Origin of the sequence: Streptomyces verrucosisporus (assembly GCF_017114865.1) — a bacterium.
GTDB classification, from domain to species: domain Bacteria; phylum Actinomycetota; class Actinomycetes; order Streptomycetales; family Streptomycetaceae; genus Streptomyces; species Streptomyces fenghuangensis.
In genome coordinates, this window is record NZ_JADEYH010000002.1 from 108,698 (window position 1) to 164,034 (window position 55,337).

The window sequence follows — 55,337 nt, forward strand, 5'->3', positions numbered from 1 at the left end:
CGCTTCGGTGATGAACGCGGAGAACTCACGCTTGCCGACCCGTCGGCGGATCGCCTCAGCCGTTCCCTCGGGAAGGGAGAGGCTGACCCTGGTGGCCGGCCCCTCGCCGACGCTGTAAGAAATCTCGCCCATGGGACTGACATTATCAAACAAGTAGGAATCCGACTCGGGTGCAGCACCCACCGAACGACGTGAGCCGCCCGCCCGTCACCTCGTGGTCTCAGCCCTGGTCTCGTTCGCCCCCGTCCGGGCTGTCCAGGCGGAGCCGATCCGAACGCTTCACCGCAGGTCAGGAGACACGCGACCGCCACCGGACCCCGGGGTGAACATTTGGAAAGCGTGCGCCCAGGCCTGTCAGTCCCGGAGCGTACGGTCCGCGTATGGCGATCAGACCACCTGAGAACTGGCGTGCCGGCATGGCCGAGGAGGCTCGCGAACCGGCGGCCGGGACGTTGGACCCGGAGTGTGCTTGCATGGCCCAGCTCTACCCGGAGTCCTTGCTGCGCGCCACGGAGGATGCTCTCCACGCCTTCGAGGAGGACGTGCACGCACTGGTGGCACCGTCCGACGAGCAGGTCTTCGACACGATCAAGCGAGTCGTCCAGCGCCTCAACGCGGTCAACGAGGACGAGCAGCATGGTGGTGCCGGGTACAACACGGACGGAGCGTGAGCAGCTGTGTGAGTACATCGACCAGACTCTGAGCGAACGGCATCGACGTGGCGGCCCTGGCGACGAGGAACGGCATGGGGCGCGCCGAGATCACCGACGCGTGGCGCGACTGGTGACGACAGCAGAGCAACGGCGAAGCACCGCGATCAGCGTGACTACGGCCGGCCATCAGCGGCTCCAGACGGCTGGTCGACCGGCCAAGGAGACCTCAGCGACCGTGTCGCCGGCAGTTCGGGACCGAGAAGGCGCGTCAGGGACGCTTGCCCGAGGCGACTCGCGACATGTGTCGTCTGGCTTCCTGGGCCGTCGCCGGGCCGTGGAAGGGTGGCCAGGGGCGACCAACGACGACAACCGTTGACGGCTCGACCGCAGGTCAGAGCGTTGGTAGGTCGAGCAGTCGCAGGTCGCGGAACCGGCCGTGAAGAACCAGGGCGAGAAGTAGCAACCGGTGCATGCGGAAGGCCCAGGCCTTCCGCATGTGCCCCGGGGCCCGGATGTCTCAGGATCGCCTGCGGGTGCCGGAGCCGGGCGCCTGCTGTTCCGCAGGTTCCCCGGCCGGCGGTTCGGTGCGCTGCCGGAGCCGTGTCCGGCTCAGACCTTCTCCGCCCGCACCCTCGGGTGCCGGTCGAGGAGCATCTCGATGTCGGACACGTCGGAGGCCAGGATCGTCACCCGGCCCGGGTGCCGCAGGGCGGTCGCGCACAGCATGGCGTCGATGGCGTACTTGTGGCCGTGCAGGCCCGCGTCCTGGAGCAGGGAGGCGGCGGACTGGGCGAGTGCCCGGGTCACCGGTTCCACTTGCAGGCGAGACAGTGTCCACTTCAGTGCGGGGCCGTTGATTCTGGGGTGGATCACCTCGACCAGTACCGCCGCCGAGGTGAGAACCGGGAGGTCCGCGCCGCGGGCCGCAGTCAGCCACTCGTGCACTTCCCGGTCCCGCAGTACGGCCTTCGCCAGCCCTTCGCTGTCCAGCACCAGGGCACCGCTCACGCGGCGGCACCGGCCCCGGACGAGTCGCCATCGCCGGTGAGCCGGGCTCGCTTCGCCGCCACGGCGTCGGGGTCGGCGGGGCCGTGCGTCTTCTCGAAGTCGGCGATCAAATCGTCCAGGTTGTCCCGCTCGATCTGGCGCCGGGCCGCCTTCTCCAGGTAGGCGGATACGCCGCGCTTGCCGACCCGCGCGCGGATGGCGTGCAGTGTCCCGGCGGCCAGGGTGACGGAGATGCCGCTGCTGGGGCCGTCGCCGGGGAGGAAGTCGCTGTCGTCAGCCATGAGGGGATTATGGCATTGAAAATGCCATAGCGGCATCCATGCGGGCAGCGCGGGCGCGAATCGCCCGGTCTCCCCGGCTGCGGCCGCACGACGCACCGATGCCACGTGGTGGTCGGGTCGGCTCCACCGCGTGGCATCGAGCAGTCCGTGACATGGGTGAACCCACGGGGCGGGCTCCCTGCGCCGGCATTGTCCGGATCAGGTTGTGGAGGTCGCCTTCCGGTGTCGCCACCTTCGGGCCTCTCAGCCCGACCGTCGACGTCGGCCCCGGCGGAAGCCGAAGCTTTCCGCCCAAGTCGGCTACTCCGGTCGAACTCCCTCGCTCGTCCCGTAGGCCCAATTCCACGGTAACTCTCCTGCGGCGAAGCGGAAGGGGAGGAAGGTGGTTTTTTATACCTTTTGTCCGCATGTCGTAGTCGGGGCCGTGGCGGGGGGCGGAGGCGGGGTGGGGCGGGGCCCCTCGGTGGTCCGTCGTCCCGCCGCCCTCCGGGCGGCGGATCCGGGAAATCGGACTCGTTTGCGTATCGGTCCGCTCAACAGGGTGGTCGTGGTGCGGACTGAGCGTTACTTTTCAGCCACCCTGCGGTGGCTTCCAGGGGGGTGCCGCGCTCCGGCTTCCGAATCGGTTCCCGGCGTGGTTCTCAGTGAACGCCGACGCGGGAGCAGTACCGGTTAAGTAAGGGGTGGCACAGATGCGAAGAAGACGGTTCCTGGGCTTGGCTTCGGGGGTGGCCGGATCTGTCGCATTGACGGCGACCGGGTGCGGCAGCGGGGGCGGGGCGTCCCGCACCGGTGACGTCACCCTGACGATGGTCGCGTCGGATCACGGGGACCTGGAGGGAAAAAACCCGACCCAGGACTACTGGGACGGGGTGGTCGCCTCGTTCGAGGAGCAGAACCCCGGCGTCAAGGTAAAGGTGTCCGTCCATCCTCCGGGGAAGGCCGAACAGAAGGTCGCGCAGATGGTCGGGGACGGCCGGGCCCCGGACCTGGCGCAGATCGACTCCTTCGCCGACCATGCGGCCGCCGAGCGGCTGTACCGGGCCGACGACGTGCTGTCCATACCCGTCCAGGCCGATTTCGTCCCCGCGCTCAGCACGGCGGGCGAGCTGCGCCGTGTGCGGTACGCGATGCCGTTCACCGCCGACGTCCAGCTCCTCTTCTACAACCGGGCCCTCTTCGCCGAGGCCGGTCTGGATCCGGAGAAGCCGCCGCGGACCTGGGAGGAGCTGAAGCAGGCCGCCGTCGCGCTCAAGGCGGCCGGTGTGGACGTGCCCTACGGGCTGCCGCTCGGCAGCGAGGAGGCGCCCACCGAGGCGATGACCTGGATGCTGGGCAACGGCGGCGGTTACACCGGCGACGGCGGCATGTACGCCATCAACGCCCCGGCCAACGTCGAGGCCATGGGGTGGCTGCGCGACGAACTCGTCGACCAGGGCCTGACCACGTCCAACCCCGCCGTCACCAACCGCCAGGGGCTGTTCAACCTGTTCACGGGCGGGCACGTCGGCATGCTCAACGGGGATCTGTCGCTGACGCGGCAGGCCGACCGGAAGAAGACCGACTACGGGACGGCCCCGCTGCCCGGCCGCGACGGGCTGTCGGACACCACCACCGCGTCGGCGGGCTGGATGCTGGCCTTCCGCCGGGAGGGCAACCGGGAGGCGGTCGCCGCGTTCCTCGACCACGTCTACGACGTGGAGAACCAGTTCGCCTTCGCCGACCGCTACCACACGCTGCCGGTCACGGTGTCCGCCTCGGACCGGATGCGCGGCGACAAGCGCCACAAGCGGATGCGGCCCTTCCTGGACCGGCTCGGAGCCTCGGAGTTCTTCCCCTCCAGCAAGGTGTCCTGGGCGAAGGTCAGCCGGGAGATCGGCCTCTACGTCGGCCAGTCGGTACTGGCCGACGGCGACCCGGCCGCCGTGCTCGGAACCCTCCAGCGCACGGCGGAGAAGGAGGAGGAGGCGGCCAGGGACCTGTGACGGGCCGCTCCGCGCGGTGGGGCGGACGCCGGGCCGTCAGGGCGCGGCGGCTCCGCCGTCGGACGCCGCGTGGACGTCCCTGACGCCGGGGACGGGCGTGGTGCCGGAGAAGTCGTCCTTCATCGCGTCGACGCCCCACTGCGGACGGGCCAGGTCGAGGAAGGACCGGCGGTCGGCCCGGTTGGCCTCGGTGTCCAGGCCCATGGCCCGGTCGCGGTCCTGCTCGAGGTCCTCGGCGCACTCGCCCTCGCGGTTGAAGGACCACATGAGCTTGGGGTCGCCGTAGGGGAGGTCCATGCCGGAGCCGTGGCCGTCTCCGTGCCCGTGGCCGCTGGTGTGCCAGGTGTGCCAGGTCTTGCCGTAGGAGTTGACCAGCTGCTTCATGAACGCCGTCTCCGCGGAGCGGGGGAGCCCGGGGGCGGCGAGCTGCCCGGAGAACACCTCGAAGTTGTGCGGGTGCCAGTAGGCCCTCTCCTCCTCGGGCAGGGTCTCGAACAGCCGCTCGGAGACGATGTACTCGATGCCGATCAGGTTCGCGTCCCCGGTGTTGCCGTCGAACAGGACGCACTGCAGCAGGTCGTCGTTGACCACGCGGCAGTAGTGGTGGGCCTCCATCTGGAAGTCCGGTTCGCCCTTGGCGCAGTGGAAGCCGACGACGTAGACGTCGAAGCCCTTCAGCGGTGTCGCGGACTGGAGCAGGTTCGAGCCCTGCTCCAGGGCGGCGAGCCAGGCCCCCTTGCCCTGCCCGGCCGGGGTGGTGCCGGTCATGCGGTCCTTGATCCTCGGGTTGAGGGCCATCTCCGGTGCCTCCGTCGTGTCGGCGTCGCGGTAGGAAGGGACCGGCCCCGGCCGGCCCCGTAGCTCCGTGGCGACTACCCCGCTGTCCGTCCACCTCACCCGCCGGGGCCGTACGGGGGCTCCTCACGGCGCGGGGTACGCAGCACGGCGGCGTAGGTACGCGGCGGGGCCCGGCCGGTGGTCCGGCCGGGCCCCGCTCCGGTGCGGGTGCGCGCACCGGCAGTCGTTCCGACGGGTCAGCAGCTCCCGCCGCACTGGCAGGAGCCGCCGGACTGGCAGCCGCACGAGCACCCCGATCCGCAGCCGCAGGCCCCCGGTACGGGCAGCGAGGGCCTCTCGCCGGAGTGCTCGGCCGTGGTGGGTGGAGTCGGGAAGTCCGCCATGAGTGCCTCCTCCGCGTCGCGCCGGCTGTCACCGGCTCGTCTCGCCACCCATTGACGGCTCGCACCGCCGAGCGCGTCAACGGCGTGCGGGAGCACGTACCGCGTGTTCACGGACCAGGGGGCGCCCGGGCCCGGACGGCAGGCGCTCCGCGCTCCTCGCGCCCCGAGCCGTACCTCGCGCCCGTACCCCGCCGCCCGCGGTCACGCGTCCCCGGCCGGAGCCTCCTCCGCGCCGGATGCGGCGGCCGAGGCGGCCGCGGCGGTGGCCGGGTCGACCTCGTCCGCGTAGTCGCCGGTGACCAGGTAGACCACGCGACGCGCGACCGAGACCGCGTGGTCGGCGAAGCGCTCGTAGTAGCGGCCCAGCAGGGTGACGTCCACGGCCGTCTCGATGCCGTGCTTCCAGCGGTCGTCCATCAGGTGCTGGAAGAGGGTGCGGTGGAGGAGGTCGATGGCGTCGTCGTCCTGCTCCAGCTGGAGTGCCAGGTCGACGTCCTTGGTGATCAGGATCTCGCCCGTCTTCGCCATCAGGCGCTGCGCGAGCTGGCCCATCTCCAGGATGGTCGCGTGCAGGTCGCGCGGGACCGCCGACTCGGGGTAGCGCAGCCGGGCGACCTTGGCGACGTGCTGGGCCAGGTCGCCGGAGCGCTCCAGGTCGGCGCTCATCCGCAGCGAGGTGACGACGATCCGCAGGTCGGTGGCGACCGGCTGCTGCCGGGCCAGCAGGTTTATGGCCTTGGTCTCCAGGTCGCGCTGGAGGTTGTCCACCTTCTCGTCCGCTGCGATCACGCTCTCGGCGAGATTGAGGTCCGCGTCCAGCATCGCCGTGGTGGCGCGGCCGATCGCGGAGCCGACGAGCCGGGCCATCTCGACCAGGCTGTCGCCGATCGAGTCCAGCTCCTCGTGGTACGCGTCCCGCATGACTTTCCTTCCCCTCGCATGACGTGACCGTAGGGCCGCGGGCCTTCCGCGAAGAGCGCGCGGGCCCCGGTTCTCCCCTACGCTCCCACGTTCTGTCCGAAACACGTCCGGTTCCGCCCGACCAAGTGAACCGGTGCCGACACCGGCGTGAACTCTCGGAGACGTCTGTTCGAGCAGGTGCCCGAACGGCTGGGGCGGTGTTCCGGGGCGCGCATAACCTGGACACATGGACGTGAACGCGGCGGTCGCCGCAGCGGCAGCGATCGCCGGGGTGTGCACCGGCGTGTTCGCGATGCTCGCGTTCCGCTGGAGCGAGCGCGAGCAGTCCCGTCCCACGCGCAGCTCGCTGCACACCGAGGCCGTGCTGCCGCCCGGAGTGGACACCGTGCTGTCGGTGCTGCGCTCCTCCGCCGTGGTGCTCGACGAGGCCGACGCGGTCGTCAAGGCCAGTTCCGCCGCGTACGCCCTCGGGCTGGTGCGCGGCGGGAAGCTCACGGTGGAGCCGATGCTCAAGATGGCCCGCGACACCCGCCGCGACGGCGAGATCCGCCAGGTCGAGCTGGACCTGCCGCGCCGGGGCACGGGGCGCGGCGAGGTGCTGGCGGTCTCCGCGCGGGTGGCGCCCCTGGGTTCCCGGCTGGTGCTGCTGCTGGTCGAGGACCTGACCGAGGCCCGCCGTATCGAGGCGGTGCGGCGCGACTTCGTGGCGAACGTCAGCCACGAGCTGAAGACCCCGGTCGGCGCGCTGTCGCTGCTGTCGGAGGCGGTGATGGACGCCTCCGACGACCCGGAGGCGGTGGAGCGCTTCGCCGGGCGCATGCAGACCGAGGCGACGCGTCTGACCAACCTCGTCCAGGAGCTGATCGACCTCTCCCGGGTGCAGAACGACAACCCGCTGGAGGACTCCGAACCGGTCCGGGTGGACGAGCTGGTGGCCGAGGCCATAGACCGCTGCCGTCAGGCGGCGGGCGTCAAGCAGATCACCATGGCCACCGGCGGCACCGCCGACCTGCACGTGTGGGGCAACCGCGGCCAGCTCGCGGCGGCTCTGGGCAATCTGGTGGAGAACGCCGTGAACTACTCCCCGGCCCGCACCCGGGTGGGCATCGCCGGACGCCGGGTCGCCGCCCCGGGCGGGGACATGATCGAGATAGCGGTGACCGACCAGGGCATCGGCATCTCGGACAAGGACAAGGACCGGATCTTCGAGCGGTTCTACCGCGTGGACCCGGCCCGCTCCCGGGCCACCGGCGGCACCGGCCTGGGCCTGGCCATCGTCAAGCACGTGGCCGCCTCGCACGGCGGGGAGGTCACGGTGTGGAGTGCGGAGGGCCAGGGCTCCACCTTCACCCTGCGCCTGCCGGAGGCGGCCAGCGCGCGTGAGCGCGCCGAAGCCCGGAGGCTGGAGAGGGAACGGGCCGCGGGCGCGCTGCGCGAGCCGGCGGACTTCGGCGACGACGGCGACGACAACGGCGGCGACGACGGCGACCACAGCGCCGGGAGCCACGAGGGAACCGGGGACGGCGGCGACGTACGCGGAGCCGGTCCGGACCCGGACGGCGTGAGCGACCCGGCCGGCCCCGGTGCCCCCGGCGCACCGGACGACCCCGCGTACGGCGGCCCGTACGGCGAGGGCGACGGCCCCGTAGCTCCGTACAGGGCCTCCCACAGGACCCCCACCACGCCCCGCGGCCTTCCCCGCGGGACCCGCAGAACCCCCCACGATCCCATCGATCACCACCCTGATCCCGCCCCGGAGGTCCTCCCGTGACCCGAGTGCTCGTCGTCGAGGACGAGGAATCGTTCAGCGACGCACTGTCGTACATGCTGCGCAAGGAAGGCTTCGAGGTGGCCATCGCGGCCACCGGCCCGGACGGGCTGGAGGAGTTCGAGCGCAACGGCGCCGACCTGGTGCTGCTCGACCTGATGCTGCCGGGGCTGCCCGGCACCGAGGTGTGCCGGCAGCTGCGCGGCCGCTCGAACGTGCCGGTCATCATGGTGACCGCCAAGGACAGCGAGATCGACAAGGTGGTCGGCCTGGAGATAGGGGCCGACGACTACGTGACCAAGCCCTTCTCCTCCCGCGAGCTGGTGGCCCGCATCCGGGCCGTGCTGCGGCGGCGCGGGGAGCCGGAGGAGGCCGCCCCGCAGGCGCTGGAGGCCGGTCCGGTGCGGATGGACGTGGACCGGCACGTGGTGACGGTCTCCGGCGCCAAGGTCGATCTGCCGCTGAAGGAGTTCGACCTGCTGGAGATGCTGCTGCGCAACGCCGGACGCGTGCTGACCCGTATGCAGCTCATCGACCGGGTCTGGGGCGCCGACTACGTGGGCGACACCAAGACGCTGGACGTGCACGTCAAGCGGCTGCGTGCCAAGATCGAACCGGACCCGAGCGCGCCGCGCTACCTGGTGACGGTGCGGGGGCTGGGCTACAAGTTCGAGCCGTGACGGGCCCACGACGGGTCCGTCACGGGCCCGTGACCGGCCCATGACGGGGCCGTGCCGGACGCCGCCGCGCCCGGGATCCGGTGCGGCGGCGTCCGGCACGGTACGACACGGGTGGGGGCCGCTCCTGATCGGGGAGCGGCCCCCACCCGCGTCCGTGCTCCCGGCCGGCGTTCGCGCGCGGCCGGGAACGGGGGACGGACGGGAGCACTGCCCCCGGTGTCCTAGCTGCCGCCGTTCTCCTGGGAGCTGCCGATCTCGCCCTGGGTGTCGTCGTCACCGCTGTCGTTGAAGCCCTCGTCCTCGGCGCCCGCGTCGTCCTCCTCGGGCGCGCCCGGGGTCTCGGTGGGTGTGGCGCCCGGGTCGGGCAGGCCGGACTCCGTGGGCGCCGGGGCGCCGCTGGGGCCGAAGTCCTTCCAGGCGCCCTCGGCCGGGACGACGGTGGCGCGCAGTTCCACCCGGCCGGTCGAGCTGAGCTCGAAGACCAGCGGCTGGGCGTTCCCCGCCTCGATGCCGGCCTGCTCGGGGTCGTCGATGATCGCGGACGCGTGGCCCTCACCGCCGAGCGCCAGGGAGCCGCCCGCGGGAACGGTCAGCTCCTGCTCGCCCTCGGCCGGGCTCAGCTCCACACGCCGCCCGTCCACCGTGATGGACTCCAGCGTCTCGTCCTCGGTGCCGCCGTTGAAGATGCGCGCCGAGACGGAGGCGGGGCCGGAGCCCTCCTCGGAGGTGATGACGTTGACGTTCTGGACCTCGATCTGGTCGACCTGGGCCGAGGCGTTGTCGGGGTTGATGTTCAGGCTCTGCGCGTTCGGCCCGGCCCCGCAGGCGGTCAGGGACGCGATCGAGAGCGCGAGAGAGCTGGCGGCGAGGGCGCCGCGTCGAAGGCTGCTGCTCACGGCGGCGGCAACTCCTTGCGGGATGGATGGGTCTGTCGGCGGGCTCAGAGTACCGACCCCGCGAAACGCCCCCGCAACCGACCCGCCCCACGGGCCTCCGAGTGCCGCACCCCGGCGCGCGCGTGAGGGATCCCGGGCGGGGCGCGGGGGCGGCGCGCCGGCGTTTGCGCGCGAGGCCGGGGAGAGGGGCGGAGACCGGCGGGCGCCTTCCGCGGAATATCGACTGCACGTCCGTACGAACGATTACGAGCATTCCGGGGAAGTGCCGGTGAAGGAGGCGGGGAAGTTCGCCGGAAAACAACCCCCCGGGGCCGTTGGCCCGTGCGCTGATCAATTCGCTTCCGGCCGTTCGGCCGGATCAACGATACCGACAAAACGGACGTACAGGTGTTTCGGTCAAGTCCGGAAGGGTGCTTCCGTGTGCGATTCCCGCCCCGTTCAGACCCCCTCCGACCTGCGGATTCCTGTCCTCCGAGGGGCCGCGCAGCACGATCCGGGCGTTGTTGTCAAGCCCCGAGATATGCCCTGACCTGCGAAAACGCCATTCAGAAGAGGGCGTCCCCGTGTTACCCTGGATAGCCACGGAAGGGGTACCTGTCACATGACGTTCAAGGTTGGCGACACCGTGGTCTATCCCCATCACGGGGCCGCGCTGATCGAGGCTATCGAAACTCGCCAGATCAAAGGCGTGGACAAGACCTACTTGGTTCTGAAGGTTGCCCAGGGCGACCTGGAGGTGCGCGTCCCGGCGGAAAACGCGGAGCTCGTCGGCGTACGTGACGTGGTCGGCCAGGACGGCCTCGACCGGGTCTTCGAGGTGCTCCGCGCGCCCTACGCCGAGGAGCCGACCAACTGGTCCCGCCGGTACAAGGCGAATCTGGAGAAGCTCGCCTCCGGTGATGTCATCAAGGTCGCCGAGGTCGTGCGCGACCTGTGGCGCCGGGAGCGCGAGCGCGGACTCTCCGCCGGTGAGAAGCGGATGCTCGCCAAGGCCCGCCAGATCCTGGTGAGCGAGCTGGCTCTCGCGGAGAACACCAACGAGGACAAGGCCGAGACGCTGCTGGACGAGGTCCTGGCGTCCTGACCTGGACGGCGCCGGCCCCGAGTAAGCCGGCGGCCTCCGCGGCGGACGCCCGCCGCCCGCCGCCATCCGTCGGCGGGACACGACGACGACGCATGGCGCGGTACCGGCCGGTGACCGGTCGGCGGGCGTGAGGGATGCGGAGATCGCCGCGGTGCCCGGGTGACGGTGCGAGCCGTCGCCGGGCGCTGCGGCGTGTCGGAGCGCTGCGGCATGTGGCAGCGTTGTGGCACGTCGGGGGAGCGCACACGGGGATCCGTCGGACCCCCGGCGCGCGGGGCTGCCGGGATGCGGTTGTAGCGGGTCGTACGGACCGCCCGCGATACTCGGCGCCGGGCCCGGGCGGCTGCTCGACCGGTCGTCACGGAAGGGTCCGGTCGGGGCTTCGCACCCGGCACGCTGAGTGCCATACCCACCTCCGCCGAGGAAACAAACCTGAACGGGCGACCAATGCCAGACGAAACCAGGTACGCAGAAGCGACCGACGGCGCGCCGTCCCCGCGCACCGCCGCGGTCATCCCCGCCGCGGGCCGCGGCGTACGGCTCGGCCGCGGCGCCCCCAAGGCGCTGCGGCCGCTCGGCGGCCCCCCGATGCTCGTCCACGCCGTCCGCGCGGTCGCCCGCGCCCGCACGGTCTCGCTCGTGGTCGTCGTGGCGCCGCCCGACGGAGCCGCGGCCGTCCGCACGCTCCTGGACGAGCACCCCCTGCCCCAGTCCGCCGGCGACACCGAAGTGATCGTCGTCACCGGCGGCGGCACCCGGCAGGAGTCGGTCGCCCGCGGGCTGGCGGCACTGCCCGGCGACGTCGACACCGTCCTCGTCCACGACGCCGCCCGCCCGCTGGTCCCGGTGGAGACGGTGGAGGCCGTGGTCGCCGCCGTACGGGCCGGGGCGCCCGCGGTCGTCCCCGCACTGCCCGTGGCCGACACCGTCAAGCGGATCGAGCCCGGCACCCCCGCCGGGGAGCCCGAGCCGGTCGCGGCCACCCCCGAGCGGTCCCTGCTGCGCGCGGTGCAGACACCCCAGGGCTTCGACCGCACCACCCTCGCCAAGGCGCACGCGGACGCCCCGCGAGAGGGCGAGGGCGCCACCGACGACGCCGGGCTGGTCGAGCGGCTGGGCGTGCCCGTGGTGCTGGTGCCCGGCCATGAGGAGGCCTTCAAGGTCACCCGCCCCCTGGACCTCGTGCTCGCCGAGGCCGTGCTCGCCCGCAGGAGGGTCACCGATGGCTTCTGAGCCCGTCCCTTCCCCCGCCCTGCCGCTGGTCGGCGTCGGCACGGATGTGCACGCCTTCGAGGAGGGCCGCGAACTGTGGTGCGCCGGCCTGCTGTGGGAGGGCGAGACGCACGGCCTGGCCGGGCACTCCGACGGGGACGTCGCCGCGCATGCCGCCTGTGACGCCCTCTTCTCGGCGGCCGGACTGGGCGATCTGGGCGCCCACTTCGGCACCGGCCGCCCCGAGTGGTCCGGCGCCGCGGGCACCGTGCTGCTCGCGGAGGCCGCCCGGATCGTCCGCGCCCAGGGCTTCGAGATCGGCAATGTGGCGATCCAGGTGATCGGCGTACGGCCCAAGATCGGCAAGCGCCGCGCGGAGGCGCAGAAGGCGCTCTCGGAGGCGGCCGGCGCGCCCGTGTCCGTCTCCGGCACCACCACCGACGGCCTGGGCCTGACCGGCCGCGCCGAGGGACTGGCGGCCATCGCCACGGCACTGGTGGTGCGCCGCGCCTGACCCGTGCCCGGTCCGCAACCGGTTCCCGCCCGGTCCGCACCGCCCCTCTTGCGTTTCCGACTACCCTTGACCCGTGACTCTTCGCCTGTACGACACCAGCGCCCGGCAGATCCGTGACTTCACCCCGCTCGCACCGGGCCGCGTCTCGATCTACCTGTGCGGCGCGACCGTGCAGGCGGCCCCGCACATCGGTCACATCCGGTCGGGGCTGAACTTCGACATCATGCGCCGCTGGTTCACCCACCGCGGCTACGACGTGACGTTCGTCCGCAACGTCACGGACATCGACGACAAGATCATCACCAAGTCCGCGGAGCAGGGCCGCCCCTGGTGGGCGATCGGCTACGCCAACGAGCGCGCCTTCGACGACGCCTACACCGCGCTGGGCTGCCTGCCGCCCACCTACGAGCCGCGCGCCACCGGCCACATTCCCGAGATGGTCGAGATGATGCGCGAGCTCATCGAACGCGGCCACGCCTACGCCGCCGACGGCAACGTCTACTTCGACGTGCGCTCCTTCCCCGGCTACCTCTCCCTGTCCAACCAGGACCTGGACGACCTGCGCCAGCCGTCGGGCGAGGGCGAGACCGGCAAGCGCGACCCCCGCGACTTCGCGATGTGGAAGGCCGCCAGGCCCGGCGAGCCGAGCTGGGAGACGCCCTGGGGCCCCGGTCGCCCCGGCTGGCACCTGGAGTGCTCGGCGATGGCCCACAAGTACCTGGGCCGGGCCTTCGACATCCACGGCGGCGGCGTCGACCTCGTCTTCCCGCACCACGAGAACGAGATCGCCCAGTCCAAGGCGTACGGCGACGACTTCGCCGCCTACTGGCTGCACAACGCCTGGGTGACGATGAGCGGCGAGAAGATGAGCAAGTCGCTGGGCAACTCGGTGCTGGTCTCCGAGATGGTCCGGCAGTGGCGGCCCATCGTGCTCCGCTACTACCTGGGCACCCCGCACTACCGCTCGATGATCGAGTACAGCGAGGACGCCCTGCGCGAGGCCGAGGCCGCATTCGGCCGGATCGAGGGCTTCGTCCAGCGGGCCGTGGAACTGGCCGGATCCGTGGAGCCGGCCGCCGAGGTGCCCGAGGAGTTCGCGGCGGCCATGGACGACGACTTCGGCGTCCCGCAGGCGCTCGCCGTCGTCCACACCACCGTCCGGCAGGGCAACGCGGCACTGTCGGAGAGCGACAAGGACGCGGTGGCCGGCGCGCTGGCCGATGTCCGGGCGATGCTGGGCGTGCTCGGCCTCGACCCGCTCGACGCGCACTGGGCCGGGGGCGACTCCGCCGGGCGCGGCGAGGAGCTGGCCGAAGTCGTGGACGCCCTGGTCGGTCTGGTCCTGGAGCAGCGTCAGGCGGCGCGGGCCCGCAAGGACTACGCGACCGCCGACGCCATCCGCGACCAGCTCCAGCGCTCCGGCCTGGTCATCGAGGACACCCCGTCCGGACCGCGCTGGGAACTGGGCTCGCGCGACGCCCGCTGAGTCCGCGCCCCCAAGCGCGCCCCACCCACCGCACCGAACCCACCCGACCACCCCTTCCACCGAGTTCTACCGAGCTCCACCGAGCAGCAAGAAGAGATGAGTGATCCCGATGGCCGGGAACAGCCAGCGCCCCAACCGCCGCACGTCCAACAAGAAGGGCGCGCAGGTCGGCAGTGGCGGCAAGCGGCGCCGCGGCCTTGAGGGCAAGGGCCCCACGCCTCCCGCCGAGATGCGCAAGGGCCACGTCAAGAACCGCATCGCAGGCGCCAAGGCCCGCCAGTCCGCCCGCCGCCCCGCGGCCCGGCGCGGCGGCAAGGGCACCTCCGAAATGGTCGTCGGCCGCAACCCGGTGGTCGAGGCGCTGCGCGAGGGCGTGCCCGCGAGCATGCTGTACGTGCAGCAGTTCATCGACAACGACGAGCGCGTGCGCGAGGCCCTCAAGCTCGCCGCCGACCGCGGCGGAATCCATCTGATGGAGGCCCCGCGCCCCGAACTGGACCGGATGACCAACGGCCTCAACCACCAGGGCCTGGTCCTCCAGATCCCGCCGTACGAGTACGCCCACCCCGAGGACCTGTCCGCGGCCGCGTACGACGACGGCGAGGACCCGCTGATCGTCGCGCTCGACGGCGTCACCGACCCGCGCAACCTGGGTGCGGCGGTCCGCTCCGTCGCCGCCTTCGGCGGCCACGGCGTGGTCGTCCCCGAGCGCCGCGCGGCCGGCATGACCGCGGGCGCCTGGAAGACCTCGGCCGGCACCGCCGCCCGCACCCCGGTCGCGCGGGCCACCAACCTCACCCGCGCTCTGGAGGCGTACCAGAAGGAGGGCCTGTTCGTGGTCGGCCTGGCCGCCGACGGCGAGGCCGAGATCCAGGACGTGGCCGCGCTGGACGGCCCGCTGGTGATCGTGGTCGGCAGCGAGGGCAAGGGCCTGTCCCGGCTGGTCGGCGAGACCTGCGACATGCGGGTGCGCATCCCGATGCCGGGCGGCGCCGAGTCCCTCAACGCCGGTGTCGCCGCGGGCGTCGCCCTCTACGAGGCCGCCCGCCGCCGGCGGGGATGACCCCGCCGCCACCCGGGCTTTGACGGACCCCCGACAGATCGGGGCCGTCAAGGCAGTGTCCTATGCGTCCGTCACTCGGTTAGATGAGTGTGGACACCAGAACACCCCGCGGTTTCTTCGACGACGAGCCGGCGCTGAGCACGGTCAAGGTGCCCAGCGACCCGGCCGAGGTCGTCGTCAACCACGCCAGCTTCCGGGTGCGGCTCGCCTCGCCGCCGCCCCGCGGCCGCGTGCTGACCGGGGCCGCCGTGCCGTCGGCGGCGCGCGGCGCCGTCCCGGTCCGGCGCCCGGCCGCCGGGCGGCGCGCCGCGCCCGTGGTGTGGAGCGGCCGTACGGAGCCCGGCGACGTACGGGCCACCCGGCTGCTCCAGGCGGTACGCCGCGCGAGCGCCGCGATGGAAGGGAACGGCGGGGAGGAGACGGGCAACGCCGCCACACAGGTGCTGCCGCGCGTGGTGCCGCGTCCCGCGCCGGGCCCGGACGGCGGCCCGCGCACCACGCTGATCCCCGCCCTCGACGACACCCTCGGCGACCGCGGTCCCACGATCATCGCCCCCCGCGCGCCCCAGCCGCCCGAGCGCCCGCCGACGGCGGGCGGGCGCCCGGCAGGGGGCGCGTACGGTACGCCGGGCGCCCCCATCCGGCCCTTCGAGCCGTACGAGCCGGCAGAGCCGTACGAGCCCGCCGCCCATGACCGCGACGGCGGGTACGAGGACGGCTACGCCACCTACGGCGACGAGCCGGAGGGCAGTGACGGCTACGACGGCCACGGCGGCCACGACGGTTACGGGGAGGAGAGCCCGCGCGAGGTGGCCCACCGGGCCAGGCACGGCTTCTACCCCGACCGCCGCATCAATCTCGGCGTCGTGCTGCTGCCCCTGCGGATCCTCCTCGGCTTCGTCTCCGTCTACGCCGGGATGGGCAAGCTCTGCGACCCGGTCTACTTCGACGGGGACGAGCGCGGCTCCCTGGTGGCCTGGCTCGGCTCCCTCCAGCCGTGGGCCGTCGCCGCCCCGCTGCGCGACCTCGCGGTCGCCCACCCCGTCGGCGCCGGGCTCACCGTGGCCTTCCTCCAGATCATCATCGGTGTGCTGACCTTCATGGGGCTGTGGCAGCGGGCCGCCGCGGGCCTGGGCGCGCTGCTGTCGGCGGCCCTGATCCTGACGGTGAGCTGGCACACGGTCCCGGTGTACGACGCCCCGGACTTCATCTACCTGGCCGCCTGGAGCCCGCTGGTCATCGCGGGGGCGCCGTACTACTCGCTGGACGCGCGCCTGGCGGGCGAGGCCTGGCGGCGGCTGGGCCCGCGCGTGGAGGTGTGGGAGCTGCGCCGGCGCGTACTGCGGCGCGGCACGGCCGTCGCCGCGGTGGTGCTCGGTCTGACGCTGCTGGTCGGCTCAGTGCTGGGCAGTGCGGTGCGCTCGGCGCAACTGGCCACCGTGCCGCGGCCGGGCGAGCCGCTGACGAACAACCAGCCGGGCTCGCCGCTGCCGCAGCGGTCCACCGGCGGTCCGAGCCCGTCCACCTCGGGCACGGGGGCCGGGGTGCCGGAGGCGGGGGACGGCTCGTCGCCGAGCCCGTCCACCTCCGGCGCCGGGGACGCCACCCCGAGCGCGGGCAGCACCGGCACCGGTGAGCGGCCCGGCACGCCGAGTCAGGGACAGACGGTGGAGGCGCCGCGGAAGCCCGCCGCCCCGCCCGCGCCCGAGCCGGGCACCCCGACCGGCCCCGGAGGCCCGGGCGGCGGCGGGGACACCGGCGACGCGGGCGGTACGGGCGGCGGCGAGGACGACGGCGCCGCGGACGACGGCGGAGCCGACTCCGGCGACGGCAGCGGCAGCGGCGGCGGCGGTGCGCTGGGCGGTCTGCTGGGCTGAGCGGGGCCGCCGGGCTCGATCCGCACACCATCCGCGTGCGGGCCACGGCCGCGACCCCGGCGCCGTACACCGGGCCGTGCCCGGACCGGACTACCGGTGGGAACGGCGGTGGCCCGCGAGCTCCCTGGCGGCCTCGCTGAGGTCCTTGGCGGTGTCGATGGCCCGCCAGTACGCGCCCTGCGGGATCTGGAAGCCCGCCAGGGCGCGTTCGCGCGCCAGCCGGGGGAAGGTGGTCCGCTCGTGGTCACCGCGGTCGGGCAGCATCGCCGTGAAGGGCGCGGAGAAGACGTAGACGCCGGCGTTGATCAGATACGGCGAGGGCGGGGCCTCGATGAAGTCCAGGACGTGGCCGAACTCGTCGGTCTCCACGGCGCCCCAGGGGATGCGGGGGCGGGCCAGCGCGAGAGTCGCGGTCGCATCGCGCTCGGCGTGGAACTCCGCCATCTCCCGCAGCGGGAAACGCGTCCAGATGTCCCCGTTGGTGGCGTACCACGGCTCGCCGGGGCGGGGGAGGGAGGCGGCCGCGTACTTCAGGCCGCCGCCGCGGCCGAGGGGCTCGGTCTCGATGACCGTCGTCACCCGCAGCGGCAGGTCGGCGCCGTCCAGCCACTCCTGGAGCACCTCGGCGAGATGGCCGCAGGAGACCACGGCGTCGGTGACGCCCTCGGCGGCCAGCCAGGCGAGCTGGTGGCCGATGATGGGGGTGCCCGTGCCGGGGATCTCGACCATCGGCTTGGGGCGGTCGTCCGTATACGGACGCAGCCGCGATCCCTGGCCGCCGGCCAGGACCACGGCCTGGGTCGGATACGTGTGCGCTAGCTGGTCGTCGAGTGTCATGCGGTGACGATATGCGCACCCTTCCCGCGCCCTTCCGGCACCCGTCGTCCCGTGCGGTCACGCGCGGAAGCCGGGGACTGCGAGGAACACCGCGGACGCGGGGTGTACGGCGGAACGGCCCCCGTACGCCCGGGGGCCGAGCCGGTCAGCGGGCGTCGGCGACGCCCGCTGCGAAGGAGGTGTCGCACACCGGCCGGGAGTAGGCGTGGGCGCGCGCGGGGCCGTACTTCTCGACCGCGGCCCGGCCCAGCGCGCGGGCGATGGAGACGCAGTGCCGCGCCAGCGACGGCCGGCGGGCGATCTCCTTCTGCAGGCCCGTCAGGGCGACGCCCGGATTCTCCCGCTGGAGCTCGGCGACGAGCCGGTCGCGCACCACCTCGTGCGGGGTGCGGGGCCTGTCGCCGGGGGCCGCCGCCTGCTCGGCGGAGGCGGTCAGCATCTGCGTCCCCGACCGCGGCACCCAGGGAACGGCGGTGACGGCGAGGGTCCCGGACAGGACCAGGACGACCGGGAGGACGAGGGCGAGAGATCGGCCGATGCGGCGCGCTGCCTGATTCACTGTGGAGTCTTCCTCGCGAAGGACGGTATCGGGGCCCGTTCCGGGGCGTCTGCGATGGTAGCGAGGAGTGGTGATTTGGCGACATTCGGTCACTCTCGCGGGTGACGGAGAAGCCCGTAGTCCCAGGTGCGGAGATGTCCCCGTGTTGACGCGGACCTCGGGCGGGAGGCCCCGTGATTCCGCCGGGAACGGCCGAGGGGCCCGTACGGTCCGCTGCGCGCGGACGTACGGGCCCCGTGTCGGCCGTGTGGAGGACGCGGTCGGCCGATGGCCGACCGGTCGCTCGGCCGGTCAGTCGGTCAGCCGCTCACCGGTGGAGGTGGCGAACACGTGGGCCTCGCCGGCGCGCGGCACCACGTGGATCGTCGCGCCCTTCTCCGGCACCTCACGGCCGCCGACGCGGACCACCAGGTCCTTCGCCTCGCCGCCGACCTGGGCGGTGCCGTAGACGTAGCCGTCGGCGCCCAGCTCCTCGACGACGTTGACGGTGACGGCCAGACCGGCGTCGCTGCCCTCGCCCGCGATGTCCAGGTGCTCGGGGCGGATGCCGACCGTGACGGTCCTGTCGCCCTTGTTGGCGGCCTCGGTGACGGCCTCGCGCTCGACCGGCACGATGGTGTTGCCGAACTTCACGCCGCCGTCGGCGATCGGCACCTCGACCAGGTTCATCGCCGGGGAGCCGATGAAGCCCGCGACGAAGAGGTTGGCCGGCTTGTCGTACATGTGGCGCGGCGAGTCGATCTGCTGCAGCAGACCGTCCTTGAGCACCGCGACCCGGTCGCCCATGGTCATGGCCTCGGTCTGGTCGTGGGTGACGTAGACCGTGGTGATGCCCAGCCGGCGCTGGAGGCCGGCGATCTGGGTGCGGGTCTGGACGCGGAGCTTGGCGTCGAGGTTCGACAGCGGCTCGTCCATGAGGAACACCTGCGGCTCGCGGACGATCGCGCGGCCCATCGCCACACGCTGCCGCTGGCCGCCGGAGAGCGCCTTGGGCTTGCGGTCCAGGTAGGGCTCCAGGTCCAGGATCTTCGCGGCGTCCTCGACCTTGGCGCGGATCTGGTCCTTCGGCACGCCCGCGATCTTCAGCGCGAAGCCCATGTTCTGGGCGACGGTCATGTGCGGGTAGAGCGCGTAGTTCTGGAACACCATGGCGATGTCCCGGTCCTTCGGCGGAAGGTGGGTGACATCGCGGTCACCGATGCGGATGGCGCCGCCGTTGACGTCCTCCAGGCCCGCGAGCATGCGCAGGGAGGTGGACTTGCCGCAGCCGGAGGGGCCGACGAGAACGAGGAACTCGCCGTCCTCGATCTCGATGTTCAGCTTGTCGACGGCGGGCTTGTCGCCGCCCGGGTAGATCCGGGTGGCGTTGTCGTACGTGACCGAGGCCATGGTCGCTTGTCTCCTTCACCGGCAGGAACGTGCCGGACGATCCGAGTAAAGGTCGCGTTCCGCTTGTGTGAACCTGTGTGAACGTGGGCCGACGGTAACCCGCCGGGGGTTGTCTTGTCAGTACTTCCGCGGTCACGAAAGGGCACAGGCCCGGCGCCGGGAAGTGGGTACACTGCACACTGCGTACGTGCCGAGGCCCCCGCCGGGACCGCGGCGCCACCGCACACGCCGCCTTAGCTCAGCTGGTAGAGCGCCGCTCTTGTAAAGCGAAGGTCGTCGGTTCGAACCCGACAGGCGGCTCTGGGAACAAACCGCAGGATCATTCGGTGAAGGCCGGGTGACCTGCGGTTTTACTGTGCCGGGGGTTCCTCGGCGGAGTCGGGCTCCGCCTTCGGCTCCTCTTCCGGCTCGGCCTGCGTGAGCGCTGCGTGAGCGGACGGGAGACCACCGGCCGTTCCGCCGCCGGACGGGGCGGCACCGTCCGGACCGGTGACGGCTGCCTCACCGCCGCCCGGCTCGTCGTTCTCCTCGGCCCGGCCGGTGCTCTCCGGCGTGCGGGCGCGCGGCACGAGGCGGGCCGCCGCTTCGGCGATGGCCTTGTCCGTCTCCGGCAGGAGGCTGGTGTAGGTGTCGGCCGTGATCGTGATCGAGGAGTGGCCGAGCATCTCCTGGATGTCCTTCAGGTCCGCTCCGGCGGCGTGGGCCAGCGTCGCGGCACCGTGGCGCAGGTCGTGCAGGCGGACGGGCGGGAGGCCGATCTCCTCGTACAGCTCGATGAACCGGCGGGTGACGTTGGAGGGGTGGAGCCACTCGCCGTTCTCGCGGGTGAAGACCCGGCCGGTCTCCACCCAGGCGTCGCCCCACTCCCCGCGCTCCTTCGCCTGGCGCGCACGGTGGAGCTCCAGGGCACGGACGGTCGCGGAGTCCAGCGCGATGGTGCGTGCGCCGGCGTCGGTCTTGGGGTCGTCCTCGTAGACCTTCCAGCCGTCGACCACGAGCTGTTTGGCCACGGTGATGAGCCCGGTCTCCAGGTAGGTGTCGGCCCACAGCTGACCGCACGCCTCGCCCCGCCGCAGACCGCGGAACGCGACGAGGTGGAACAGCGCGTAGAGCCGGTCCTTCTCGGCGTGGTCGAGGAAGGCGCCGGTCTGCTCCGGTGTCCAGACCATGACGGGGGAGGGCCTCTCACCGGTGCGCTTCCAGTGCTCGATGCGCTCCTCGGTCCACACCAGGGCCTTGGGCCGCCTGCCCGCCTCCAGCCGTACGTGGGAGGCGGGGTTGAAGGTGATCAACTGCTGTGAGATCGCCGTGTTCAGGGCGGCCCGAAGCGTGGAGCGGATGCGCTGCAGCGTGGAGGGGCTGACGACCCGGCGGAAGGGCGGCATCTCGGCGATGGCCGCCTTCAACGCCTTCCGCCGCGCCCGGTTCTCCCGTCCCTTCCAGGGGATCTCGGCGAGATCGCTGATCGCCTTGCGGCGCGCGGCGTTCGCCTCGACGATCTCCACGTTGGTCTCGGCGATGGCCTCGAACATCTCCGACAGGTGGCTGACCCGCAGCCGGTCCAGCCGCAGATGACCGATCCGGGGCTTGAGGTGGACCCGGATGTTGCCCTCGTCGCGGTTGATCGCACTGCGGCGGCCCTTCTTGCCCGCCAGCCAGGTGTCGAGCCATTCGCCGACGGTGAGCCGACTGGTCAGGTCCAGGCCGTGGTTGAGCTTCCGGCGGATCTCCTCGACGTCCGGCAGGGGCGCCTTGTCGTCGGCGACCTGCTCCAGCAGCTCAGCGATCCGCTCGACGTCTTCGGGGTCGTCGGCATCGGGCAGGGCGAGGAGGGCGCGGACGTGGTCGAGGTCGGTCTGGGCGGCCTTGAGAGTGTCGTAGCCGGCGCGGCTGAAGGAGCGGCGGGCGCCGTCCTCGCGGGGTGGGAGTTCCTGGCGTATGGAGTAGGTGCCGTGCTTGCGGCCGGCGAGCTTGGGGCACTTCTTGCCGAGCGGTCTGCCGGTGTGGGGATCGCGGCAGTAGCAGCGGCGGTGGGTGGAGCCCTTCAAGCGGTGTTCCCTTTGGTGGTGTCGGCCTCGGGCGGGTCGACGTCGGAGAGTTCGGGGGGTAGGTCGGGTGGGGTGCCGCCGCCGTCGCGGATGAAGGCGCGGGCCACGCGCAGCCGGTACTTGGCCTGTACGGCGCGTTCGGCGTAGTCGGCCCGCGCCTCCAGGGCTTCCTCCCGCCGCGCGGGACTGGGGGCGGTCTCCGCCTCCCACCGCTCGCGCTTCTCGCCGTCCAGGGCGGCCAGGGCGGCGCGTTGGTGGTCTGCGTGGGCGCGGAAGGTGCGGAGCATGGCGTCCTCGACGCCGAAGTCCTCGGACTGGCCGGTGAACCAGCGCATCGCGTCCCAGGTGGGGACGGCGTCCCGGTAGGGGAGTTGCTGGACCCGTGGAACGTAGCCGACCGGGTAGAGCAGGCAGACCGGGTAGGTGTTGAGGGCTTTGGCCAGGACCATGACCTCGACCAGGGGCAGGGTGCGGCGGCGGCCGGACTCCATGTTGGCGATCACATTGCGGGGAATGGGGTAGCCGACCTGCTCGCACCGGTCGGCCAGGTCCTGCGCGCTCCATCCCAGCTCCTTCCTCCGTCGGCGGACTTCGCCAGCCACGGTGGCCGTGACCTGGTCCGCCCACTCCGGGACGTCGTCCTCGTCATCCCCAGGATCGAAACCGTGCTGTGTCATGGAGACACATTAACTTGATGACACTGGATGGTGTGGCCTGGAGCCGGACGTGATGAGCGCGTTCGCCGAGGGCTCAGCCGTGAACGGAGCACCACATGCGTGAGACCGCAGCCGCCGAGCAGTCCAAGGGGATGACACGGGAGGAACTGCTGACCCTGCCTGCCGCTGTTGACCTGGACACCGGCAACCGGGCGCTTGGGCTGGGGCGGAGCAAGGGCTACGAGCTGGCCAAGCGGGGCCAGTACCCGTGCAAGGTGCTGCGACTAGGCAGGACGTACCGGGTGGTGACCGCGGACCTGCTCAGCCTGCTGGGCCTGGCGGCGTGACCGCCCGTCCTCGTAGCAGACGATTCTGCGTTGAGCTGACACAGAAGCGGTGGACTGTGGCGAGGGCTGGACGTAGTGTCCGTGTCCCCTCGCCGCGGCCGAGTGCCCGCGAGGAACAGGTGAGCCTCCGGCGGCGCAACGCCGGAGGCTCCGGCAACACCCCTGTACGGCCTGAAGCGATCGAACCCGGCGGCCAGGGCGCGCAAGCCCGCCACCGCCAGACGAGGAGCTGCCCTGTGCAACCTACGCCACCCGGCCCCGCTGCCGCACCCGGCAAGGCCGCCTGGCCACCGGTCGCGGTACCTGGCCGACCCGGCGCCCGCCTTCAGGGCGCACCGGCCGAAGACACCGGTTCCTGCGCCGACCAGGACGCCGACCCCTGTGGCCCCGCCCAGGCAGAACAGCTCGATGGACCGGAGGAAGCACCGGAGCTGGAGCCGACGCACGGATCGGAGTTGCTGGGCGAACTACGGGCGCGGATTGCCCAATTCGTGATCCTGCCTTCGCAGGAGGCGCTGGACGCGGTGACGCTGTGGGTGGCGGCCACGCACCTGCAGCCCGCGTGGCAGCACGCCCCGCGCCTGGCGGTGGTGGGACCGGCCAAGCGGTGCGGCAAGTCGCGGCTGCTGGACGTGCTGACCGAGACGGTCCACGAGCCGATGCTCACCATCAACACCACGCTGGCCGCGGTCTTCCGCTCGATCACCGACGAGCCGCCCACCCTGCTGGTGGACGAGGCCGACACCATCTTCGGCACCCCGAAGCAGGCCGAGAAGAACGAGGAGATGCGCGGCCTGCTCAACGCCGGACACCAGCGCAACCGCTACGTCACCCGGGTCGTCGGCAACGACCACACACCCCACAAGTTCGCCACCTTCGCCATGGCGGCCCTCGCGGGGATCGGTGACCTGCCCGACACGATCATGGACCGCTCCGTGGTGGTCCGCATGCGCCGCCGCGCCGAGGGCGAGAGCGTCAAGCCCTTCCGCTCCCGCCGCGACATCCCGGCCCTGCACGACCTGCGTGACCGTATCGCCGCCTGGGCCCGGCCACTGCTGGACGAGGCCGCCGACCTGGAACCGGTGATGCCGGTGGAGGACCGCGCCGCCGACACCTGGGAGCCCCTGGTGATCGTCGCCGACCTCGCCGCCGGACCCTGGCCCCGCCGGGCCCGCACGGCGTGCGCACGGATGGTCGCCACCGAGGTCGAAGCGGAGGAGGACCAGCCGAGCGGAGCCCGCATCCTGGCCGACATCCGCAGGGTGTTCGCCGCCCAGCGCGAACCCGACAGCCTGCCCACGGACGAGCTGCTCCACCAGCTCCGCCAGGACGCCGAGAGTCCCTGGGCGGAGTGGGGACGAGGCGGGCTGACCGCCCGCGACCTGGCAGCCATGCTGCGCGAGTTCGGCATCAAGCCCGGCAACGTCCGCCTCGCCGACGGAACCCAGCGCAAGGGCTACACGCGCAACAAGTTCCTCGACCCATGGCGGCGCTACTGCCCCACCGTCCACTCAGTGGACACCGCACCAACCAGCACCACGATGGCCTGAGCCCCGCGTCCCCCGGTGACCGTCCCTGCCGTCCCTGCCGTGGCATCGCAGGTCAAACGGCATGCGGCCAAGACGGCAGCCGGGGGCAAGACGGCAACGCGATCACCAGACCCGCTGGGACGGCGCCCACATCCGTCTTGTGCCGTCCCCGGCGTCCTTGACGTATCACCGCAGGTCACAGCCTCTGGGCCAGGACGGAAGCCCGCACGCAACGTCCCGACGGGCGAGAGCCACGTCGAGACGGACACAGGCACAGCGGTGCATCCCCGCCCCCGGAGCCAGGATCCGAAGACGCTGGCAGGACCAGCCAGGACGGAAGGCCGACTCGGCTGCCGTACCGACCCTGACCTGCGCTTGCAACGGCCAGGACGGCCAAGACGGATCACGCGATCACGACCCGAGCCACACCGCAGGAGCACCCCAGACCCCATGCCCTCCCTTGCGATACCCACCGCACCAGCCGCCGCCCATAGCGGCAACAACATCAGCATCTCCGGACTCCGAATCATCCCGACGGTGGCGGAGCACACCACGGCGAAGGGCGGTACGTGGTGACCCAGCAGGCCGCCGAGCGGTATGTACTCGTCGCGGCCGGAATCGTCATCGTCGCCCTCACCGCCGGCGGATTCTGGCTCTCCTACGCACACCTGGCCGAGGTCGCCGGGCAGCACGGGCTGGGTGACTCCCCGGCCCGTCGGTGGGCCTGGCCTGCGACCCTGGACGCCTTCATCGTCGCGGGCGAACTGCTCATGCTCCGCGCGGGACTGCGCCGGGCACCGGACTGGTGGGCCATCGCCCTGACCGCCACCGGATCGATCGGCTCCATCGCCCTCAACGTGGCCGGAGTCAGCGGCACGGGCGCCGTCGACACCGTCCCCCTCCTGGACTACGTGGTCGCCGCCGTCCCTCCGACCGCCGCGCTGCTGGCCTTCGGCGTCCTGATGCGGCAGATCCACCAGCTCGTCGCCGAGCCCGCCAGCGCCCCCGCCGCAACCGCTGAGGCTGTCAGGGGCGCCGGGATGGAAGCGGACCCGACCGCCGATCCGGGCATCCCTGATCCGAGCTCCGGCCCGGCACATCAGTCCCTCGGCATGGCCAGGTCCGCCGAGGGACTGGTGGATCAGGACACCCCGACGCCCACGGACGTCGCCACGGAGACCGGCACCCCCGACACGTGGACAGCCGAGACGACCGAGGCAGATTCAAGGGGCGGAGGCAAGAAGACGGGCCGCCCTGCCGGAGCGACCATGGAACAGCTCCTCGCGGTCGCCCGCCCCGCCGTCGCCCAACACCGCGTCTCACGATCTGTGGTCGAGCAGGCGGTCCGCTCAGCAGGGCTCCCCCTGGGCAGTACCCGCTTCACCCAGCTCATGCGCCAACTGCGCGCAGAGGAAGCACGATCCCAGGTACGCAAGCCCCCAGCCGTCGAATGACGCCTGACGCGGTCCGCTGCCCGGTGCCGGATCGGGCAGCAGACCGCGCTCACTTCTGCCGACCCCAACCAGCATCGGCAGAACTCCGCTTCCTTGCAGCGCGGGCCGGTTACCAGCCCACACCCTGTGGACACCGGCCATGCCGCCGCCGCATCCACCGATTCCACCCGCCGCGGCCGTCGGTCACCGTCGCCATCCGCCCAGATCCCTCGCCCCAACCAGCAACCATGGAGACGCTGTTCATGACCACCCACCAAAGCCCCGACGGCACCACGCCCACCACGGACGGCACTGCGGCGAGCAGGAACTCCTGCCTGACCAACGAGCCGCACCACGGACCCGTCCCTATCCAGCAGGAGGCACCCACGGCCGACCTCAGGGCAGCAAGTTGTCGGGTTAGGAGTCCTTACCCGGCCTCCGCCCCGGGGGTGGCGGAGGCATCCGGCGCTGCGGGGGCGCCGGGGTCGCCCGGCCTGGGGGAGCCGACCGTGGGAGGGGCCACCGAGCCGTCGCCGAGCGCGCCGCAGCCGCCTACACCGCGTCGTCGTCTGCGTGAGCACCAGCTACGTGAGCGCCGCGTGCATCCTCGCTACAGCGACGGCGAGTTCGCCGACCTTGCAAAGGCGGCCGGGGCCAGTGGTATGCAGGTGGGCGGCTACGTCGCCGAGGCGTCGCTGGCCGCCGCCCGCGCCGACGACCCCGCGGCGGCGGTCGCCGACTACCGCGCCGCGGTCAGAGTGCTGATGGCCGCCAACGGGCAGCTGGGCAAGGTCGGCAGCAACCTCAACCAGCTCGCCCGGCACCTCAACCAGGATGGCGCCCTGCCCGAGCGGGAGGCGGTCCACCGCCTCCTGAACCGCGTCGAGGCGTCGATCGCCGAGCTGGACACCGCCATCGCCCAGGTGACGGCGGGGCGGTGAGCCGGTGATACCGAAGATCATCCTTGGCAGAGGCAGCACCCGCCGCCTGGTCGCCTACCTGTTCGGCACGGGCCGGGCCAACGAGCACACCGATCCGCATCTGGTGGCTTCCTGGAACGACTTCGCCCCCGACCCCGGCCGCAGCCCGCACCGCGACTTGAAGGCGGTGGAAAGGCAGCTCGCGGCCCAGCTCGACCAGCCGGTGGCCCTGCTGGGCGACCGGGCGCCGAAGAACACCATCTGGCACTGCCCGGTCCGTGCCGCACCGGAGGACCCGGTCCTCACCGACGCCCAGTGGGCGGACATCGCCCGCCGGATGGTGGCCGCCGCCGGTCTCGCCTCCGACGGGGACGGCCAGGCGTGCCGCTGGGTGGCGGTACGGCATGCCGAGGACCACATCCACATCGCCGCCACCCTCGTCCGCCAGGACGGCCGCCGCCCCAACCGGGGCCACGACTACCGCGCCGTCCAGAGGGAGGCACGAAGAATCGAGGCCGACCACGGGCTTCGGCGCTTGAAGCCCGGGGACGGCACCGCGGCCAAGCGCCCCACCAGCAAGGAGCACTTCAAGGCCAAACGGCAGGGCCGGGACGCCACCGCGCGGGAGGTCCTGCGCCTGCGGGTCCGCCGCGCGGTGGCCGCCGCCACCGACGAGGCCGGGTTCTTCGCGTTGCTGGCCGCCTCCGGCGTGGAGGTACGCCCGAAGGCCGGGCCGTCCGGCGACCTGCTGGGCTACAGCGTCGCCCTGCCCGGCGACACCAACGGCCAGGGCGAGCCCGTGTGGTACTCCGGCTCCGCCCTGGCCGGCGACCTCTCCCTGCCCCAGGTCCGCCAACGCATCGGCACCCTCTCCCCCGAGCCGGTACCCGCCCGCCCGGCCGATCCCTGGCACCAGGCCACCGCGGCCACCGAGCGCATCCCCCACCACCTCACCGGCAGCGACGACAGGGTGGCGCAGGGGCAGCTGGTCGCCCTCGGCGGAGCCTTGGACCTCCTGCCGGTTGCCGCACCGGCCGGCCTGCGGAACGAGCTGGAGCAGGCCGCCGTCGCCTTCGAACGCGCCACCCGCTCCCGCATCACCGCGGACCTCGACAGCACCCGCGCCCTGCGCCGCAGCGTTCAGGCGATCGTGCGCGACCCCACCCCGGCGGACGGCGCCGGGCTGGCCATGCTGCTGGACGCCGCGCTCCTCGCCGTGGCCTACGCCGGGCACTGGCACCGCACCCACCGGCACGCCCAGCAGGAAGCAGCCGCCAAGCAGACCCTGCTCCACCTCCAGACCGCCTACACACGAATCGCCGGGCCGGTCCTGGACCACTTCGCCCACCGCACCCCCAGCCTCCAGACCAAGCAACGCCTCGCCCTCCACCTCCAACAGGCGGCCCCCGAGCACGCCGAGCGCATCCTGAACGACCCCGCCTGGTACGCCCTCGCCGCCGTGCTCGCCGACGCCGAGACCACAGGCCACAACGCCGCCACCCTCCTCGACCAGGCCCTGGGCCAGCGCACCCTGAACGACGCCCGCCACCCTGCCCGCACCCTGACCTGGCGCATCCACCGCCTCGGCCAACGCCACGCTCCCAGCCCACAAGCCCAGGCAGCCAGAGCACGCACCACCACACAGCGCCCCGCCGCTCCAGACCCGCAGCCGTCCCGGACGCGGCACCGCTGACCACACCGAGCGGACCGCTGTGCCGCGTCTTCCCTTCCGGAGACATGGGAGGCCGGTTCCTTGCTAGCGTCGGACGGCCGCCAAGGAGGTTCCATGTCATCTTCCGCGCCTGCCGCCGCACAGGCCGACCTGAGAATCGAGCCGGTCGACGCTGTGCTCGACGATGTCGAGCAGTCTCTCCAGACCCGGCTGGACCGGGACACGCTGGTGCGCAAGCGGCGCTCGCTGGGTGCGCGGACGGACCGGGGCACATGGGTGCGCATCGAGCGGCGCCGGATGGAGAAGATCGGAGGCCAGGGCTGGAACGGCACCGAGTGCGCGGCCGTCCTGGAAGGAGTCGCGCAGCCCCGGTGGCACCGGGCGGTGGTGTGGCGCCAGCCGGACGGTGCCGCGATGTGGCGGGCGGACGAGACCGATCTGCTGCCCGGAGCGCCGATCGGCACCAGCGTCCTGGCCACCGATCCCGGACTGCCGGATGCGTGGTGGCAGGCGCTGAACGCCTCACTGGACGTGCTGGCCGCCCACCGCACGAGCCGCGTCGCCACTCCAGACACCGTCACGATCACCCAGGGCGGTGTCACCGAGGCGGTCCGCCGCTTCCTGCCCGATGGCATGGATACGACGGTGAGCCAGTGGCGGCCCGCGCACGCGGACCTGAACTGGGCGAACATGACCGGTCCGGAGATCTGTCTGTTCGACTGGGAGGACTGGGGCATGGCACCCCGAGGGCTGGATGCCGCATCGCTGTGGGGCAACTCCCTGGCCGTCCCGGCCCTGGCCGAACGCGTCCGCCAGGAGCGGCGCCGCGACCTGGAGAGCCGGGACGGCAAGCTGATGACCCTGTTCGTCTGCGCGAAGATCCTGGCCCCGGACGCCCATCCCGAGGACCCCCGCCTGGAGCCGGCACACCGGGCGGCGGCGCGGATCGCGGAGGAACTTCAGACCGGCTGACGGCCCGTCCGCTCGCGGAGAAGCCGCCGGTACGTGCGCAGGCTGCCGACATCCGCCTCGTACCGCAGGGCAGTGACCAGCTCCGCCAGGTGGGACGGGTCGTCCGTGCCGACGGCGACCCTCCCCACCTGCGGCAGCCGGTAGGCGGTGCGGAACGCGGCCTGTACGGCGGAGAGACCGTCGTCAGGGTCTTGGACGAAGACCCGCGGGTCGAAGGTCTTCCACAGCGGGTCTCCGGTCCCGCCTCCGAAAGGGCTCATGCCCCACAGCTGATCGAGGCCGAGGTCCCATCGTGCTGCCAGGGCATCCGATGCGTCCAGGACATCCACCGGAACCAGGAGCCCCGCCCGGATCATGAGCACGTCGGGCCTGGGCATGGTGTCGTCCACGAGACCGGGCAGTGGGCGGGGGTCCCACGAGGAGACGCCCCAGGCCCCGCACAGCCCGTCCGCCGAGGCTTTCTCCAGGGCGGCGCACGCCGTACCCAGCGCTTCCTGACCAGCGGAGGAGCGTTCGGGCAGGGAGCGTTCCGGATTGTGCAGGAACACCAGGTCGGGGACGCGTCCGAGATCACGGTTGGTCTGTTCCACCGCTGCCCGGAGCCTGCCGGGGTCGAGTGAGTGCTCGGCCCCGCCGGCGGCCGGGAAGAACCCGACCTTGGTGGAGACCGTGAAGCGGGGCAGGAGGTCGCCCCCCACCCCCGCCAGGGCGGTGTGGGCCGAGAAGCCGTGGTAGTTGAAGCTGGTGTCGATCGCCTCGACACCGAGTTCCAGCGCGCTGGTGAGGATCAGGCGCTCATGACGAGATCGGTGTAGCCCGAGGACAACTCGGGGGTCAGGCTCGCGCACAGTTCCTCCTCCACCAGGATCTTCGCCAGGGCTCCCACCTCGGCGCCCACGACCTGGGCGGCCTCGTCCAGCTGCACCGGGTGGCCGCTCAGGAGCAGGCGGAGTCCGGGCAGGGCCTTGGAGGCGAAGGTGAGTTTCTTGCCTGCGGCTACCACGGTGACCGTCTCCTGCTCCTCCTGGATCAGCGGCGGGAACTCGCTGATACACACCACGGCCTCAAGCGGCCCGAAGATCTCCAGGAAGGGAACGTGCCGACCGGAGGGAGCCTCGCGCTCGCGGAGCCGGAGGAACTCCACCGGGCCGCGTGCGTCGAGGAGCCGGGAGGCCGCGTCGGTCAGCCGCCGTTCCTGGACCTGCTGCTCCTCCGGGCTGCCCCAGCGGTCGAGGTCGTGGCGGAACACCTCCTCCTGGCGGGACCAGTCGGCGAGCCAGGTCAGCCAGCTCACGGCGGTGCGCTTGGCGAACCCGAAGGTCACGTGGGTGCTGTGGCCGCCGCCCCGGCCCGCCCGGGTGGCGGCGTGCCAGTAGCCGCGGGGGATGTGCATGACGTCGCCGGCCTTCATGGTGCCGGTCCACACGATCTCCTCGCTGGGGGTGTTGTTCCGCTCGGCGTCCCGGAACATGGGCACGGGCCGTGACGTGCCACGCACCTCCCACTGCTTCTCTCCGGCGAGTTGCACGATGAGGACGTCGTGGTCGTCCCAGTGCAGGTCGAAGCCGGAGGCGTCGTTGGTGGTCAGGTACACGTTCGCCTGGACGTGCTCCCGGGACCACCACTGCAGGGCTCGGCACGTTACTTCCATCGTGGGGTCGAAGACGTTCGACTGGTCCAGGACCAGCGTCGCACCCTCGCGCAGCAGGCTGCCCACGCGGCGCATGCCGGCCATCGGTATCGCCTGGCCCCGGGGCGTGACCTGCCGGTCCAGGTACGCGTCGGGGTGCAGCTCCTCGCCGCCCTTGAAGAAGCGGAACTGGGGGTTGGCCAGACTCCGGCGCATGACCATGTCGAGCAGGCGCGCGGGCGTGAGCAGTCGGGTGACGAGCTGGGGATCGCCGATGCTTCCTCGGGCGAAGTCCTTTCCGAGCGGGGCCGGGCCGTCCCACCCCAGTGCCTCTTCGACGGCGCGGACCAGACGGTGCTCCATGGGCTGTTCCCTTCCTTGCGTCAGATGGGAGGTGGAAGGTGGAGGGGCCGCGTGCGCGGCCCCTCCACCGGAGAGCCGGCGGTTACGCCGCGTGGTTCAGGCCGTCGCCACCGGGCCAGGGGCCGTCACCGGAGCTGCCCTGCCCCGGGTCGGAGGCGCTGCTGTCGTGCCGGTCGTGGACGCTCGCGAGGACTTCCACGGCGACCAGAAGACCCTCCTCCACGGAGGGGGTGGTGTCTCCCACTTGGTGCTCCTTCCTCTACCGGTTCTCCCGCCGGGTTCGGCGGGAAGCTGTGGCGTGCGGAGGTGCTGGTGTTGCCGGGGCCGCCCCGTGGCCGTAGGGGAGCCGTCCACGGGGACGGGGTAGGAGGGGGCGGCTCGCCGCCCGGGCGGTGTTCAGCCGCGACGCGGGAAGCCGCCTCGTGCTCGGTGCCTTCCTCCACGCCGCCTGCCGGGCGACTCGGCTCCGGCGGGAGCGCCAGGGTGCGCGGAGCGCGTCGGTGCGTCGTTGAGGAGGACGGCTTGCCAGACCTGCTCCTGCAGCTTCCGAATGCAGGGGCCGCAGGCGTACATCGGTGCCTGGACACCGGCCACGTTCACGGGACCGATCCACAGGACGCGGGTCCACCGCCGGCCGCAGTAGAGCCGGCAGGAGCCGTCGACCCACCGGTTTCCGTCGTCGGTGGCCGCCGGGGCGGGAAGCCCGCCCCGGGCGAAGTCGGGGATGCCCGGTGCCGCCCTGTGTGGCCCGGCCGGTTCCGGAAGCACGGTGCTCCCCCGGGGTCAGGTGCCCTGGGTGGGCACGGGGCGGGACTCGTCCTTCTTGGAGTCGGCGAAGAGGAGGGTGGGCTCGGAGAGGATGTCGCGGCCCGCCTCGCTCTTGTAGATCTCGTCGACGCTGCCGAACCGGGCCTCGGAATAGTCGAGTTCGAGGAGGGCGGCGGCCTGGCGGACCGATGCCTCGTCCGGGCCCTCGATCTCGACGAAGGTGGGGAGATCCGGCCAGGTGTCGAAGTCGAAGACGACCTCGCCCAGGCGCCACTCCTCCCGGTAGTTCTCCTGGTAGCGGACCTCGCGCAGCCCGATACGGCGAAGGATCTCGGCCATCGCGTGCAGGTCGGCCACCTCGGTCTCGACCTCGGTGGTGCCGTCGATGGTGGTGGCGTCGGTGACCTGCTTGAGCGTGAGCGTGGACCGGGTGCCCTCGTTCCGCAGGCGGATCCAGGCGCCGACGTCGAGGGCGTCATTCTCGAAGATCTTGCGGGTGAGGAGGGTGCGCGGGAGCACCTGGACGGCACCGAGCCGGGTCAGCCTGGTCTGCAGGTCGGTGACGTCGACGGCGAGGAACTTCGCTTCGTACTCGTGCTTCATGAGTCCTTCTTCCCGTAACGGTGGGAGGGGCCGGGCGTACGGGCCGCGAGGATCAGACCCATGCGATGGGTGTGGTCCTGGAGCCGGCCGACGTGGGCCCGTTCGGTGAACTCGTTCGTGCGCAGCGTGAGCAGCACGTTCCAGTCGCCGATGAAGTGGCGCCGGAGCCTCTCCGGGGACGTGTAGTGCTCGACCAGATGGTGGCGGTGCTCGACGGGCATCATGAACTCCGCACCGAAGAGGCCGCCCGGACCGACCAGGCGCTGCATGTGGTGGACGAACTCGGCGAGCGGGCGGTGGTGGTTGGCACTGTAATGCCAGGAACAGCTCGTCCAGACCGCGTCGCAGGGCGTGCCCGGCGGTTCGTTCTGGAGGAAGTCGCCCTCGACGACCTGCACGCGGTCGTGGAGCCCTTCAAGTTCGAGCCGGTCGGTCAGGCCCATCGCGTGGGCGTGCTCCTCACCCGGAAGGCGGACCTCGCCGCCGTGCAGGGCCAGCGGGTCGCGTTCGATGGCGATGACGCGGTAACCGGCGGCCGCCAGCGGCAGGACGAACTTGCCGTCGCTCGCGCCGACGACCGCGACGGTGGCGTCAGCGACGGTGTGCTCCTTCAACGCGGCGAGGAACTGGGGGAAGAAGGTGAGGGTGTGCTCCCACAGGCTCTGTGTCCGCACGGTGGTGGGCTCCTTGCGTGTCGATGGTGAGGATCGCCCGGAGGACCTCGTCGGGACCGAGGCCGGTGGTGTCCACGCGGTGCATCGGGAACAGGGCGTAGGCGGCGGTGAGCCGGTCGACGGTGGCCTCGGCGAGAGCGTCCCAGTGGGTCACCGGCTTGTCCCGCCCGGCCAGGCGCCGCCGGCGCTCGTCCTCTCCGCAGACCAGGTGGTAGATGACGGGCTGCGGCAGGTCGGGCGGCAGCGTGATCCCGAGGCGGGCGCCGAAAGCGTGGTGGGTGGCCAGGCAGCGGGCGAAGTAGCTCTCCACGACGACCGGGATGCCGAGGGCGAGATGGCGCCGTATCTCGTCGGCCGCGGTGAACAGCGCGGAGAGGTGGAAGCACATCCGTGCCTCGACGTTCCCCCGCTTGTCCACGTCGCGCCGCAAGCGCTGGTAGGCGGGCGGTACGGTCGGGACCAGCACCGCGCCACGGGCCGCCGCCAGCATCGGCGCGATGGTCGACTTGCCGGTGCCGCGGAGTCCTTCGAGGCTCTCGAACAGCGGGCGGTCAGACACGGCCGTACACCACGTCCGGCACCGCGAGGGCCAGTTCGTCGGTGGCGGTGGGCCGGTGGACGATGCGATTGGCGCGCTTGTCGTACCAGAAGGCGTGCGCGTCCCTGCCGACGGCCTTGCAGGACATGGTGAGCGCACCGCGCGGGTCGGCCTCGATCCGCTCGATCTCGGACGGGCCGCCGACGGGGGCGCAGACCTCCGGGGCGCCGTGCTCGGACAGGTCCTCGTCGACGACCACCTCGATGGCCGGCTGGGCCTCCCGGAGCCGCTCGCGCAGGCGGGCGTACGCGGCGGGGTCGGTGACCAGGAGCTCCGGGTGGGCGGCGGCGTTGCCGACCGGACGCAGACAGTGCAGCTTCAACTGCCGTACCCCGAAGTGTTCCAGGACGCGGGCCAGCGGCAGTACCTCGTCGATATTGCGGGAGGTGACCGTCATGGTCGCGCCCGCGGGGACGCCGAGTTCCCGGGCGAGGTCGAGCGCGTTCAGCGCGCTCTGGTAGCTCCCGGACCTGCGGATGTGGTCGTTGGTCGAGCCGACACCCTCCAACGAGACCCGCAGCAGGTCCAGGTGCGGGGCGATCTCGGCCAGCCGGCGCTCGATCCGGTAGCCGTTGGTGCAGATCTCGACCCGCAGGCCCAGCTCCTGCCGGGCGTGCCGGACCACCTGGGCGAGGTCCTTGTAGACGAACGGCTCGCCGCCGAGGAGGGTGACGGCCTCGGTGCCGTACCGGTTCCGCATGAGCATGAGGAGGTTGGCGGCCTGCTCGGCGGTGAAGGCGTCGGCGTGCTGGAGCCGTGTGCCGTGGAAGCAGTGCAGGCACTCGAAGTTGCAGCGGTACAGCAGCTGCAGGTACAGCATCCGGATCCTGCGGATACCGGTGACTTCCGCGATCACGTGGGCCTCCTCCGGCCAGTCGCCTGGTTGGAGACCCGATGGTGGCGGAGCGTACGGGGACCGCGTCACCGCGTATCCGGACGCTCCGAGGACGTCCCGGGACGTTTTCAGCGCGCCGCGAAGGACTCCAGGATCCTCAGGAGGTCCGCGGTGTCCGACAGGTCGGGCAGTACGGCGGGCGCGCCGGCGGCGGCCAGCTCCTCGGCGCTGTGGATGCCCGAGGCGACCGCGACGATCCCGGAGCCCGTGGTGAGTGCGGACTCCACGTCCCGTGGCGTGTCACCCACCAGCACCACGGGCACGTCGGAACGCACACCGCGAAGAAGGCGGGCGTGCTCCCGGGCGACGGCCACGAGGTCGGGGCGCTGGAGCGCGTCGGCACCGTAGGCTCCGACCGACAGGTCGAGCAGAGGGTCGAGGTCGAAGGCCGACAGCTTCACCCGGGCGTTGGCCGCGATGTTTCCGGTCAGGATCGATGACACCCAACCGTCCTGTACCGAGACGGCCTTGAGCGCGTCCCGTACGCCCGGCAGAGCCGTCCCACGCCTGCGCAGCTCCTCAAGCCGCTCCTGGCCGGCGAGGGCGAGGGCGGCCTCGACGGCGGCCCAGTCCGGCTCGGGCAGACCCTCGCGCAGGAACATCTCCCGCATGATCAGGCGATCCGTGCGGCCCTCGGTCCGTGCCGGTCCGGTCGGCGGACGACCCGCCAGCGCCGAGAACGCGGCCGCGTAGATCTCCTTGCTCACCCCTGCGTTGTCGATGAGCGTGTGGTCGATGTCCCACAGGACGATGAGCTGCATTCCGCCAGGGTAAGCACCCGGGCGCGGCATCTGTCTCACAGGAACGTCCCATAACGTCCTTGCCCGATCGCGCCCGCCTCGGCTTCCATGGACCCTGTGAACGAGCGACTTCACTCCGTACTCGCCCAGCGCGGCGTCCCGCCCGAGTCGCTTGCCGAAGCCTGCGGGGTGGACCCCAAGACCGTCAGCCGCTGGCTGGGCGGGCGCGTACCCCATCCGCGGCACCGCTTCCGTGTCGCGCAGCACCTGCGGGTGGAGGAGACGTTCCTCTGGCCCGCCCCGCAACCCCGGACCGGCCGCCCCGTCGCAGGGTCAGGCGCCGAACTCGTCGGCACCTATGCCAACCGCGCCAGCGTCCCCCGCGAGATGTGGCTCTCACTGCTGCGGGAGGCCCGGAAGGAGATCGGCGTACTCGTCTTCTCCGGCACCTTCTTCGCCCAGTCCAACCCGCACGTCGCCAAGATGCTCGCCGAGCGCGCGGCCGACGGGGTACGGGTCCGCCTGTGCTTCGGCGACCCGGCGGGCCGGGCGGTCGCCGTCCGAGGCCGGGAGGAAGGCATCGGCGACACCCTCGCCGCCAAGATCCGCGCCTCCCTGACCTACTACCGCTCCCTGCTCTCCGAGGAGGGATGCGAGGTGCGGCTGCACGACACCACGCTCTACACGTCGATGTTCCGCTACGACGACAACCTGCTGGTCAACCCGCACATCTGGGGCCAGCCGGCCAGCGCCAACCCCCTGCTCCACCTCCGAAGAGTCGACACCTCCGGGTGGTTCGACAACTACGCTCAGAGCTTCGACGCCGTCTGGGCCGGTGCCCGGCCCTGGACGCCCGACCAGGAGGGGATGGCCGCCCATGGGCAGGACTGAGTACTACCACGACCCCGACGCCCCCAAGGCGAACACCCTCATCCCCGCCAGCAACCTGCTCGTCGTCGACGAGGACGGCGCCATCCTGCTCCAGCGCCGGCGCGACACCGGCCAGTGGGCCCTGCCCGGAGGCGCCCAGGACATCGGGGAGACGGCCGCGCAGTGCGCGGTGCGCGAGTGCCTGGAGGAGACCGGCATCGTCGCCGAGATCACCGGCTTCCTGGGGGTCTACACCAACCCCCACCACATCGTCGCCTACACCGACGGCGAGATCCGCCAGCAGTACGAGACCACCTACATCGGCCGCCCCGTCGGCGGCGAGCCCACGATCAACGACGAGGCCGACGGCGTCCGCTTCGTCTCCCCGGTTGATCTCGACCGGTACGACATCCACCCCAGCATGCGCCGGCAGATCGGCGACTACCTCGCCGGCACCTACCCCCGCCTGGACTGAGCTGCCAGCGCCTCCTCCACCCGCCCCACCGCGGCGAAGATCTCCGGCGCCGCCCGGCGGATGAACCGCCCCACCAGGCTGTCGTCCCCGTAGCGGCCCCGGATCTCGGCCACCCGCTCCTCGGCTGTGGTCCGCTCCCCGTCGGGCGTCGTCGTCATGTCGCAGTAGACCAGCGCGTCCACCAACAACTGGTCCTCCAGCAAAGGGAACTCCGCCTCCAGCACCTCCCGCAGCCCGCGCTCCTCAGCCTCCAGCAGAGCGAACGAGTGGTTCGCCACCAACCGCACCAACCGCTCGTCCGCACCATGCTCATCACGCAGGAACCGGGCCCCGTCCAACGGATGGAACCCCGTCACGGCCAGCCGTGGCGCGTACCCCACGTCGTGCAGCGTGGCGGCGGCGATGAACAGGTCAGCGTCCGTGCGGCTGAGAAGGTGCCTGATCTCGGCCGCACGGACGGTCACCCCTTGCGTGTGCGCCCACCGTCGCGAGAGCACGGGACTGAGTTCAGTCTCCGCCACTCGCGTTGCCCACTCCATCACCAGGCAGTCCATGCAACGCTCTCTGCCCAACAATCGCCGAAGACAATCCCCTGCTGCGAACTCGCTTTGCACTGTCTCACGATTGTCGGCTGCTCGGTAAAACTCGGCTTCCGAGCAGCCGACTCCGAGAGATAAAGGGGGCGACATCCGGGAATGACGACTGGCTCAGCGCCCAGTAGTTAAGGTCGCCCCTTAGCGAAGGTTTCGTGTTCTTACGATCGCCCGATGACGAGGAAATCGTAAACCACGTCAGGATCCAAGGAGCCGTGGGGTGCAACAAGCATCATGGCCTTGCGGCCTGCGAGTTTGGCGTCAATCCGAGACTGGATGGCACTACGTACTGCCGTCAAGATTTCTGTACGGTCGCTTGATTTCCGTGGAATTGGAAGAACCAACTCTCGCCAGCGGTTTCCGAGCGTGTCAATGATGTCCTGGGTGAATCGCTTAGACCAAATCTGCTCCTTCACGATCGGGGCAGATAGCAAGGCCAAGAGGAGTTTGGGATCCATCCGCTCATGGTCGAGCGATTTGAATTTGAGAATATGACTCTGATAGACGATTTTCGCGTCCAATTCAGTCACAATGGCGCAGGTGCCCACCAGGTATGTGCCATCGCGGACCATGAGAATATCGTCGACTTCCACATTCTGGCGCGGAGCTAGGCTGTTATAGATATCCGCGCTGACGCCATGCTTGGGATCCCCCTTAATTTCCCAGTTGGCGATGTCGGAAGTGCGAATAAAGGGGATGGATCCGGTCCCGTACGCGAGCTTGCCCACTTCGTGCCCGGTCGACACCTCAATCACACCATCGTCGGCCAGTTCCCCAAGCGTCACGAGGTGATGGGTTTCCTTGAGCGCGTCTAGGCGTTGCTTCAACTCGGGATTATAGTACTTGGGTAGGTAAATGAGGTCCTGGATTTCGCTTGCCATCACAGTGAAGCCGAGATGGTCGAATTCTAGCGGCTCGTTGTTGTGGAAACGCTCCAAGCGCTTCGTGATCTCAGGAAGATCGTCGTGAGGGATTTCGTGGCCGCGCGAGTCGTGTCCGCACCATTTTGCTAGCCCCATGAAGACTGGGTAGTCCCCCTGAGGGGTGTTCGTGGCCTGGTTCTTTTCGATGAGAACAATTGCAGTCTTGGCGTGAGTGTAAGGCTGAAAGAGTTCTTCCGGCATTGTCACGACAGCGCGGATGCGGGCCCGGGAGAGAATGTAAGAGACGATGAACTTGTGTGAGGGGTTACACAGCATGGACTCGGGAATTACGATCCCCATTCGACCTCCCGGACGCAGGAGGTTCAGGCACTTTTCGATGAAAAGGATCTGGGGTGCCTGCCCATCGCCAACCGCCGAGGAGCGGGAGAAGGAGCCGGTTGACTTGTCACGCGTCCACTTATGCGCCAAGTCATACTGGCGCAGTGTTCCCGAGTCGCTTACCTTCAGCTTCTTTCCGAAGGGAGGGTTGGTCAGGACTGCGTGAAATTGGCCATCTCGGACCTCGTTTGCTGCCGCAGGGCTCCACTCGCTTGTGTTTGCGAGTGAGTTCTCGCAGAAAACACCGCCACGACCATCCCCGAGGACTGCCATATATGCTTTGGCGACTTTAGCAAGGAACGAGTCCTTGTCAACCCCGCGAATGTTTCGGATTGCGACCTGCTGCTTATCTGCGTCGATTTCATTCTGAGGCCATCCCAGCCTCTTTCCATTATTCTCAACCTGGTCCCAAAGTCGGCGTAGGGCCTCGACAAGAAATCCACCAGATCCACAGGCCGGATCAATGACTCGATCATCTTGGGTGGGGCGAACCATTTCAGCAACAAGCTGAACCACGTTCCGCGGAGTAAAGAACTGTCCCTGGGCGCCTTTCAGGGACGGTCCGATGAAAGTTTCGAAGGCGTCCGCAACCGCATCGCGATCAGAGTCCATCAGCGAGTACAGTTGGAGCTCTCCTATGACATAAGCCAGTGAGGCGTCGTCGAGCGAGATCGAGTCGTTCTCGTCGAAAACATCGCTGTATCGCTTCACCACATGCTCGAACAACCCGCGCACTCGCCCAGCGACATCTGCGTCACTCTCGCCCATGCCAGCGCGGAGGCTTACCTTGTCCTTAGGGGCGGTGAACCGCTCGTCATAGATCTTGCAGAAGATTACGTTGATGATCTGCTGGGCGAGTGCTTCATCCCGTGTCATCCCCACCGCGTTTGCTGCGAGGTAGTTACGGATTGCTCGGAACGTGGAGCGCAAGTTATGTGTCGGCTGCAGGGACTCCCTTGTGTAGAGTCCAATGTCATCGACTCGCTCCCCATAGCGAGGAATGTTGGGAATTACTTCGAATGTTACCCTGCCGCCATGCTCCTGCTTGCGCAGGAACAACCGTTCGTCACCATTGAACCACACGCCAAGTTCGGCTCGTGAAAGACGCATGTAGTCTTCCAACTGGCTGCGGCCGTCCCTGCGTTTCTTCTTCTTGCACTCGACGACAATGTATAGAGAATCATCGGAATGGTCATCTGACGAGAAGACCGCGATGTCTACTGGATACTTCTTGGCCTTGTCGGACGGGGAAGCTTTGACGTGCCACTGTGGGCGAGTTCGGATTCGGCTTACGGGGTATCCGTAGTCTTCGATCAACTGGCGCGCGAATGGCTGGACCGCTTCTTTCTCTTCGGGAGTGGCGGGGACCTCTCGCTTGGAAACGATGTCGACAATGCGATCCGTTTCACCCGAGGATTGAGTTGGAAGAACTGCCGCAGGGGCGGGTTCCAGCTGCTCGGTCATGCGTGCGCTCCTCGATGGATGGCGGTCCTATGTGTCGACGGGGACGCGTGTCGTGGTTCGTCAGCATCCGCCCCGACATCATTCCAGACTCGTGGTGAGGTCTCACGGGCTTCACATGACGCCGCCGTAAGGGGGGCCAGAGCTGGCTTGCGGACGAGGGGAAGCCCTGGGCTGTGGCTCAAGGTCGCTGAGGACTTTACTGGCACGCTTGGGCGGGCGTGAGCGGCGCTGTGGGCGAGCCAGGGAGCATCATCCGCGGTACGGTCCGTCGCTGATGCTGTGAGGATGCGCGACAGGGCAAGGTAGAGGAGCGAGCAATGATGGGACAGAGAGAAGGCGTTGCTACGGACTGTCCTGGGACGGGGCAGGAGGGGCACATGGACGAAAGCGTGCCAGGCGATGAGTGGTATGTGGCCTGTCCGGAGTGCGGGATGAAGTGGGCAGGAGGCAGTACCTTCATCGAGCCCCACAAAGACTGGCGGAAGCGTTGAGGGCTCAGGCGGCATGCGTGAGCGATGCGTGAGCGGACGGTGCGGCACAGGCCGTCAGGGGCGCGACCAGGCGTGATGCCGCGTGGCGCTGATCAGGCAGAACAGCACCACGCGGCATGGCCGAGCACTGCCCGGCAGGAGCGCGACCCCACTTGTAAAGCGAAGGTCGTCGGTTCGAACCCGACAGGCGGCTCAGGCCCCGAACAGGGACGAAGCCCCGAGCCAAGATCGGCTCGGGGCTTCTGACATCCACAGGTGCATCGGCGAGAACGGCCGTGTCGTCCACGGTCGAGGGCGGCGCAGGCCATCTCCGCGACGTGCGGAGCGAGCTGTTCCTCTCCTCCTGGCGGTCACGACGCCCGGCTCCGGGACCTCCCACGAGACCGGCGGCGCACGGCACCGGTTTCCCGGCCGACCAGGCGCGGCCCCACCGGCACGGGTACGCGGCACATCTTCGGCGGGCCGACCGATCGCGCCTTCCGGGCCGAGCGGCGCGGCGGGCGGGGCGGCGGCCCCGGGCCGGACCACCCTCCGGGATCGGGCGGCGCGAAACGGGTGAAAAGGGATGTCCGCGGTGATCGGCCGGCCCGCCGGAGAGCGAGCGCCCCGGCGGGCCGCACACGGCCGGAGTCCGGAGCGCCACCATGACCGAACCACCCCCGGAGCAGACCGCGTCCCCGCCGCACAGGTGGCTCTCGCTGATCGGTATCTGCGGCACCGCGGGGATCGTCTGGCTCGCCTTCTCCGACCTGGGGGTGGTGATCCCGGAGATCGCCGACGACTTCGACAGCAACTTCTCGATGCTCCAGTGGGCGAACAACGCCTTCAGTCTCGTCACCGGCGCGCTCGTGATCGCCGCCGGGAAGTTCGGCGACCTCTTCGGTCGCCGGCTGATGCTCCAGACCGGCACCGTGCTGCTGGCCGTGTTCTCCGTGGTCGCCGCGCTCGCGCCGGGCGTCGAGTGGCTGATCCTCGGCCGCGGGCTCATGGGGATCGGCGCCGCGCTGTCCTCCCGGCGTCGCTCGCCCTCATCCCGCCCGAGTTCTCGGGACGGGCGCAGACCGCGGTGATCGGCATCTGGCAGGCGGTGGCCTGGGGAGGGCTGTCCGCCGGGCCCGCGATCAGCGGCTTCGTCACCGACGGACTGGGCTGGCGGTGGCTGTTCTGGCTCAATCTGCCGCTGGCCGCCGTCACTCTCGTCGTCGTACGGCTCACCACCCCGGAGTCGCGTGATCCCGACGCCTCGGGCCACATCGACTGGCCGGGCCTGGCCACCATCGGCCTGGCGGTCCTCGCCCTGCCGTACGCGCTCACCGAGGGGCCGAGCGTTGGCTGGGCGGATCCCCGCATCGTGGCGCTGCTTGCCGCGACCGTCGTGTTCGCCGTCGCGTGGTACCTGATCGAGCGCCGCGTACGTCTGCCGCTGGTGGACCTGCGGCTGTTCGGGATCCGCGCCTGCAACGGGGCGCTGACGGCCAATCTGACGATGAACCTCGCCTACGCCGGCCTCAGCTTCCTGCTGGTGCTGTGGCTGCAGAACGTGCGCGGCTACAGCGCGGTGGAGGCCGGGTCGCTGATGATCCCGGCGACGGCCGGGGTCTTCCTGGGCATCCCGGTCGGGGGCGCCCTCGACACCAGGCGGGGCGGAAGGCCGCCGGTGACGGTCGGCCTGGCGGTGGCGAGCGCCGGTCTGACCGCCCTCGCCTTCCTCGACACCGGCACCCCGGTCGAGGTGATCGCCACCGGGCTCTTCGTCGTCGGGCTCGGACTGGGCCTGGTGAGCACGCCCGTGGCCAACACCGCCGTCGGGGAGGTCCCGGCCGATCTGGCGGGGACGGCCGCCGGCGTGTTCAAGATGTCCAGCATGCTCGGCGGCTCGCTGGGAGTCGCCGTCCTCACCGCGCTGGCCCGGGAGCTCACGGCGCGCGAGGCGTCCGGCGTGCTCGATGACTCGGGGCTGACCGACGCGGAGATCATCCGGGTGCGGCAGACACTGGTGAACTCCGACTCCTGCCAGGAGGCGGTCGACACGCTGCCGCCCGATGTCCGGGGCGAGGTCGTCCGGGTCGCCGAGGAATCCTTCTCGCTCGGTGTCGCGGACGCCATGGGCGTCACGGTGGTCCTCACCCTCCTGGCGACGGTGGTCGTCTTCTTCGTGTGGCCCCGCCGCACCCGCCGCGCCCCGTCCGGGAACGTCCGGGAGGTGTGACGGCCGGGTGCCGTACCGTGCTTCCGGCCGGTAGGTTCGGTGCTTCCGGAGACCGGGAGACACCACGCCGACGGCGGGGAAGGGGCGAGACGATGACACGGGACCAGGAGGAGCGGGACACGGTCACGGTGGAGATCGGGTACGCCGTCGTCTCCGCGGCCCTCCTGGCGGGGGCGGTATGGCTGGTCCTGATGAGCCCGGTCCTGCTGTTCGGTGTGGAGGGCTCCGCCGCGAAGGCCGTCGCGGGCACCGCCACCACCCTGTCCGCGGTCGCTCTGGTGTGGCGGGCGGCCGTCGTTCTGTGGGGTTTCGACCCGCGGCGGCGGACGGGTGGGGCCGGACGGGGGCTCCGCGCAGTACCCGGTAGCCGCGGGCGCCCGGCGCGGAACATGACTTCCGGCCCGCCGAAGGGGCAGACGGACACGGGGAGGTGATGCCGTGTCGTGGAGTCCGTCGAGTCCGTCGAGTCCGCCGGATCCGTCGGAGAATGGCTGGAAGTTCCAGGCCCTCGGCTCCCTGTGCTGGGTCGTGGTGGGTGCGATCAACGTCGCCCTGGCCCTCCGCCCGGGCGGCGGTACGGGCTACTGGGCCATGGCGGCCATCGCCGGCGCCGGGGCGCTGAGCCTGGGAGGCGCGGCCTGGTCGGGGCGGCGGAGAGCCCGCGATCCGGGAGCGGGGGAACGGGAGCGGGAGCTCTGCTGAGACTGCTGCCGGCCGCCGGCCCGCAGCGCACCGGGGGCGGAGGGGAAGGCGGGGGATGCGACGCGTGGTGCGGGGCTTCTGGGGGCCCCGGGAAGAGCCGGTGGAGGTGCTGGCCGGGCGCTGGAGGGCGACCCTGGAGCGGTTCGCCGGGCTTCTTCCGGCGGCCGGCTCCGGGTCCGACGGCGTGTGGGCGTGGCAGCAGGTCCACGCGGCCGGGCGCGCCACCGGGCTGCGGACGGACGAGCGGGCCCTCACCGCGGCCCTGCGCGCGGCGGGAGAGGCCGAGGCGTGGCCGGACCGCACAGGGTGTGCGCTGCGGCTCGTCACCAAGGGCGGGCCGGGCTGGAAGATCGAGGCCGGCGGCCGTACGGGCGGCACTTCGGACTTCCTGCTCCAGGCGATGATGATCGGTGTCGGCTCGCCGGACGGCGCCGTCATCCCGGACACCGGACTCCTCACCGCCCTGGCGGAGTCGTGGGAGCCCGACTTCGGCGGAGTGACCGACGACGATGTGCTCGACGCACTGGAGTACGACGCGGAGTTCGGCCCAGACGAGCCCGCTGTCGGCTGGGTCGGCTACCTCTCGCCGGGACGCGCGGCCCTGCTGCCCGACGGCGTGGACGGTCCGGACGGCCCCGTGGCCGCGTGCGGGGAGGTCCGCGGCGGGGGCGTGATCCTGGAGGTCGCGGCACCCGGAGCGGTCGAGGACGTCGTCCGCGCCAACGTACGGCTGCGGGAAGCCGGAGTGCTCCGGCCGCTGCCCCGCCCGATGGACCGGGCCGTTCTGTGACCGTCCGGGCCGGGGAGCCGTTCGATACCGGACGGGCCGTGTCCGACGCTGAGGACCGGAGGAGTGAACACGGGGCGCGCGGCGGGAGCCTCGCGCCTGTGGATGCACCCCACGCCACCCTGGCGACACCGGTCCGGGACTCCCTGGTGGCGCCCCGTGACGGCCACGGCCGTCACGGGGCGCCGGTGTCCGGCAGGAGGGGCCCCGCCGGGTCGGTCTCGGCCAGACCCACCAGACCGCTGGCGATGTCGCGGAGTTTGGTGTTGGTGCGCTGGGAGATGGTCACCAGGATCTGGAAGGCGTCCTCGGGGCCGCAGCGCCGCTCGGCCTGGACGATGCCGATGGCCTGGTCGATCGTCGCGCGGCTGCGCATGGCCCGCCGCAGCTGGGCCGCCTCGTCCTCCAGTTCGCGGTAGCGCCTGAGGTCGTACGTGGCTTGCGCCAGATGGCGCTCGTAACCGCGCTGGGCGACGGCCGTGTGGTCGCGGGCCGTGGGGGTTTCGGTCTGCCGGTAGACGCGTTCGACGCGGGCCAGCTCCTCGTGGAAGCCGGTGACGTCCTCGACGTGATGCAGAAGCGCCGTCACCTCCCCGCGGGAGTCGAGGACGGGGCTGCTGACCGGGCTCCAGTACTTCTCCCGGAAGCCGGTGGGGCTGCCGGTGAAGGGGACGTCGTACTTCAGGACGGGCAGGGCCTGGGCCGCCCCGGTCGCCAGGACACGCCGGAACAGGGCGTCCAGGTCGCGCATGCCGCCCGCTCCCGGGTCGTCGGGATTGGCGGGGTAGGCGTCGAAGATGTGCCGCCCGACCACCTCCTTCCGCTCGCGGAACGTCGCCTCCTCACAGGCACGGTTGACCTCCAGGATCACCAGATCGGTGCCGAGCACCAGCAGGGGCGAGGTCGTGGCGCGGAATATGGCCTCGAAGTCGGCGGGGGAGGGGGTAGACGGAGCCATATCTCTACTCATGCTCCAAGTCCGGCGTTCAATGCATGCCGCCGCCGCGCGCGGCGCCACCCGCCGCTGCCCCGCCGCCGTCCGTCGGTCCCGGGGCTTCACGGCCGGCCGCCGGGTCGTCCATGGTGTCGGTGCGGGAAGGCCCGAACGGTACGGGCCGGAGGGGAATACGGGGGAAAGACACCTTTGGCTGGATCGTGGGGGTTGGGTGGTTGGCATCCGGCCCACTCGGCAACAGACCAGTATCGAGCGGGCTCCCGGAGCCCGGCAGCCTACGTTCAGGAGCGCGCAGTGACACCTCGTACGACCATGACCGCGATCGCCCTCGCGTCGGCCCTCCTCGTGACGGCCTGCGGTGGGGCGGAAGGGGAGACGGGAGGCGGCGTGAGCACGGCTCCGACGGCCGACCGGTCCGGACAGCCCGAACGGTCCGAGGACTCCGGGCGGAGCACCTCGCCCTCCGCTCCCGCCGGCGCGCCCTCGTCCGCCTCCCCGCCGCCGTCCCGGCCCGGAGGCGAGGAGGAGAACGTGGTCCTGCGCGACACATCACGCAGGACGGGGGCCGCCCGGGACGCGGGTGTGAACGACTTCCCGGAGCTGCGCGGGGTGCGGGTGGGCATCCACGAGACCTACGACCGGGTCGTCTTCGACTTCGACGAGGGCACCCCCCGCTTCGTGGCCGAGTACGTGGACACCCTGCACCAGGACGGCTCCGGCGACGTCATCCCCCTCAAGGGCGACCAGGATCTGAAGATCTCCTTCCTCCGGTCCGTGCCCGCCACCGACTTCGACGACGGCGGCAGGAGCACCCCCGTCATCCGCGAACTGCGGCTGGTGAGCTACTTCGAGGGCGAGACGCTCTTCGGCGTCGGCGTCGATCCTGAGGGTGACGGCCCGGCGGGCTTCCGGGTGACCACGGGAAAGAACAAGATCATCCTCGATGTGGCGCACAGGGCTGCGGGCTGACGGCCCCTGAGGCGGGGGACGGAGAGCATTTCGGCCGGAAACCGCTGTTGCTAGGGTGACGGCCACCCGCTCGGCACCGTTGGTATGAGCGGGCTTGGGGGGCTTTTTGTTCCGGGGGGAACGCGGAGCGCCGCCTTCACGGCGTCGGGGGAACGATTCCGCCGCCGTACGGGGGCGGAACTCCGCCACGGCTGGATGCGCACCGGTACGACCGCACTCGCCCGAGCATCCCGGTGTCTGCGGAAACCAGCCGTCCATGCGCAGGAGTTCACAGTGAAAAGCCGTTCCGCCGCGACCGCGATCGCGCTTGTCTCCGTCCTTGTGGTGTCGGGCTGCGAGGAGGGGGCGCAGGACGACGCGGCCCCGGCGCCGACGGCCGGGGAGTCCCGGCCCGCCGACGCGTCCCCGTCTCCGTCCCCGTCCTCGAGCGGGCCGGGCGAATCCCGGACCCCGGAGCCCGGGGGGTCCGGAGGTCCCGGGGACGGCGGCGGGGCCGTCTCGCCGACCGCCGATGGTGACGGCGGCGGCTCCGTGTCAGTCCCGTCCTGGGGCACCGCCCGCAAGGACGGCGAGGCCGAAGGGGCGGACCCGGCGGCCACCCCGAAGCTGACGGCGGTACGGGTGACCGGCCGTGACGTCTACGACCGGGTCACCTTCGAGTTCGACGGTGGTGTCCCGGCGCACATAGTCGCCTACCTGGAGCCGCTGCACCAGCCCGGGAGCGGCACCCCGGTGCCCGTCGAGGGCGAGCACTCAATCGAGGTCGTCCTGGTCGGGGCCCTGCCGGACGGCGAGTACGGCGGGAAGGAGCAGACCGCCGGCGTCCGCGAGATCACCAAGGTCGGCCTGTTCGAGGGTGAACTACGGGTCGGCATCGGCTTCGACACCGAGGGCGACGGCCGGGCTGGCTTCCGGCTGGTCACGGAGGTGAACCGGCTCCACGTCGACATCACCCACGGGGCGTCCCCGGTGTGATCCCGCGTTCCCGGCCCGCCCCGCCCCGGCGCTCCGCCGGGCCGGGGCGGCCCGGGGGCCGGGGCGGGGCCTGTTCTGCCCGCGCATCTGGCGGACGAGGCGGACGGCCGCTACGTTACCTCCGGTAACAAGCCCCGTCCGTCCGAACCGGGAGCGCGCCATGACGCCCACACCGTCACCCCACAGCCCCTCCCCGCGACACCGCCCCTCCCGCCGAGCCCGCGGGATCGGCGGATGCGCCGCGGCCCTCGTCCTGGCCGCCACGGCCGCCGTACCCGCCTCCGCCGTACCCGCCTCCGCCGTACCCGCCTCCGCGGGCGGCGGCCTGAACGAGGTGCTCTTCGTCGGCAACAACTGGGACGGGACCGCCGACGTCATCGAGTCCACCGGCGACTACGCGAAGGTCGGCCGGATCAACGTCATCCCCGACAGGAAGGAGCGGATGAGGGAGATCCACCTCAATCCGGTCAGGCTCGCCTTCTTCCTCGGCATCCGCCACACCGTCGGCGAGGGCCATGACCAGTACGTCGACGACATGTACTCCACCCCGGACGGCTCGGCCGTCGTCGTCTCCCGCCCCAGCTTCGCCGACGTGGTGTCGATCGACGTGGCCACTGGGAAGCTCAACTGGCGTTTCCCGGTGTCGGGTTTCCGCTCCGACCACATGGCCGTCTCGCCCGACGGCCGCCGCGTGGCGGTGTCGGCCTCCACCTCCAACACCGTCCACGTCCTCGACATCGTCACGGGGAAGGAGGCGGGCTCGTTCGATACCGGCGACAAGCCGCACGAGAACGTCTTCACCGACGGCGGCCGGTACATCTGGAACATGTCCATCGGAGAGGTCAACAACGACCTCGACGCTCCCTGGCTGGACTGGACGAAGGGCGACCGGCGCATCACGGTCGTCGACGCGGACACCTTCGAGCAGGTGAAGGTGATCGACATGCGCGAGCGGCTGGACGCCTTCGGCCGCGAGGACCTCTCCGACTCGGTGCGGCCCGTGGCCTTCACGCCCGACGAGTCCAGGCTCTACTTCCAGGTGTCGTTCTTCAACGGCTTCCTGGAGTACGACGTGGCCGCCGACGAGATCACCCGGATCAAGGAGCTGCCGAAGAACCCGGACACCGACGAGGACCGCGCCACCTGGGTCAACGACTCGCGCCACCACGGCATGTCGATGAACCCCCGGGGCACCAAGCTGTGCGTCGCCGGGACGATGGACGACTACGCCACCGTCGTGGACCGCGGGACACTGGAGGAGGGGCCGCTGGTGGCGGTCTCCAAGCCGTACTGGGCGACGGTGAGCGGCGACGGCAGGCACTGCGTGGTCTCCGAGAGCGGATCCGACCAGGTCACCGCGATCGACTTCGCGACCGGCCGGAAGGTGGCCTCCGTGCCCGTCGGCGACCACCCGCAGCGGGTGCGCGTGGGGCACGTTCCGGCCGGGTGGACCGGCCCCTCCGCCGGCTGACGCGCGCCCGTCTCCCCGCTCCCGGACCGGGGGCGGGAGCGTCGGCGTGGACGGCCCGGCCCGCCCGGGCGCATGATCGGAGCGGACCGCGGCGGTCGGGCCGGGCCCAGGTCCCGCCGGGCAGGGTGGACGTCGGAGGGAGGCCTTGTGATCTCGGCACTCAACCGGCTCGTCGACCTCGTCGAGGAGCACATCGCGGAGCAGGTCGCGGAGCACCTCGCCGAGGACCTCGACGTCCGGGGACTGGCGGGGGAGCTCGGCACGACCGAGTACCACCTGCGCCGGATGTTCTCCTCGCTGGCCGGGATGCCGCTGTCGGAGTACGCGCGCCGGCGCCGCATGACCGTCGCCGCCGCCGACGTGGTCCGCGGCGAGGACGGTCTGCTGGGCATCGCGGTCCGGTACGGATACGGCTCGGCCGAGGCGTTCGGCCGCGCGTTCCGCGCCGTCCACGGCGCGGGCCCCGGTGACGTGCGCCGCGACGGAGGCCCCCTTCGCACACAACCGCGTCTCAGGTTCCACCTGACCGTCGAAGGGAGCACCCCCATGGACACCCGCATCGCCGACCGCCCCGCGTTCCGCCTGGCCGGACACGCGGCCCGGGTTCCGCTCATCCACCAGGGCGTCAACCCGCACATCCGGCGGCACATCGCCGCACTGCCGCAGGAGGAGCATCTGCGGCTGAAGGCCCTCGGCGACACCGAGCCGGGGGGCCTGCTGCAGGTCTGCGACGACCTCGACCCCGACGGCACGGAGGGGAGCGAACTGACCTATCTGCACGGGGTCGCCGTCTCCCGGGACACGCCGGTCCCCGGCGACCTCGACGCCATCGAGGTGCCGGCCGGCGAGTGGGCGGTCTTCCGCACCGCCGGACCGTATCCGCAGACCCTGCAGACGGCCTGGGCCGCGACCGCGACCGAGTGGTTCCCCTCCAACCCGTGGCGGCTGCGGCCGGGGCCCTGGATCGTCGCGGTCCTGGAGCGCGCCGACGACTTCACCACCGCGACCTGTGAGCTGTGGCTGCCCGTCGAACCGGCGTGACCGACCGCGCCGCGGGACCGGCCCGGGGGCCGGGGCGCGCATCAGTGTTCCGGCCCCCGGGCCGGTCCCGCGGCTTCGTCCGTGCACGGCTCTTGCCGTCCCGCGACGGCCGCGCCTCTCGTCGCGGGAGCGCTCCCACACTTTATTCCGCACCGCACCTTCCGTCGGCGCCCCGACGTGCACCTCTCCGTCCGGCGCGTTGATGAATCGATTCACAAAGGCTCTTCCCCCGCCCATGGGTGCGCCACCCCCCGAAAAGGAGCCGCCATGCCTGCCCACAGCACAACCCCGAGACCCCGCTCGGGACCCCGCTCCCGCCTGAGAGGGCTGCACGCAGCAGCGTCCGCCGCGCTGCTGGCCGCCGTCTCGCTCGTCGCCCTGCCCGCGCAGGAGGCCGGTGCCGCCGAGATCGACACCTCCGCCTACTACCAGCTCGTCTCCCGCCACAGCGGCAAGGCGATCGACGTCTTCGAGCGCTCCACCGACAACGGCGCCTCCGTGGTGCAGTGGACGCCTGGGACGGGCACCAACCAGCAGTTCCGCTTCGTCCCCTCCGGCGACGGCTGGTACCGGATCGCCGCCCGCCACAGCGGCAAGGTGCTGGACGTGGAGGCCCGTTCCACCGCCGACGGCGCGAACGTCGTCCAGTGGGAGGACAAGAACGGCTACAACCAGCAGTTCCGCGTCGCCGACTCCGACGGCGGCCACGTCCGGCTGATCAACCGCCACAGCGGCAAGGCCCTGGACGTGTGGGAGTGGTCCACCGCCGACGGCGCGCGGATCTCCCAGTACACCGACACCGGCGGCCACAACCAGCAGTGGCGCCTGGTGGAGGTGGACGGCGACGACGGCGGCGGGAGTGAGCCCCCGCCCGGGGATGCCAAGCAGATGGAGGACGTCGACCGGGGCCTGGTCTCGGTCCGTTCGGGATCGGGCAACCTCGTCTCGTGGCGGCTGCTGGGCACCGAGAGCCGCGACACGGCCTTCAACCTCTACCGGGGCGGGACGAAGGTGAACTCGTCGCCCATCACCGGCTCCACCAACCGCCTGGACGCCGGCGCTCCCGCCGACGTCTCCTACACCGTGCGCGCGGTGGTGAACGGCGCCGAACAGGCCGCCTCCGCCCCCTCGCTGCGCTTCACCGGCGGCAACCACCTCGACGTGCCGCTCTCCCGGCCCGGCTCCACCTACACCCCCGTCGAGGCCTCCCCCGGCGACCTCGACGGTGACGGGCAGTACGAACTGGTCGTCAAGTGGGACCCGGACAACGCCAAGGACAACTCCCAGTCCGGCACCACCGGCAACGTCTACATCGACGCCTACCGCCTGGACGGCCGGCGGCTGTGGCACATCGACCTGGGCCGCAACATCCGCGCCGGTGCGCACTACACCCAGTTCCAGGTCTACGACTACGACGGCGACGGCCGGGCCGAGGTCGCCATGAAGACCGCCGACGCCACCCGCGACGGACGCGGCACCGTCATCGGGAACGCAGGCGCCGACCACCGCAACTCCAGCGGCTACATCCTGTCCGGCCCCGAGTACCTGACGATGTTCGACGGCCTCACCGGCGCCGCGCTGGACACAGTGAACTACGAGCCAGGCCGCGGCAACGTCTCCTCCTGGGGCGACTCCTACGGCAACCGCGTCGACCGCTTCCTGGCAGGCACCGCCTACCTCGACGGCACCCGGCCCTCCCTGATCATGGCCCGCGGCTACTACACCCGCGCCACCATCGCCGCCTGGGACTTCCGGAACGGGCAGCTCACCCGGCGCTGGCTGTTCGACTCGAACAACTCCGGCAACGGCGCGGCCCACGGCCAGGGCAACCACCAGCTGTCCGTCGCCGACGTGGACTCCGACGGCCGCCAGGAGATCGTCTACGGCTCGGCCACCGTCGACGACAACGGCACCCTGATGTACGCCACCGGCTTCGGCCACGGCGACGCCCTGCACGTGGGCGACTTCGTGCCCTCCCGGCCCGGCCTGGAGGTCTTCACCATCCACGAATCCGGCAACCAGCCCGGCTCCGACCTGCACGACGCCCGCACCGGCCAGGTCATCCACCGCACACCCACCAGCGGCAGCGAGGGCCCGGGGCGCGGCGTGGCCGGCGACATACACGCGGGCAGCGCGGGAGCCGAGTTCTGGGGCTCGGGGCCGAACATGGACCGGCTGCGCGACGCCTCCGGCGGCAACGTCGGCCGCAACCCGTCCTCGGCCAACTTCCTCGCCTGGTGGGACGGCGACCCGGTCCGCGAACTCCTTGACGGCACCCGGATCGACAAGTACGGCACCGGCGGCGACACCCGCCTGCTGACCGGTAGCGGCGTGGCCTCCAGCAACGGCACGAAGTCCACGCCCGTCCTCTCCGGCGACCTGTTCGGCGACTGGCGCGAGGAGGTGATCTGGCGGCACGGCGACAACTCGGCGCTGCGCATCTACGCCACCACCGTCCCGACCGACCTGAAGCTGCACACCCTCGTCCACGACGCGCAGTACCGGGTGGCGCTGGCCTGGCAGAACACCGCCTACAACCAGCCGCCGCACCCGGGCTTCTTCCTCGGCCAGGGCATGAGCACCCCGCCCCGGCCCAACGTCTATCTGCGCTGACGAACCCCACAGCCCCCCCACGGGACCAGGGCCCGCCCGCGCCGCACCGAGCGGCCCGGGCGGGCCCCGGGACTTTCCGAGGTCTCCTGCGGCTGGGCGGGGCCGCCGCCTACGCGCTCTCGGCGTGCGGAGTGAGGTCCACGCGCAGGTCCAGCTACAGCGCCTCGGCGAGCCGGGCCGGCACGGGCAGCGTGGGAACCGTGCCCCCCGCCTCTAACCGGGCGACCGCCGACTGCGTCACCCGGGCCCTGCGCCCCACCCCGCCCTGCGACAGCCCGAGCTCCAGACGGCGGCCGCGCGCCGTCCCGCCCGGTTCGAACCTCAGCCGCGCCGCCGCGTACTCCTGCTCGATCCCGGCACTTCTCGAAGGCTCGTCCTGCGAGGTCCGCCGGTGAAGGCGCCGGAACGCAGTCAGGGGAACAGGCATGCCCCCTGCCCCTCGCCGGCATGCCGCGGCGATCCGGTGCGAGGACTTCACCGCTTCCGCGGTCAGGGCCCCGGTCAGCCAGGTGTACACCCCCGGGATTGACCGGAGGGGGCAAAGGAAGCACAGTCACACCCCCGTACCTGGATCCATACACCGAAGGGCTGGCCGAGAATGGCACACGCCGGGGACAACCCCCCTTCCGTGCGCGGCGGGAAGGCCGCTCCTCCCGTTGTGAAGAGGACGTTGACCGCCTTCCTCAAGCCCAGCGGGATGCGTGCGTTCGTTCTCGGAATCTCCCTCGCGGTGGGTGGCCTCGCGGGAGGAGTAAGAACGCTCGCGGAAGACGCGGAGGTCCTCAAGGGGGTCGCCGCCCTGGGGGTCGGGGCCATCGGCACCCTGATAGCGCTGGTCTGTGTGCTGGAGCGTTCCAGGCGATAGCTCCGCCTCCGACCCGGCTCGACCGCCGGGGTCAGGGGACGAGGACGACCTTGCCCAGGGTGGCGCGGGTCTCCAGCGCGCGGTGGGCGCGGGCGGCGTGGGCCAGCGGGAAGTGATGGACGGGCGGGACGAGGACGCCCGCGGCGGCCAGCGCCATGGCCTCCTCCTCCAGCACCCGGATGTTCTCCATCCCGCCGATGCGGTCGAACATCGGTCTGCCCAGCACCGAGCGCGAGGTGACCCCCAGCTCCCGCTGCTCCTCCTCGCTCAGCACGGCCTGCCCCTCGGGTGAGAAACCGGCCGAGGCGTAACCGTAGGAGAGGTGGGAGCCGCCGGGGGCGAGGAGAGTGGTGGCCCTGCGGCCGAGACCGCCGCCGACGCCCTCGAAGAGGTACGTGACGGGCCGGTCCCCGAACTTCCCCCGGATCCGCTCGGCCCAGTCGCCCCGGGTGTAGTCCACGGCCAGGTCCGCGCCCATGCCCTCCACCGCCCGCACCTTCTCCGGCCCGCCCGCCGCGCCGACGACGGTGGCGCCCCTGTGCCGGGCGTACTGGACGACAAGCGAGCCGATGCCCCCGGCCGCGGCCAGGACCAGCACCGTGTCGGCGGGGGAGAGGTCGGCGAAGCGGAGGACGCCCATGGCGGTGCGGCCGGTGCCGACCAGGGCGACGGCGTGGTCCTCGCTCAGGCCGCCGGGCAGCGGGTGCAGCCGCTCGACGCCGGTGACGGCCAGTTCGGCGTACCCGCCGGGCGCCATGCCCAGGTGGGCGGCGACGCGGCGGCCCAGCCACGCCGGGTCGACACCCTCGCCCAGCGCGTCCACGGTGCCGGCGACCTCCCGCCCGGGGATGGTCGGCAGCTCGGCGGGCGTGGGGGTCGGGCCGAGCCGCAGCCCCTCGCGCAGGGCGGTGTCCACCAGGTGCACCCCGGCCGCCGCGACGGCGATCCGCACCTGGCCGGGGCCGGGCTCGGGGTCCGGGACCCGCTCGTAACGGAGGTTCTCGGCGGTGCCGAAGGCGTGCAGACGTACGGCGTGCATGGGCTCTCCCCGTGGCTGGTGGGCGGTCACCGCCGGCCCGGCGGGCGCCGGAGCGGCGGTGACCACTCTCCGGCCTCAAGCGGACTTGAGGTCAAGGCCGCTGGGGCGGGGCAGCTGAGGGGAGCGGCGGATTCACACCCTGGGGAAGCGGGCCTGAAGATCCCAGAGCACGGGGTTGTCGCCCAGCCCCTCGTGGATGTCGGTGAGGTCGGCGATCAGGTCGTGCAGGAAGTCGCGGGCCTCGCGGCGCAGTTCGCCGTGGTTGACGGTCAGCGGCGGCTCGTCGGCGGGCAGCCAGTCGGCGGTGACGTCCACCCAGCCGAAGCGGCGCTCGAAGTGGAGGTTGTCGGCCGACTCCACGAAGTCCAGCTCTGCGTACTGCGGCCTGGCGGCGCGGCTGCCGAGCGGGTCGCGGTCGAGGCGCTCGGCGATGTCGCACAGCGCCCAGGCGAAGTCGAGCACCGGCACGGTGCCGCGCGCGGTGGACAGCTCCCGGTCCGCCTCGGTGTCCGCGAGATAGACGTCGCCGCAGAACAGGTCGTGCCGCAGCGCCCGCACGTCCGCCGAGCGGTAGTCGGTCTGCGGCGGATCGGGGAAGCGGCGGGAGAGGGAGTAGCCGATGTCGAGCACGGAAGCGATGGTGGCACGGCGGGGTGGGCGTGCGCCCACCGGGCGGGACAGGGGCTACTCCCGGCCGTCGCCGGGGCCGGCCTCCCCGGGCTTCTGCTCGACGACGGTGCCCTGCTGCCGCTGCGAACGACGGTTCGCGCCCCTGCCCCTCAGGAGCGAGGAGTACCAGTCGGTGGCGTGCCGCCTGGGGCAGCACCGCGCCTGCCGGGACGGCGAGGTGGCCGAGCCGCCCTGCGAGGGCGTGACCCTGCTGCGCTGCTCCTGCCCCTGTCACGCGCGGGCGCCCTAGCAAGGCGTCAGAGTCGTCAGGCGATACGCACCTGCGTGTCACCGAAGTCGGCGACCAGTTCCAGACGCCCGCCCAGGGCCTCCACGTACGAGCGGAGAGTCGCGATCTCGGTCGCGTCGATCTCACCGTTCTCGATCTGCGACACCCGGGGCTGGCGCACTCCCATCGCGGCCGCCACGTCGGCCTGGCGCAGCGCACGCTCCTTCCGGACCTGGGCGAGGCGATAGGCGCGGGCCTCCGACGCCATGGCCCGGCGCCGTTCGGTGACGCGGGTCTCGTCGGTGACGACCCCGGGTCGGACGTCCTTCCAACTCTTCATGGCATTCCCTTGGGGTGTGGTGTCGCTCCGTACACCGAACGTCAATCGTCGGCTCTTCGGGCGTCGAGCTTCTCCA

The 55,337-nt window shown here is 71.4% G+C and carries 55 protein-coding genes, 1 tRNA gene and 1 pseudogene (2 of these 57 running past the window's edge); 30 read left to right on the forward strand and 27 right to left on the reverse strand.

The window, feature by feature from the left end; translation table 11 throughout:
- Positions 1–132 carry the start of a hypothetical protein gene (locus IQ279_RS03415; protein WP_206346789.1) on the reverse strand. It extends 153 nt beyond the left edge of the window, so the window shows 132 of its 285 coding nt (coding positions 1–132); the start codon lies at positions 130–132; its stop codon lies beyond the left edge, outside the window.
- 248 nt (positions 133–380) lie between these two features.
- Between IQ279_RS03415 and IQ279_RS03420 the strand changes: the two genes are divergently transcribed.
- A complete protein-coding gene (locus IQ279_RS03420; protein WP_241027545.1) occupies positions 381–671 on the forward strand; it encodes a hypothetical protein in 291 nt (96 codons plus the stop codon).
- 591 nt (positions 672–1,262) lie between these two features.
- Here IQ279_RS03420 and IQ279_RS03425 read toward each other — a convergent pair.
- Both IQ279_RS03425 and IQ279_RS03430 read right to left on the reverse strand, forming a co-directional pair.
- Entirely contained in the window at positions 1,263–1,661 is a 399-nt protein-coding gene (locus IQ279_RS03425) for a PIN domain-containing protein (protein WP_206346790.1), read from the reverse strand.
- Positions 1,658–1,942 (reverse strand): hypothetical protein, encoded by a 285-nt coding sequence (locus tag IQ279_RS03430; protein ID WP_206346791.1) that lies wholly within the window; start codon positions 1,940–1,942, stop codon positions 1,658–1,660. The genes IQ279_RS03425 and IQ279_RS03430 overlap by 4 nt, the downstream gene beginning before the upstream one ends.
- Positions 1,943–2,688: 746 nt before the next feature.
- Here IQ279_RS03430 and IQ279_RS03435 point away from each other — a divergent pair.
- The gene (locus IQ279_RS03435) at positions 2,689–3,927 is read left to right on the forward strand and encodes an ABC transporter substrate-binding protein (RefSeq protein WP_241027546.1); all 1,239 of its coding nucleotides are present in this window, start codon (positions 2,689–2,691) and stop codon (positions 3,925–3,927) included.
- A 36-nt stretch (positions 3,928–3,963) separates the two neighbouring features.
- On the opposite strand, the gene IQ279_RS03440 is transcribed toward IQ279_RS03435, so the two are convergent.
- Both IQ279_RS03440 and phoU read right to left on the reverse strand, forming a co-directional pair.
- On the reverse strand, positions 3,964–4,725 hold the full coding sequence (locus tag IQ279_RS03440) for an OBAP family protein (protein ID WP_206346793.1): 762 nt from the start codon (positions 4,723–4,725) through the stop codon (positions 3,964–3,966).
- 584 nt (positions 4,726–5,309) lie between these two features.
- A complete protein-coding gene (phoU, locus tag IQ279_RS03445; RefSeq protein ID WP_206346794.1) occupies positions 5,310–6,029 on the reverse strand; it encodes a phosphate signaling complex protein PhoU in 720 nt (239 codons plus the stop codon).
- A 226-nt stretch (positions 6,030–6,255) separates the two neighbouring features.
- On the opposite strand from phoU, the gene IQ279_RS03450 reads away from it, so the two are divergent.
- Positions 6,256–7,800, forward strand: a complete 1,545-nt coding sequence (locus IQ279_RS03450; protein WP_241027547.1) for a sensor histidine kinase — start codon at positions 6,256–6,258, stop codon at positions 7,798–7,800.
- Positions 7,801–7,805: 5 nt separating this feature from the next.
- Positions 7,806–8,477: a two-component system response regulator PhoP gene (gene phoP, locus IQ279_RS03455; RefSeq protein ID WP_481906815.1), complete on the forward strand. Its 672-nt coding sequence runs from the start codon at positions 7,806–7,808 to the stop codon at positions 8,475–8,477.
- A gap of 221 nt (positions 8,478–8,698) precedes the next feature.
- Here the strand turns inward: phoP and IQ279_RS03460 are convergent, their stop codons facing one another.
- Complete coding sequence (locus IQ279_RS03460; RefSeq protein WP_206346795.1) at positions 8,699–9,373, reverse strand: copper chaperone PCu(A)C domain-containing protein; 675 nt, start codon at positions 9,371–9,373, stop codon at positions 8,699–8,701.
- Between the two features lie 601 nt (positions 9,374–9,974).
- On the opposite strand from IQ279_RS03460, the gene IQ279_RS03465 reads away from it, so the two are divergent.
- From IQ279_RS03465 to IQ279_RS03490, 6 genes are all read left to right on the forward strand, one after another.
- Entirely contained in the window at positions 9,975–10,457 is a 483-nt protein-coding gene (locus IQ279_RS03465) for a CarD family transcriptional regulator (protein ID WP_093658831.1), read from the forward strand.
- 447 nt (positions 10,458–10,904) lie between these two features.
- Complete coding sequence (gene ispD / locus IQ279_RS03470) at positions 10,905–11,690, forward strand: 2-C-methyl-D-erythritol 4-phosphate cytidylyltransferase (RefSeq protein ID WP_206346796.1); 786 nt, start codon at positions 10,905–10,907, stop codon at positions 11,688–11,690.
- Positions 11,680–12,183 (forward strand): 2-C-methyl-D-erythritol 2,4-cyclodiphosphate synthase, encoded by a 504-nt coding sequence (gene ispF, locus IQ279_RS03475; protein WP_206346797.1) that lies wholly within the window; start codon positions 11,680–11,682, stop codon positions 12,181–12,183. Before ispD ends, ispF begins: the two co-directional genes overlap by 11 nt.
- 73 nt (positions 12,184–12,256) lie before the next feature.
- Complete coding sequence (gene cysS / locus IQ279_RS03480; RefSeq protein ID WP_206346798.1) at positions 12,257–13,669, forward strand: cysteine--tRNA ligase; 1,413 nt, start codon at positions 12,257–12,259, stop codon at positions 13,667–13,669.
- Positions 13,670–13,778: 109 nt separating this feature from the next.
- On the forward strand, positions 13,779–14,732 hold the full coding sequence (gene rlmB / locus IQ279_RS03485; RefSeq protein ID WP_206346799.1) for a 23S rRNA (guanosine(2251)-2'-O)-methyltransferase RlmB: 954 nt from the start codon (positions 13,779–13,781) through the stop codon (positions 14,730–14,732).
- 83 nt (positions 14,733–14,815) lie between these two features.
- A complete protein-coding gene (locus IQ279_RS03490) occupies positions 14,816–16,609 on the forward strand; it encodes a DoxX family protein (RefSeq protein WP_206346800.1) in 1,794 nt (597 codons plus the stop codon).
- 90 nt (positions 16,610–16,699) lie between these two features.
- On the opposite strand, the gene IQ279_RS03495 is transcribed toward IQ279_RS03490, so the two are convergent.
- The 3 genes from IQ279_RS03495 to IQ279_RS03505 all read right to left on the reverse strand — a co-directional run bounded on the left by IQ279_RS03495 (position 16,700) and on the right by IQ279_RS03505 (position 19,394).
- Complete coding sequence (locus IQ279_RS03495; RefSeq protein WP_206346801.1) at positions 16,700–17,446, reverse strand: nucleotidyltransferase family protein; 747 nt, start codon at positions 17,444–17,446, stop codon at positions 16,700–16,702.
- 145 nt (positions 17,447–17,591) lie between these two features.
- Positions 17,592–18,005 (reverse strand): hypothetical protein, encoded by a 414-nt coding sequence (locus tag IQ279_RS03500; RefSeq protein ID WP_206346802.1) that lies wholly within the window; start codon positions 18,003–18,005, stop codon positions 17,592–17,594.
- Between the two features lie 291 nt (positions 18,006–18,296).
- On the reverse strand, positions 18,297–19,394 hold the full coding sequence (locus tag IQ279_RS03505; protein ID WP_206346803.1) for an ABC transporter ATP-binding protein: 1,098 nt from the start codon (positions 19,392–19,394) through the stop codon (positions 18,297–18,299).
- 227 nt (positions 19,395–19,621) lie between these two features.
- On the opposite strand from IQ279_RS03505, the gene IQ279_RS03510 reads away from it, so the two are divergent.
- Positions 19,622–19,694 (forward strand) — tRNA-Thr (locus IQ279_RS03510).
- A 50-nt stretch (positions 19,695–19,744) separates the two neighbouring features.
- On the opposite strand, the gene IQ279_RS03515 is transcribed toward IQ279_RS03510, so the two are convergent.
- The gene (locus IQ279_RS03515; RefSeq protein WP_206346804.1) at positions 19,745–21,442 is read right to left on the reverse strand and encodes a site-specific integrase; all 1,698 of its coding nucleotides are present in this window, start codon (positions 21,440–21,442) and stop codon (positions 19,745–19,747) included.
- Entirely contained in the window at positions 21,439–22,119 is a 681-nt protein-coding gene (locus tag IQ279_RS03520) for a helix-turn-helix domain-containing protein (RefSeq protein WP_206346805.1), read from the reverse strand. Before IQ279_RS03520 ends, IQ279_RS03515 begins: the two co-directional genes overlap by 4 nt.
- A 95-nt stretch (positions 22,120–22,214) precedes the next feature.
- Between IQ279_RS03520 and IQ279_RS03525 the strand changes: the two genes are divergently transcribed.
- From IQ279_RS03525 to IQ279_RS03550, 6 genes are all read left to right on the forward strand, one after another.
- On the forward strand, positions 22,215–22,445 hold the full coding sequence (locus IQ279_RS03525) for a hypothetical protein (protein WP_206346806.1): 231 nt from the start codon (positions 22,215–22,217) through the stop codon (positions 22,443–22,445).
- 236 nt (positions 22,446–22,681) lie between these two features.
- Positions 22,682–23,995: a DUF3631 domain-containing protein gene (locus tag IQ279_RS03530; protein ID WP_206346807.1), complete on the forward strand. Its 1,314-nt coding sequence runs from the start codon at positions 22,682–22,684 to the stop codon at positions 23,993–23,995.
- A 548-nt stretch (positions 23,996–24,543) separates the two neighbouring features.
- Positions 24,544–25,428 (forward strand): DUF2637 domain-containing protein, encoded by an 885-nt coding sequence (locus IQ279_RS03535; RefSeq protein ID WP_206346808.1) that lies wholly within the window; start codon positions 24,544–24,546, stop codon positions 25,426–25,428.
- A 578-nt stretch (positions 25,429–26,006) separates the two neighbouring features.
- Complete coding sequence (locus IQ279_RS03540; protein WP_307792132.1) at positions 26,007–26,348, forward strand: plasmid mobilization protein; 342 nt, start codon at positions 26,007–26,009, stop codon at positions 26,346–26,348.
- A gap of 4 nt (positions 26,349–26,352) precedes the next feature.
- Positions 26,353–28,020 (forward strand): relaxase/mobilization nuclease domain-containing protein, encoded by a 1,668-nt coding sequence (locus IQ279_RS03545; protein WP_206346810.1) that lies wholly within the window; start codon positions 26,353–26,355, stop codon positions 28,018–28,020.
- A 93-nt stretch (positions 28,021–28,113) separates the two neighbouring features.
- The gene (locus IQ279_RS03550; RefSeq protein WP_206346811.1) at positions 28,114–28,971 is read left to right on the forward strand and encodes a hypothetical protein; all 858 of its coding nucleotides are present in this window, start codon (positions 28,114–28,116) and stop codon (positions 28,969–28,971) included.
- Here the strand turns inward: IQ279_RS03550 and IQ279_RS03555 are convergent.
- The 8 genes from IQ279_RS03555 to IQ279_RS03590 all read right to left on the reverse strand — a co-directional run bounded on the left by IQ279_RS03555 (position 28,959) and on the right by IQ279_RS03590 (position 35,263).
- A complete protein-coding gene (locus IQ279_RS03555) occupies positions 28,959–29,819 on the reverse strand; it encodes an aldo/keto reductase (protein ID WP_206346812.1) in 861 nt (286 codons plus the stop codon). The genes IQ279_RS03550 and IQ279_RS03555 overlap by 13 nt on opposite strands.
- Positions 29,759–30,964, reverse strand: coding sequence for a JmjC domain-containing protein (locus IQ279_RS03560; protein WP_206346813.1), 1,206 nt, complete (start codon positions 30,962–30,964; stop codon positions 29,759–29,761). The genes IQ279_RS03555 and IQ279_RS03560 overlap by 61 nt, the downstream gene beginning before the upstream one ends.
- Positions 30,965–31,046: 82 nt before the next feature.
- Positions 31,047–31,208, reverse strand: a complete 162-nt coding sequence (locus IQ279_RS03565; RefSeq protein ID WP_155071312.1) for a hypothetical protein — start codon at positions 31,206–31,208, stop codon at positions 31,047–31,049.
- Between the two features lie 539 nt (positions 31,209–31,747).
- Positions 31,748–32,335 carry a class IV adenylate cyclase gene (locus IQ279_RS03570; protein ID WP_206346814.1) on the reverse strand — a complete coding sequence of 196 codons (588 nt, stop codon included), beginning with the start codon at positions 32,333–32,335 and terminating at the stop codon, positions 31,748–31,750.
- The gene (locus IQ279_RS03575) at positions 32,332–33,009 is read right to left on the reverse strand and encodes a class I SAM-dependent methyltransferase (protein ID WP_206346815.1); all 678 of its coding nucleotides are present in this window, start codon (positions 33,007–33,009) and stop codon (positions 32,332–32,334) included. Before IQ279_RS03575 ends, IQ279_RS03570 begins: the two co-directional genes overlap by 4 nt.
- Positions 32,927–33,568 (reverse strand): P-loop nucleotide/nucleoside kinase family protein, encoded by a 642-nt coding sequence (locus IQ279_RS03580; RefSeq protein WP_307792134.1) that lies wholly within the window; start codon positions 33,566–33,568, stop codon positions 32,927–32,929. The genes IQ279_RS03575 and IQ279_RS03580 overlap by 83 nt, the downstream gene beginning before the upstream one ends.
- A complete protein-coding gene (locus IQ279_RS03585; RefSeq protein WP_206346816.1) occupies positions 33,561–34,463 on the reverse strand; it encodes a radical SAM protein in 903 nt (300 codons plus the stop codon). Before IQ279_RS03585 ends, IQ279_RS03580 begins: the two co-directional genes overlap by 8 nt.
- 107 nt (positions 34,464–34,570) lie before the next feature.
- A complete protein-coding gene (locus IQ279_RS03590; RefSeq protein ID WP_206346817.1) occupies positions 34,571–35,263 on the reverse strand; it encodes an HAD family hydrolase in 693 nt (230 codons plus the stop codon).
- A 96-nt stretch (positions 35,264–35,359) separates the two neighbouring features.
- Between IQ279_RS03590 and IQ279_RS03595 the strand changes: the two genes are divergently transcribed.
- The gene (locus IQ279_RS03595; RefSeq protein ID WP_206346818.1) at positions 35,360–36,133 is read left to right on the forward strand and encodes a DUF5919 domain-containing protein; all 774 of its coding nucleotides are present in this window, start codon (positions 35,360–35,362) and stop codon (positions 36,131–36,133) included.
- Entirely contained in the window at positions 36,120–36,587 is a 468-nt protein-coding gene (locus IQ279_RS03600) for an NUDIX hydrolase (RefSeq protein WP_206346819.1), read from the forward strand. Before IQ279_RS03595 ends, IQ279_RS03600 begins: the two co-directional genes overlap by 14 nt.
- Here the strand turns inward: IQ279_RS03600 and IQ279_RS03605 are convergent.
- Positions 36,569–37,141, reverse strand: coding sequence for an HD domain-containing protein (locus tag IQ279_RS03605; RefSeq protein WP_206347170.1), 573 nt, complete (start codon positions 37,139–37,141; stop codon positions 36,569–36,571). The genes IQ279_RS03600 and IQ279_RS03605 overlap by 19 nt on opposite strands.
- Before the next feature lie 200 nt (positions 37,142–37,341).
- Positions 37,342–39,906: an N-6 DNA methylase gene (locus IQ279_RS03610; protein ID WP_206346820.1), complete on the reverse strand. Its 2,565-nt coding sequence runs from the start codon at positions 39,904–39,906 to the stop codon at positions 37,342–37,344.
- Between the two features lie 1,135 nt (positions 39,907–41,041).
- Here IQ279_RS03610 and IQ279_RS03615 point away from each other — a divergent pair.
- From IQ279_RS03615 to IQ279_RS03630, 4 genes and pseudogenes are all read left to right on the forward strand, one after another.
- A pseudogene (locus IQ279_RS03615) lies at positions 41,042–42,606 on the forward strand (MFS transporter).
- Between the two features lie 92 nt (positions 42,607–42,698).
- Positions 42,699–43,040 (forward strand): DUF6332 family protein, encoded by a 342-nt coding sequence (locus IQ279_RS03620; protein ID WP_206346821.1) that lies wholly within the window; start codon positions 42,699–42,701, stop codon positions 43,038–43,040.
- A 4-nt stretch (positions 43,041–43,044) separates the two neighbouring features.
- Positions 43,045–43,308, forward strand: a complete 264-nt coding sequence (locus tag IQ279_RS03625) for a hypothetical protein (protein ID WP_206346822.1) — start codon at positions 43,045–43,047, stop codon at positions 43,306–43,308.
- Between the two features lie 55 nt (positions 43,309–43,363).
- Positions 43,364–44,098 carry a hypothetical protein gene (locus tag IQ279_RS03630; protein WP_206346823.1) on the forward strand — a complete coding sequence of 245 codons (735 nt, stop codon included), beginning with the start codon at positions 43,364–43,366 and terminating at the stop codon, positions 44,096–44,098.
- Between the two features lie 172 nt (positions 44,099–44,270).
- Here IQ279_RS03630 and IQ279_RS03635 read toward each other — a convergent pair whose 3' ends face one another.
- On the reverse strand, positions 44,271–45,053 hold the full coding sequence (locus IQ279_RS03635) for an ANTAR domain-containing protein (protein ID WP_206346824.1): 783 nt from the start codon (positions 45,051–45,053) through the stop codon (positions 44,271–44,273).
- A 384-nt stretch (positions 45,054–45,437) separates the two neighbouring features.
- Between IQ279_RS03635 and IQ279_RS03640 the strand changes: the two genes are divergently transcribed.
- The 5 genes from IQ279_RS03640 to IQ279_RS03665 all read left to right on the forward strand — a co-directional run bounded on the left by IQ279_RS03640 (position 45,438) and on the right by IQ279_RS03665 (position 52,119).
- Positions 45,438–46,019 (forward strand): AMIN-like domain-containing (lipo)protein, encoded by a 582-nt coding sequence (locus IQ279_RS03640; protein ID WP_206346825.1) that lies wholly within the window; start codon positions 45,438–45,440, stop codon positions 46,017–46,019.
- Positions 46,020–46,550: 531 nt separating this feature from the next.
- The gene (locus tag IQ279_RS03645) at positions 46,551–46,994 is read left to right on the forward strand and encodes an AMIN-like domain-containing (lipo)protein (protein ID WP_206346826.1); all 444 of its coding nucleotides are present in this window, start codon (positions 46,551–46,553) and stop codon (positions 46,992–46,994) included.
- 160 nt (positions 46,995–47,154) lie between these two features.
- Positions 47,155–48,465, forward strand: a complete 1,311-nt coding sequence (locus IQ279_RS03650; protein WP_206346827.1) for a YncE family protein — start codon at positions 47,155–47,157, stop codon at positions 48,463–48,465.
- 147 nt (positions 48,466–48,612) lie between these two features.
- Positions 48,613–49,506 (forward strand): AraC family transcriptional regulator, encoded by an 894-nt coding sequence (locus tag IQ279_RS03655; RefSeq protein WP_206346828.1) that lies wholly within the window; start codon positions 48,613–48,615, stop codon positions 49,504–49,506.
- 267 nt (positions 49,507–49,773) lie between these two features.
- A complete protein-coding gene (locus tag IQ279_RS03665) occupies positions 49,774–52,119 on the forward strand; it encodes a rhamnogalacturonan lyase family protein (RefSeq protein ID WP_277402487.1) in 2,346 nt (781 codons plus the stop codon).
- Between the two features lie 154 nt (positions 52,120–52,273).
- On the opposite strand, the gene IQ279_RS03670 is transcribed toward IQ279_RS03665, so the two are convergent.
- A complete protein-coding gene (locus tag IQ279_RS03670; RefSeq protein WP_206346829.1) occupies positions 52,274–52,546 on the reverse strand; it encodes a helix-turn-helix domain-containing protein in 273 nt (90 codons plus the stop codon).
- 231 nt (positions 52,547–52,777) lie between these two features.
- On the opposite strand from IQ279_RS03670, the gene IQ279_RS03675 reads away from it, so the two are divergent.
- Positions 52,778–52,984 carry a hypothetical protein gene (locus tag IQ279_RS03675; RefSeq protein ID WP_206346830.1) on the forward strand — a complete coding sequence of 69 codons (207 nt, stop codon included), beginning with the start codon at positions 52,778–52,780 and terminating at the stop codon, positions 52,982–52,984.
- A gap of 31 nt (positions 52,985–53,015) precedes the next feature.
- On the opposite strand, the gene IQ279_RS03680 is transcribed toward IQ279_RS03675, so the two are convergent.
- Both IQ279_RS03680 and IQ279_RS03685 read right to left on the reverse strand, forming a co-directional pair.
- Entirely contained in the window at positions 53,016–54,023 is a 1,008-nt protein-coding gene (locus IQ279_RS03680; RefSeq protein ID WP_206346831.1) for a zinc-binding dehydrogenase, read from the reverse strand.
- 132 nt (positions 54,024–54,155) lie between these two features.
- Positions 54,156–54,653, reverse strand: a complete 498-nt coding sequence (locus IQ279_RS03685; RefSeq protein WP_206346832.1) for a hypothetical protein — start codon at positions 54,651–54,653, stop codon at positions 54,156–54,158.
- On the opposite strand from IQ279_RS03685, the gene IQ279_RS03690 reads away from it, so the two are divergent.
- A complete protein-coding gene (locus tag IQ279_RS03690) occupies positions 54,643–54,942 on the forward strand; it encodes a hypothetical protein (RefSeq protein ID WP_206346833.1) in 300 nt (99 codons plus the stop codon). The two genes, IQ279_RS03685 and IQ279_RS03690, sit on opposite strands and share 11 nt — an antisense overlap.
- A gap of 16 nt (positions 54,943–54,958) precedes the next feature.
- On the opposite strand, the gene IQ279_RS03695 is transcribed toward IQ279_RS03690, so the two are convergent.
- Positions 54,959–55,261, reverse strand: a complete 303-nt coding sequence (locus IQ279_RS03695) for an XRE family transcriptional regulator (RefSeq protein WP_101256698.1) — start codon at positions 55,259–55,261, stop codon at positions 54,959–54,961.
- 41 nt (positions 55,262–55,302) lie between these two features.
- On the reverse strand, positions 55,303–55,337 hold the 3' portion of the coding sequence (locus tag IQ279_RS03700; RefSeq protein WP_206346834.1) for a type II toxin-antitoxin system RelE/ParE family toxin. It continues 343 nt past the right edge of the window; 35 of the gene's 378 nt are visible here — the last part of the coding sequence; its start codon lies beyond the right edge, outside the window; the stop codon is at positions 55,303–55,305.

Excerpts from the sequence above, each read along its gene's own strand:
- IQ279_RS03590 (WP_206346817.1), bottom strand. The coding sequence starts at position 35,263 with ATGCAGCTCATCGTCCTGTGGGACATCGACCACACGCTCATCGACAAC.
- IQ279_RS03465 (WP_093658831.1), top strand. The coding sequence starts at position 9,975 with ATGACGTTCAAGGTTGGCGACACCGTGGTCTATCCCCATCACGGGGCC.
- IQ279_RS03680 (WP_206346831.1), bottom strand. The coding sequence starts at position 54,023 with ATGCACGCCGTACGTCTGCACGCCTTCGGCACCGCCGAGAACCTCCGT.
- IQ279_RS03690 (WP_206346833.1), top strand. The coding sequence starts at position 54,643 with ATGTCGAGCACGGAAGCGATGGTGGCACGGCGGGGTGGGCGTGCGCCC.
- IQ279_RS03560 (WP_206346813.1), bottom strand. The coding sequence starts at position 30,964 with ATGGAGCACCGTCTGGTCCGCGCCGTCGAAGAGGCACTGGGGTGGGAC.
- IQ279_RS03520 (WP_206346805.1), bottom strand. The coding sequence starts at position 22,119 with ATGACACAGCACGGTTTCGATCCTGGGGATGACGAGGACGACGTCCCG.
- IQ279_RS03635 (WP_206346824.1), bottom strand. The coding sequence starts at position 45,053 with ATGGCTCCGTCTACCCCCTCCCCCGCCGACTTCGAGGCCATATTCCGC.
- IQ279_RS03630 (WP_206346823.1), top strand. The coding sequence starts at position 43,364 with ATGCGACGCGTGGTGCGGGGCTTCTGGGGGCCCCGGGAAGAGCCGGTG.
- IQ279_RS03650 (WP_206346827.1), top strand. The coding sequence starts at position 47,155 with ATGACGCCCACACCGTCACCCCACAGCCCCTCCCCGCGACACCGCCCC.
- IQ279_RS03525 (WP_206346806.1), top strand. The coding sequence starts at position 22,215 with ATGCGTGAGACCGCAGCCGCCGAGCAGTCCAAGGGGATGACACGGGAG.
- phoU (WP_206346794.1), bottom strand. The coding sequence starts at position 6,029 with ATGCGGGACGCGTACCACGAGGAGCTGGACTCGATCGGCGACAGCCTG.
- rlmB (WP_206346799.1), top strand. The coding sequence starts at position 13,779 with ATGGCCGGGAACAGCCAGCGCCCCAACCGCCGCACGTCCAACAAGAAG.
- IQ279_RS03570 (WP_206346814.1), bottom strand. The coding sequence starts at position 32,335 with ATGAAGCACGAGTACGAAGCGAAGTTCCTCGCCGTCGACGTCACCGAC.
- IQ279_RS03550 (WP_206346811.1), top strand. The coding sequence starts at position 28,114 with ATGTCATCTTCCGCGCCTGCCGCCGCACAGGCCGACCTGAGAATCGAG.
- IQ279_RS03490 (WP_206346800.1), top strand. The coding sequence starts at position 14,816 with ATGAGTGTGGACACCAGAACACCCCGCGGTTTCTTCGACGACGAGCCG.
- IQ279_RS03665 (WP_277402487.1), top strand. The coding sequence starts at position 49,774 with ATGCCTGCCCACAGCACAACCCCGAGACCCCGCTCGGGACCCCGCTCC.
- IQ279_RS03605 (WP_206347170.1), bottom strand. The coding sequence starts at position 37,141 with ATGGACTGCCTGGTGATGGAGTGGGCAACGCGAGTGGCGGAGACTGAA.
- IQ279_RS03620 (WP_206346821.1), top strand. The coding sequence starts at position 42,699 with ATGACACGGGACCAGGAGGAGCGGGACACGGTCACGGTGGAGATCGGG.
- IQ279_RS03420 (WP_241027545.1), top strand. The coding sequence starts at position 381 with ATGGCGATCAGACCACCTGAGAACTGGCGTGCCGGCATGGCCGAGGAG.
- IQ279_RS03610 (WP_206346820.1), bottom strand. The coding sequence starts at position 39,906 with ATGACCGAGCAGCTGGAACCCGCCCCTGCGGCAGTTCTTCCAACTCAA.
- ispF (WP_206346797.1), top strand. The coding sequence starts at position 11,680 with ATGGCTTCTGAGCCCGTCCCTTCCCCCGCCCTGCCGCTGGTCGGCGTC.
- IQ279_RS03440 (WP_206346793.1), bottom strand. The coding sequence starts at position 4,725 with ATGGCCCTCAACCCGAGGATCAAGGACCGCATGACCGGCACCACCCCG.
- IQ279_RS03450 (WP_241027547.1), top strand. The coding sequence starts at position 6,256 with ATGGACGTGAACGCGGCGGTCGCCGCAGCGGCAGCGATCGCCGGGGTG.
- IQ279_RS03600 (WP_206346819.1), top strand. The coding sequence starts at position 36,120 with ATGGGCAGGACTGAGTACTACCACGACCCCGACGCCCCCAAGGCGAAC.
- ispD (WP_206346796.1), top strand. The coding sequence starts at position 10,905 with ATGCCAGACGAAACCAGGTACGCAGAAGCGACCGACGGCGCGCCGTCC.
- IQ279_RS03695 (WP_101256698.1), bottom strand. The coding sequence starts at position 55,261 with ATGAAGAGTTGGAAGGACGTCCGACCCGGGGTCGTCACCGACGAGACC.
- IQ279_RS03505 (WP_206346803.1), bottom strand. The coding sequence starts at position 19,394 with ATGGCCTCGGTCACGTACGACAACGCCACCCGGATCTACCCGGGCGGC.
- IQ279_RS03430 (WP_206346791.1), bottom strand. The coding sequence starts at position 1,942 with ATGGCTGACGACAGCGACTTCCTCCCCGGCGACGGCCCCAGCAGCGGC.
- IQ279_RS03670 (WP_206346829.1), bottom strand. The coding sequence starts at position 52,546 with ATGCCTGTTCCCCTGACTGCGTTCCGGCGCCTTCACCGGCGGACCTCG.
- IQ279_RS03495 (WP_206346801.1), bottom strand. The coding sequence starts at position 17,446 with ATGACACTCGACGACCAGCTAGCGCACACGTATCCGACCCAGGCCGTG.